The sequence below is a fragment of the Ferroacidibacillus organovorans genome, assembly GCF_001642725.1.
GTDB lineage: Bacteria > Bacillota > Bacilli > Alicyclobacillales > SLC66 > Ferroacidibacillus > Ferroacidibacillus organovorans.
Genome location: NZ_LSUQ01000018.1, coordinates 1 through 49,097, shown reverse-complemented (window position 1 = coordinate 49,097; position 49,097 = coordinate 1). Strand labels below are relative to the sequence as shown.

The 49,097-nt window shown below is 54.3% G+C and carries 54 protein-coding genes and 1 pseudogene; 51 read left to right on the top strand and 4 right to left on the bottom strand.

The features are described 5' to 3' along the window. The first annotated feature begins 178 nt into the window (after positions 1–178). From AYW79_RS07830 to AYW79_RS07770, 13 genes are all read left to right on the top strand, one after another. Entirely contained in the window at positions 179–1,459 is a 1,281-nt protein-coding gene (locus tag AYW79_RS07830; RefSeq protein ID WP_197460924.1) for an MFS transporter, read from the top strand. Further along, on the top strand, positions 1,440–2,540 hold the full coding sequence (locus AYW79_RS07825; protein WP_067564146.1) for a mandelate racemase/muconate lactonizing enzyme family protein: 1,101 nt from the start codon (positions 1,440–1,442) through the stop codon (positions 2,538–2,540). The genes AYW79_RS07830 and AYW79_RS07825 overlap by 20 nt, the downstream gene beginning before the upstream one ends. A gap of 274 nt (positions 2,541–2,814) precedes the next feature. Beyond that, positions 2,815–3,339 (top strand): DNA-directed RNA polymerase subunit delta, encoded by a 525-nt coding sequence (gene rpoE / locus AYW79_RS07820; protein ID WP_067564143.1) that lies wholly within the window; start codon positions 2,815–2,817, stop codon positions 3,337–3,339. Between the two features lie 135 nt (positions 3,340–3,474). Then, entirely contained in the window at positions 3,475–5,109 is a 1,635-nt protein-coding gene (locus AYW79_RS07815) for a CTP synthase (protein ID WP_067564141.1), read from the top strand. Between the two features lie 72 nt (positions 5,110–5,181). Continuing rightward, a complete protein-coding gene (locus AYW79_RS07810; RefSeq protein WP_067564138.1) occupies positions 5,182–5,559 on the top strand; it encodes a response regulator in 378 nt (125 codons plus the stop codon). Continuing rightward, positions 5,549–5,959: a 3-aminobutyryl-CoA ammonia lyase gene (gene kal, locus AYW79_RS07805; protein WP_231877766.1), complete on the top strand. Its 411-nt coding sequence runs from the start codon at positions 5,549–5,551 to the stop codon at positions 5,957–5,959. Before AYW79_RS07810 ends, kal begins: the two co-directional genes overlap by 11 nt. Before the next feature lie 24 nt (positions 5,960–5,983). After that, positions 5,984–6,805, top strand: coding sequence for a 3-keto-5-aminohexanoate cleavage enzyme (gene kce, locus AYW79_RS07800; protein WP_067564136.1), 822 nt, complete (start codon positions 5,984–5,986; stop codon positions 6,803–6,805). A gap of 41 nt (positions 6,806–6,846) precedes the next feature. Next, positions 6,847–7,701 carry a class II fructose-1,6-bisphosphate aldolase gene (gene fba / locus AYW79_RS07795; protein WP_067564133.1) on the top strand — a complete coding sequence of 285 codons (855 nt, stop codon included), beginning with the start codon at positions 6,847–6,849 and terminating at the stop codon, positions 7,699–7,701. A gap of 57 nt (positions 7,702–7,758) precedes the next feature. After that, positions 7,759–8,400: a beta/alpha barrel domain-containing protein gene (locus AYW79_RS07790; protein WP_067564130.1), complete on the top strand. Its 642-nt coding sequence runs from the start codon at positions 7,759–7,761 to the stop codon at positions 8,398–8,400. 48 nt (positions 8,401–8,448) lie between these two features. After that, a complete protein-coding gene (locus AYW79_RS07785) occupies positions 8,449–9,684 on the top strand; it encodes an LL-diaminopimelate aminotransferase (protein WP_269449036.1) in 1,236 nt (411 codons plus the stop codon). 38 nt (positions 9,685–9,722) lie between these two features. Further along, on the top strand, positions 9,723–10,688 hold the full coding sequence (gene glpX / locus AYW79_RS07780; protein ID WP_067564127.1) for a class II fructose-bisphosphatase: 966 nt from the start codon (positions 9,723–9,725) through the stop codon (positions 10,686–10,688). A 96-nt stretch (positions 10,689–10,784) separates the two neighbouring features. Then, positions 10,785–12,122, top strand: coding sequence for a transcription termination factor Rho (gene rho / locus AYW79_RS07775; protein WP_067564125.1), 1,338 nt, complete (start codon positions 10,785–10,787; stop codon positions 12,120–12,122). Positions 12,123–12,134: 12 nt separating this feature from the next. Continuing rightward, positions 12,135–13,418 carry a radical SAM family protein gene (locus AYW79_RS07770; RefSeq protein WP_067564122.1) on the top strand — a complete coding sequence of 428 codons (1,284 nt, stop codon included), beginning with the start codon at positions 12,135–12,137 and terminating at the stop codon, positions 13,416–13,418. A 34-nt stretch (positions 13,419–13,452) separates the two neighbouring features. On the opposite strand, the gene AYW79_RS15515 is transcribed toward AYW79_RS07770, so the two are convergent. After that, positions 13,453–13,590, bottom strand: coding sequence for a hypothetical protein (locus AYW79_RS15515; RefSeq protein WP_156493890.1), 138 nt, complete (start codon positions 13,588–13,590; stop codon positions 13,453–13,455). 200 nt (positions 13,591–13,790) lie between these two features. Between AYW79_RS15515 and rpmE the strand changes: the two genes are divergently transcribed. The 10 genes from rpmE to AYW79_RS07720 all read left to right on the top strand — a co-directional run bounded on the left by rpmE (position 13,791) and on the right by AYW79_RS07720 (position 21,601). After that, positions 13,791–13,988, top strand: a complete 198-nt coding sequence (gene rpmE, locus AYW79_RS07765; protein WP_067564120.1) for a 50S ribosomal protein L31 — start codon at positions 13,791–13,793, stop codon at positions 13,986–13,988. A gap of 110 nt (positions 13,989–14,098) precedes the next feature. After that, positions 14,099–15,175, top strand: a complete 1,077-nt coding sequence (gene prfA, locus AYW79_RS07760) for a peptide chain release factor 1 (protein WP_067564117.1) — start codon at positions 14,099–14,101, stop codon at positions 15,173–15,175. Next, positions 15,172–16,083, top strand: coding sequence for a peptide chain release factor N(5)-glutamine methyltransferase (gene prmC, locus AYW79_RS07755; protein WP_067564114.1), 912 nt, complete (start codon positions 15,172–15,174; stop codon positions 16,081–16,083). Before prfA ends, prmC begins: the two co-directional genes overlap by 4 nt. A 124-nt stretch (positions 16,084–16,207) precedes the next feature. Then, complete coding sequence (spoIIR, locus tag AYW79_RS07750) at positions 16,208–16,909, top strand: stage II sporulation protein R (RefSeq protein ID WP_067564110.1); 702 nt, start codon at positions 16,208–16,210, stop codon at positions 16,907–16,909. A 188-nt stretch (positions 16,910–17,097) separates the two neighbouring features. After that, entirely contained in the window at positions 17,098–18,114 is a 1,017-nt protein-coding gene (locus AYW79_RS07745) for an L-threonylcarbamoyladenylate synthase (protein ID WP_067564160.1), read from the top strand. 86 nt (positions 18,115–18,200) lie between these two features. Continuing rightward, positions 18,201–18,761, top strand: coding sequence for a manganese efflux pump MntP (locus AYW79_RS07740; RefSeq protein ID WP_067564108.1), 561 nt, complete (start codon positions 18,201–18,203; stop codon positions 18,759–18,761). A gap of 34 nt (positions 18,762–18,795) precedes the next feature. Then, positions 18,796–19,293: an arsenate reductase/protein-tyrosine-phosphatase family protein gene (locus AYW79_RS07735; protein ID WP_067564104.1), complete on the top strand. Its 498-nt coding sequence runs from the start codon at positions 18,796–18,798 to the stop codon at positions 19,291–19,293. A gap of 39 nt (positions 19,294–19,332) precedes the next feature. After that, positions 19,333–19,794: a ribose 5-phosphate isomerase B gene (rpiB, locus tag AYW79_RS07730; protein WP_067564101.1), complete on the top strand. Its 462-nt coding sequence runs from the start codon at positions 19,333–19,335 to the stop codon at positions 19,792–19,794. Next, positions 19,791–20,336 carry a TIGR01440 family protein gene (locus AYW79_RS07725; RefSeq protein ID WP_067564098.1) on the top strand — a complete coding sequence of 182 codons (546 nt, stop codon included), beginning with the start codon at positions 19,791–19,793 and terminating at the stop codon, positions 20,334–20,336. Before rpiB ends, AYW79_RS07725 begins: the two co-directional genes overlap by 4 nt. 32 nt (positions 20,337–20,368) lie before the next feature. Beyond that, on the top strand, positions 20,369–21,601 hold the full coding sequence (locus AYW79_RS07720) for a serine hydroxymethyltransferase (protein WP_067564157.1): 1,233 nt from the start codon (positions 20,369–20,371) through the stop codon (positions 21,599–21,601). Positions 21,602–21,702: 101 nt separating this feature from the next. Here AYW79_RS07720 and AYW79_RS07715 read toward each other — a convergent pair whose 3' ends face one another. From AYW79_RS07715 to AYW79_RS07705, 3 genes are read right to left on the bottom strand one after another with little or no spacing between them, the layout of a single operon-like run. Further along, on the bottom strand, positions 21,703–23,058 hold the full coding sequence (locus AYW79_RS07715) for a polysaccharide deacetylase family protein (protein ID WP_067564096.1): 1,356 nt from the start codon (positions 23,056–23,058) through the stop codon (positions 21,703–21,705). 56 nt (positions 23,059–23,114) lie between these two features. After that, positions 23,115–24,329 (bottom strand): MFS transporter, encoded by a 1,215-nt coding sequence (locus AYW79_RS07710; protein ID WP_067564093.1) that lies wholly within the window; start codon positions 24,327–24,329, stop codon positions 23,115–23,117. Continuing rightward, positions 24,326–25,510 carry an MGDG synthase family glycosyltransferase gene (locus AYW79_RS07705; RefSeq protein WP_067564091.1) on the bottom strand — a complete coding sequence of 395 codons (1,185 nt, stop codon included), beginning with the start codon at positions 25,508–25,510 and terminating at the stop codon, positions 24,326–24,328. The genes AYW79_RS07710 and AYW79_RS07705 overlap by 4 nt, the downstream gene beginning before the upstream one ends. Positions 25,511–25,776: 266 nt before the next feature. On the opposite strand from AYW79_RS07705, the gene upp reads away from it, so the two are divergent. The 28 genes and pseudogenes from upp to murA all read left to right on the top strand — a co-directional run. Beyond that, complete coding sequence (gene upp / locus AYW79_RS07700; RefSeq protein ID WP_067564088.1) at positions 25,777–26,403, top strand: uracil phosphoribosyltransferase; 627 nt, start codon at positions 25,777–25,779, stop codon at positions 26,401–26,403. 22 nt (positions 26,404–26,425) lie between these two features. Beyond that, a complete protein-coding gene (gene wecB / locus AYW79_RS07695; RefSeq protein ID WP_067564086.1) occupies positions 26,426–27,586 on the top strand; it encodes a non-hydrolyzing UDP-N-acetylglucosamine 2-epimerase in 1,161 nt (386 codons plus the stop codon). A 32-nt stretch (positions 27,587–27,618) separates the two neighbouring features. After that, positions 27,619–27,792 carry a zinc ribbon domain-containing protein gene (locus tag AYW79_RS15835; protein WP_179123038.1) on the top strand — a complete coding sequence of 58 codons (174 nt, stop codon included), beginning with the start codon at positions 27,619–27,621 and terminating at the stop codon, positions 27,790–27,792. Positions 27,793–28,053: 261 nt separating this feature from the next. Continuing rightward, on the top strand, positions 28,054–28,299 hold the full coding sequence (locus AYW79_RS07690; protein ID WP_067952770.1) for an AtpZ/AtpI family protein: 246 nt from the start codon (positions 28,054–28,056) through the stop codon (positions 28,297–28,299). Further along, entirely contained in the window at positions 28,296–28,694 is a 399-nt protein-coding gene (locus AYW79_RS07685) for a hypothetical protein (RefSeq protein ID WP_067564080.1), read from the top strand. Before AYW79_RS07690 ends, AYW79_RS07685 begins: the two co-directional genes overlap by 4 nt. Positions 28,695–28,702: 8 nt before the next feature. Further along, positions 28,703–29,461, top strand: a complete 759-nt coding sequence (atpB, locus tag AYW79_RS07680) for a F0F1 ATP synthase subunit A (protein WP_067564078.1) — start codon at positions 28,703–28,705, stop codon at positions 29,459–29,461. A gap of 73 nt (positions 29,462–29,534) precedes the next feature. Next, positions 29,535–29,771 (top strand): ATP synthase F0 subunit C, encoded by a 237-nt coding sequence (gene atpE / locus AYW79_RS07675; RefSeq protein ID WP_067564075.1) that lies wholly within the window; start codon positions 29,535–29,537, stop codon positions 29,769–29,771. Positions 29,772–29,853: 82 nt separating this feature from the next. Further along, a complete protein-coding gene (gene atpF, locus AYW79_RS07670) occupies positions 29,854–30,339 on the top strand; it encodes a F0F1 ATP synthase subunit B (protein WP_067564072.1) in 486 nt (161 codons plus the stop codon). Continuing rightward, on the top strand, positions 30,333–30,881 hold the full coding sequence (gene atpH, locus AYW79_RS07665) for an ATP synthase F1 subunit delta (protein ID WP_067564069.1): 549 nt from the start codon (positions 30,333–30,335) through the stop codon (positions 30,879–30,881). Before atpF ends, atpH begins: the two co-directional genes overlap by 7 nt. 12 nt (positions 30,882–30,893) lie before the next feature. Continuing rightward, on the top strand, positions 30,894–32,402 hold the full coding sequence (gene atpA / locus AYW79_RS07660; protein ID WP_067564066.1) for a F0F1 ATP synthase subunit alpha: 1,509 nt from the start codon (positions 30,894–30,896) through the stop codon (positions 32,400–32,402). A gap of 53 nt (positions 32,403–32,455) precedes the next feature. Then, positions 32,456–33,316 (top strand): ATP synthase F1 subunit gamma, encoded by an 861-nt coding sequence (gene atpG / locus AYW79_RS07655; RefSeq protein WP_067564063.1) that lies wholly within the window; start codon positions 32,456–32,458, stop codon positions 33,314–33,316. Positions 33,317–33,335: 19 nt separating this feature from the next. Then, positions 33,336–34,742 (top strand): F0F1 ATP synthase subunit beta, encoded by a 1,407-nt coding sequence (gene atpD / locus AYW79_RS07650; RefSeq protein ID WP_067564060.1) that lies wholly within the window; start codon positions 33,336–33,338, stop codon positions 34,740–34,742. Positions 34,743–34,760: 18 nt separating this feature from the next. Continuing rightward, a complete protein-coding gene (gene atpC, locus AYW79_RS07645; protein WP_067564058.1) occupies positions 34,761–35,183 on the top strand; it encodes an ATP synthase F1 subunit epsilon in 423 nt (140 codons plus the stop codon). Between the two features lie 95 nt (positions 35,184–35,278). Beyond that, positions 35,279–35,701 (top strand): NADH-quinone oxidoreductase subunit A, encoded by a 423-nt coding sequence (locus tag AYW79_RS07640; protein ID WP_067564055.1) that lies wholly within the window; start codon positions 35,279–35,281, stop codon positions 35,699–35,701. After that, complete coding sequence (locus AYW79_RS07635) at positions 35,692–36,243, top strand: NuoB/complex I 20 kDa subunit family protein (protein WP_067564053.1); 552 nt, start codon at positions 35,692–35,694, stop codon at positions 36,241–36,243. The genes AYW79_RS07640 and AYW79_RS07635 overlap by 10 nt, the downstream gene beginning before the upstream one ends. Continuing rightward, positions 36,240–36,884, top strand: coding sequence for an NADH-quinone oxidoreductase subunit C (locus AYW79_RS07630; RefSeq protein WP_067564050.1), 645 nt, complete (start codon positions 36,240–36,242; stop codon positions 36,882–36,884). Before AYW79_RS07635 ends, AYW79_RS07630 begins: the two co-directional genes overlap by 4 nt. Beyond that, a complete protein-coding gene (locus AYW79_RS07625) occupies positions 36,881–37,984 on the top strand; it encodes an NADH-quinone oxidoreductase subunit D (RefSeq protein ID WP_067564047.1) in 1,104 nt (367 codons plus the stop codon). Before AYW79_RS07630 ends, AYW79_RS07625 begins: the two co-directional genes overlap by 4 nt. After that, positions 37,984–38,967, top strand: a complete 984-nt coding sequence (gene nuoH / locus AYW79_RS07620) for an NADH-quinone oxidoreductase subunit NuoH (RefSeq protein ID WP_067564045.1) — start codon at positions 37,984–37,986, stop codon at positions 38,965–38,967. Before AYW79_RS07625 ends, nuoH begins: the two co-directional genes overlap by 1 nt. A 41-nt stretch (positions 38,968–39,008) precedes the next feature. Beyond that, positions 39,009–39,389: pseudogene (locus tag AYW79_RS16070) on the top strand (NuoI/complex I 23 kDa subunit family protein); the annotation flags it as partial. Positions 39,390–39,583: 194 nt separating this feature from the next. Continuing rightward, positions 39,584–40,105 (top strand): NADH-quinone oxidoreductase subunit J, encoded by a 522-nt coding sequence (locus tag AYW79_RS07610; RefSeq protein ID WP_067952774.1) that lies wholly within the window; start codon positions 39,584–39,586, stop codon positions 40,103–40,105. A gap of 3 nt (positions 40,106–40,108) precedes the next feature. Further along, positions 40,109–40,414, top strand: coding sequence for an NADH-quinone oxidoreductase subunit NuoK (gene nuoK, locus AYW79_RS07605; protein ID WP_179123037.1), 306 nt, complete (start codon positions 40,109–40,111; stop codon positions 40,412–40,414). Between the two features lie 39 nt (positions 40,415–40,453). Continuing rightward, on the top strand, positions 40,454–42,367 hold the full coding sequence (gene nuoL / locus AYW79_RS07600) for an NADH-quinone oxidoreductase subunit L (protein WP_067564040.1): 1,914 nt from the start codon (positions 40,454–40,456) through the stop codon (positions 42,365–42,367). Next, positions 42,367–43,926: a complex I subunit 4 family protein gene (locus AYW79_RS07595; protein WP_067564037.1), complete on the top strand. Its 1,560-nt coding sequence runs from the start codon at positions 42,367–42,369 to the stop codon at positions 43,924–43,926. The genes nuoL and AYW79_RS07595 overlap by 1 nt, the downstream gene beginning before the upstream one ends. 7 nt (positions 43,927–43,933) lie before the next feature. Next, positions 43,934–45,400, top strand: a complete 1,467-nt coding sequence (locus AYW79_RS07590; protein WP_067564034.1) for an NADH-quinone oxidoreductase subunit N — start codon at positions 43,934–43,936, stop codon at positions 45,398–45,400. Between the two features lie 33 nt (positions 45,401–45,433). After that, positions 45,434–46,600: an acyl-CoA dehydrogenase family protein gene (locus AYW79_RS07585; RefSeq protein WP_067952780.1), complete on the top strand. Its 1,167-nt coding sequence runs from the start codon at positions 45,434–45,436 to the stop codon at positions 46,598–46,600. A gap of 70 nt (positions 46,601–46,670) precedes the next feature. Further along, complete coding sequence (locus tag AYW79_RS07580; protein ID WP_067564032.1) at positions 46,671–46,904, top strand: DUF1146 family protein; 234 nt, start codon at positions 46,671–46,673, stop codon at positions 46,902–46,904. 110 nt (positions 46,905–47,014) lie between these two features. Beyond that, positions 47,015–47,824 carry a YwmB family TATA-box binding protein gene (locus tag AYW79_RS07575; protein WP_067564029.1) on the top strand — a complete coding sequence of 270 codons (810 nt, stop codon included), beginning with the start codon at positions 47,015–47,017 and terminating at the stop codon, positions 47,822–47,824. Positions 47,825–47,879: 55 nt separating this feature from the next. Continuing rightward, the coding region (gene murA, locus AYW79_RS07570) for a UDP-N-acetylglucosamine 1-carboxyvinyltransferase (RefSeq protein WP_067564026.1) at positions 47,880–49,097 on the top strand (1,218 nt) is incomplete at its 3' end.

Sequence of the window (49,097 nt, the reverse complement as noted above, 5' to 3'; positions counted from 1 at the left end):
TCACCAAGATAAGTTGACATAACTCAATCTCTACCGAGGGGCGAATTTACACCACATCTCGGACTTGATCGATTGTGTTAAATGGATAGCCTAGGGGTAGTATTTAACCAAAAAATGATATATCATATATCAAGCGGAACATTAAGATAATTATTGAATGGGGGAAGAAGGGAAAAGGATGGATAAGACGCTTAGACGTAGATGGACTCAAGTCGTTTTTGTAGCGGTAATCATGTATACGATTTCATTCATAGACAGGATGAATGTTGCCGTCGCCCTACCACATATGAGAAAGGATCTTCATCTTAGCGCTACGGCTGCTGGGATAACGGCCGGAATTTTTTTTATAGGTTACTTTTTGTTCCAAGTTCCTGCGGGTAAATGGGCAGTTCGTTTTGGAAGTAAGCGCTTTATTTCCGTATTGCTGGTCTTGTGGGGAATTTTTGCGATGCTTTCTGGTTTTTCTCAAAACGCGACGCAATTATACATCACCCGATTATTGCTCGGCCTTGCCGAAGGTGGAATCTGGCCGGCAACGTTAGTCTTGTTAAGCAACTGGTTTCTTGCAGAGGAACGCGCAAGGGCCAGCGCAATTTGGATGCTTTGTCTGCCGCTCGGAGGGGCAATTTCAGGTCCGTTGTCCGGCGTTTTAATTTCGCATCTTGACTGGAGATGGATGTTTATTCTGGAGGGCATTCCGGCGCTTGTATGGGTCATCCCATGGTGGTTTTTAATTGAGGACAGTCCGGAAAAGGTGTCATGGTTGTCGATTGATGCCAAAAAGTACTTGGTGTCTAGATTGCATTTAGAAGAAGAAGCTCGTCGTCAACGTGTATCAAATCTAGGTTGGCGTACTTGGGCATTTCATCCAACCGTCATCATGCTTTCACTCGTCTACATTCTTTCTATCATTGGTGGATACGGGGTACTGCTATGGCTTCCCACGATTATGGGGCAACTTAGTGGAAAAGGTATTCAGTGGGTTGGCTTCATCAGTGCCATTCCGTATGTCGTGGCTATGATTGCAATGGTTTTGTTTGGCTATCTGGCAGACAAGACGCAAAAACATATACGGTTTGTTGTGTTGAGCCTGGTCTTGGCGGCAGTAAGTATGTTCCTTACTTCTTTTACAGGTACCCACGCTTGGTTTATCACGATTATTTTGCTATCGATTTCTGTGGCGGGATTCTTTGGAAGGCAAGGCCCGTTGTGGGCAATCCCTTCCACCATGTTGCCGAAGGAATTGGCAGGACCCGCCATGGGTTTTATTAATGCATTTGGGAACCTCGGCGGTTTCATTGGACCAACGTTGTTCGGAGCTTTTTTGGGTGCAACACATAACTTTGTTCGAGGTTACTTGGTTCTTTCTGTGTGCATGATTTTGGCGGCCATCCTGATGGCTACTCTTGTGATGTTTTCGAGAAAAGGAGTTTCTACGTTTGAAGATCACGGGATTTAAGGTCTATCCACTTAGTGTTCCCTTAGAGAAACCTATTGTAACTTCCTTCGGAGTGATGAAAAGTAGGCAGGCTTGTATACTTGAACTGAGCACAGACGACGGAATATCTGGTTGGGGAGAGTCTTGGATAAATTACCCCCAGTGGGGACTTCAGGAGCGTACGGCAACGCTAAACGCTATTTGTGAACGAATTATTGGGTCCGATGTAAGTGATCCGAAGGCATTCAACACATGGTTGAAGTCGCTGTTCAGCGTAATAGCCCGCCAATGGGGAGCTGTCGGGCCAATATTACAGGCAATTAGTGCAGTAGACCTTGCTATTTGGGATGTTGTCGCAAAATCGAAACACGTTCCTGTATACAAATTACTCGGTGGTACTCACAAGCAAGTTAGAGTATATGGTAGTGGCATTGCCCCCGATGACATTGAAAAACGCCTGAACGAGGCAATTGAACTAGGATATCAGGCGGTCAAGGTGAAAATTGGGTTTGACTACGAATCGGACATTCGTGCAGTCAAACATGCGCGGGATATTTGGGGAGACCGACATCTCATGCTGGATGCGAACCAAGGATGGACGCTAGACGAAGCGCTAAAAATTTTCTTGGATTTGGCTTCATATCACCCTTGCTGGATTGAAGAGCCGTTGGCCGCAGATGATAAAGATGGCTTGGTACGTTTGTCAGCACAGTCATCTCTTCCCATTGCTGTAGGGGAAAATCTCTATGGGAATGAATTTCACCAAATAGTGGACGCAGGTTCAGCTCATTATATCCAGCCAGATCTTACTAAAATGGGCGGTCTATCTTCTGCCCTAGAAGTTGTGAAATGGTGTGCAGATCAGGGTATCACAGTGGTACCACATGTTTTTGGTACCGCTTTATCGATTGTGGCGTCCAGTCACTTTAATGCCATAACGCAGTCCCCTTGGCTTGAAGTGGATATGAACGATAACCCGTTTCGATCGAATTTACTTGTGGAGGGGTTAAACATTTGTGGAGGTTATCAGAATCTATCAGAGAAACCCGGATGGGGAGTGGAACTAGATCGAAAAATGTTAAAAAGATTTCAAGCACTGTAATGTAGATTTAAGTGGAACTTCCTTTGGATACTCATTTTTTTTCTTGCTCGAGTCTGAATGTAGACTCGAGCCTATGCACTTTTACACACAATACAATGGTTACGCAGGGATTGCGGTTCGAATTTAAATAGAATATGTGCAATCGATTTGTGATTTCTAAAAATAAAACAGATTATGGGTCATGTACATAAAAATCTTATCAGAGTGGGATTGAGTTTGCGCATTCGATATGCTTTAATATTGGGATGAAGTGAGGCAGTCATGGAGGTGCACGATGGCAGAATCATTGCGCGTTGATCGTGATCGTGAAGCGTTGCTTGAGATTCCGTTGGTGGATATTGCGTATCAAATTCTTTTGCAAGGGAAAGAACCTTACTATTATCGTGATTTGATGGCAAAAGTGGCAGAACTGAGAGGCTTGACGCAAGAAGAGATCAACATGGTCATTGCCCGCCTGTATACCGATATCAACATTGATGTGCGATTTGTTTGCATTGGCGACAATGTCTGGGGATTGCGCAGTTGGTATCCGCTTGATAAAGCGGCGGAACGTGGCGCAGGAAAACGGTTTGTTCGCAAAGAAGTACTCGGTTTCGATGATGAAGATGATGAAGAAATCGTCGAGATTGATGAAGAATTGTTGGATGAAGAACCACCCTATACATTTGGTGACGATGATGCGCCTTTCGCGGATGAAGAAGATGAAATTGACGCGGAAGCCGACTTTATCGAAGAGGGACCGGAAGTTGAAGAAGAAGTTGACGTGGAAGATGACGCAGAGGACGAAGATGTATTTTAATTTGCGGCAGACGCTTCACTTTGTAAATGTCGGCAGGGGAGACATGTCCGCTTGTCGATCGAAACTTCAAATGCGTTCTGGCATTGGCCAGAACGTTTGTTATGTAAAGAATCGCGGGGGAGGCTGTGCGTTGATATGACGAAATACATTTTTGTAACTGGAGGCGTCGTGTCCGGACTGGGCAAGGGCATTACGGCCGCTTCACTCGGAAGACTGTTAAAAAATCGCGGACTGCGCGTCTCCATTCAGAAGTTTGATCCTTATATAAATGTCGATCCCGGAACCATGAGCCCCTATCAGCACGGAGAAGTGTTTGTAACGCAAGATGGAGCGGAAACGGATCTTGATCTCGGTCACTACGAACGCTTTATCGATAACAATCTCACACAAGACAATAACGTGACATCAGGCAGGGTATATTTTTCCGTACTCAACAAAGAGCGCCGTGGAGATTATCTGGGCGGTACTGTGCAGGTCATTCCGCATATCACAAACGAAATCAAGGAGCGTATCATGCGCGCCGCGACGCCAGAAACAGATGTGGTGATCACAGAGATTGGCGGCACGGTGGGGGACATCGAGAGTCTTCCTTTTCTTGAAGCGATTCGACAAATGAAGAGTGACGTTGGTCGCGAGAACATCATCTACATCCATGTGACGCTGATTCCTTTGATGCGCTTGGGCGGTGAAATCAAGACAAAGCCCACGCAGCACAGCGTGGCTGAACTCCGCAGCATCGGCATCTCGCCGCAGGTGATCGTTTGCCGCACCGAGGTTCCGCTCTCTACGGAGGTGCGCCGCAAAATCGCGCTGTTCTGTGACATCGAAGAAACGGCTGTGATCGAAGCGCGCGACGCCGAATCACTTTATGAAGTTCCGCTCATGCTGCAGTCTGAAGGACTCGATGAGTATGTGGTGCGCTATCTGAAGCTCGATTGTCCTCCGGCCGAACTGCGCGAGTGGACGACGATGGTCGAGCGCATCAAATCGCTCTCTCATACGGTGCGCATTGCGTTGGTCGGAAAGTATGTCGCGCTCCACGATGCTTATTTGAGTGTGGCTGAAGCGTTGTTTCACGGGGGCGTTGCAAACGGTGTAAACGTGGAAATCGACTGGATTCACTCGGAGGAACTCAACGCATCCAATGTTGATTCAAAATTGAGCGGTGCGGATGGTATTCTTGTGCCGGGCGGATTCGGAGATCGCGGAATTGAAGGGAAAATCGAGGCGATTCGCTATGCGCGGGAAAACAAAATCCCCTTTTATGGGATCTGTCTCGGCATGCAAATGGCGGTTGTCGAGTACGCGCGCAATGTGCTTGGATGGCGCGACGCGAACAGTTCAGAGATCAACGAGTTAACGACGCACCCGGTGATTGATCTGATGCCTGACCAGTACGACGTATCCGATAAAGGTGGAACGATGCGATTGGGAGGCTATCCTTGCGTGCTGGTTCCGGGAACGAAAGCGGCGCGCGCGTATGGTACGCTGCAAGTGATTGAGCGCCATCGTCATCGTTACGAGTACAACAATGAGTTTCGCGAGGCACTCAACAAAGCAGGGCTGCAAGTGAGCGGCGCGTCACCGGATGATCGGCTCGTTGAGATTGTGGAAATTGAAGATCACCCGTGGTTTGTGGGCGTGCAGTTTCACCCTGAATTTACGTCGCGACCCAATCGCGCGCAACCGCTTTTCCGGGAGTTCGTTTCGGCCGCCTGTGTAAAATGCGGGATTGTGCAAGAAGGGAATGCGCTTGAGACGTCGAATTAAAATTAAATGTGAACATTTACAATTGTAGGTGACAGGTCTGGATTCAACCTTTGCGAAGGGAGGGAAACGGTCTTGGCACGTCGTGTTCTTGTCGTAGATGACCAGTTTGGCATTCGTATTCTTTTGCAAGAGGTTTTAGAGCGTGAAGGATATCATGTGGAACTTGCCGCAAACGGCAAAGAAGCATTGGATCAGCTTCAAAAGAAATCATTTGATTTTGTTCTTCTTGATATGAAAATTCCGGGGATGGATGGTCTTGAAATCTTAAAGGGGTTGCGCCAAGTGCAGCCCCACGTGAAGGTCGCGATGATGACAGCGTACGGTGAGTTGGGGTTTGTCAAAGAAGCGATCGCACACGGTGCAGTAGGTCATTTTACAAAGCCGTTTGACATTGATGAATTGCGCCGCTTTATCGCGTCGCAGGTGGGGGTTGTGCCGCGTGTTGGATGAAACTGTGATGTTGCGCGTGCGGCTGTCTTCTGCAGATGCGCATTACGCGGGCAATCTCGTCGATGGCGCGCGCATGATGCAACTGTTTGGGGATGTCGCCACAGAGCTCTTGATCCGCCACGATGGGGATGAGGGGCTATTTTGCGCTTATGATCGCGTGACGTTTCTGGCGCCTGTTTACGGAGGGGATTACGTGGAGGCGACAGGTCGAATTGTACATAGTGGGCGCACTTCGCGGCGCATGGAGTTTCAAGTTCATAAGGTGGTCACTTCGCTAGGCGATCCAGCCCAACCGTCTGCGGCGTGTGTTGTGGCGCCGCCTCAGCTTGTGGCGGAGGCGAGCGGTACATGTGTGGTTCCGCTTGAAAAACAACGCCTGAACAAGCGTGAGGACGGTTGAGCAATTTCAGAAAGGGAGTGTGACATGGAGCCGTTGATCATCACTTCAGCCCTCAATGGCGCAGAAGTCACGCGTGAACAAACGCCAGCGCTTCCGCTTACACCCGTTGAGATCGCAGAGGAAGCGGCGCGCGCGCGCGCTGCGGGCGCGGCGTTGGTTCACATCCATGCGAGGGACGCGCGCGGCACGGCCACGCAGGACCCTGACGTGTACCGCGAGATCATCAGGGAGATTCGGGAGCGTACGGATGTCATCGTTCAGGTATCGACAGGTGGCGCAGTTGGCATGACGGCGGAATCGCGCTCCGCCGTATTGGCGCTTCGTCCGGAAATGGCCACACTAACGACGGGGACGGTTAATTTTGGCGACGATGTCTTTGTCAATCGTATGGGGGACATCCTCTCGTTTGCCAAGCGAATGGCCGCGCACCACATCACGCCTGAAATTGAAGTGTTCGATGTCGCCATGATCGAGAATGCGATGTATCTGGTGCGGCAGGGTGTCTTTTCACTGCCGCTACACTTTGATTTTGTGCTCGGTGTGCCTGGCGCACTTTCCGCGACAGCGAGAAATCTCACCTTCTTGGTCGACGCGCTTCCGCAGGGTTGCTCGTGGTCTGTGGCGGGCATCGGGCGCGCACAACTCCCCATGGCGATGATCGGCCTTGCGATGGGCGGCCACGTTCGCGTGGGGCTTGAAGACAACATTTACTACAGCAAGGGGCGTTTGGCGACAGGCAATGCAGAACTGGTCGCACGCGTGAAGAGAATGGCCGAAGAGATGGGACGAGCGGTTGCATCAGCCGATGAAGCGCGCTCGATTCTTGGGATCGCGCGACTTTCGTGATATATTGTCCGTGAACGAAGAGGAGAAAAGGAGAGATCCACATGCCATTTGGTTCATTTAAACAGGTGCTGAATGACGGCCTGAAAAACGGATATGCCGTAGGGCAGTTTAATATCAACAATCTGGAGTTTACGCAGGCGATCATTGAGGTGGCCAATGAAGAAGGTGCTCCGGTGATTCTTGGCGCGTCAGAGGGCGCGATTAAATATATGGGTCTTGACTATATGGTTGCTATCGTTCGAACTGCTGCCGAGAAATCGAAGGTTCCGGTTATCCTCCACCTCGATCACGGCAGCAGTTTTGATATGGTGATGAAATGCATACGAAATGGATTCACATCTGTGATGATTGATGGTTCACACCATCCATTTGAAGAGAATCTTGCATTGACGCAAAAGGTGGTCGAGGCAAGTCACGCGGTAGGAGTTCACGTTGAGGCGGAACTCGGGCGCATCGGCGGCGTCGAAGATGACCTTACGGTGGACGCGCGCGAAGCGGCGCTGGTGCGTGTGGATGAAGCGGAAGAGTTCGTAAAAAAGACGGGCGTTGACGCGTTTGCCCCAGCGATTGGTTCAGCACATGGGCATTATAAGGGGAAGCCGGAGTTGGCGTTTGATCGGCTGAAGGATGTTCGCGATGTGACGGGCGTTCCGCTTGTGTTACACGGGGGCACGGGCATTCCGGATGAAGACATTCTTCGCGCGATCGGTCTTGGCGTCAGCAAAATTAATGTAAACACAGAGAATCAGTCGGCGTTTACAGATGCGATCCGCGCGATTTTTGAGAAGGATAAAAATGTGTACGATCCTCGGAAATACCTCGGACCTGCGCGCGAAGCGATTAAAGACGCCGTGCGGACCAAAATTCGTCTGTTTGGTAGTGCAAACCGCGCGTAACGGCTGTGAAGAAAGTAACGAAGATATGCTCACGTTTTTACCAGGGATGATGTGACTGTGCAACTTATTCTTCAGTCAGCGGATCTCGAAGAATTGCGCTGTGCCGCTGCGTTTGGATTTATCGATTCCGTTTGGGTTCCGCGCAAGGAGATGGCTGCGCGTGCGTATCAGGAACGGGTGCGCGCAGTCGCTGCGCTTGGATTCTCGCGCATCATGATCGAACTGGATGCGCTTGACGTAGATGGGATGATCAAGGAATTAGAACTGCACGTCGTCGATACGGATGCAAAAATGATCGGCGCGGGGTCGTTCACCATCGAGCTATGCCGCGCTGCGCGCCACATGCAGAGTCTGGACGGGGTGCTCAACTGTGGTGTAGCTGCGCTGCACATCGCCAATGTTGCGCAAGGAATCGCCGCAGCGCGCGCGGGGTGCAGCGCACTCTGTGTCGATGGCGCAAGGTTTGCGGACGTAGGCATGGATCCATTTCGCTTTCTTCGCGCGTTGCGCTCCGTTCAACGAGAAGGTTTTCCCCGCATTTACCTCGAAGGAATGCACGATTCCATGTCGACGCTTCAAGCCAGCGAAGCAGGGGCAGACGGTTTGATCCTCCCATTTCTACCGCTTTTGCATAGTATGGATCACCCCGTGACGGAAGCGGGGATGCGGCGCATTCTGACGCACTGGAAAAGTGACTGATAAAATGAAAACAGCGTTTGACGAAAGACGCACAAGGGGTGAGAGAATTTGTCAGAGAGTTTTATTCAGAAAATGTTTGCTGACCGCATTGGTGGTGCAAACTTTGGCAAAGACACAGTGATTTATAAATTCGAGAAAATCAAACGCGCGAAAGCGGCTGCGAAAAAGGCGCATCCAGATGTGCCGATGATTGATATGGGCGTTGGTGAACCGGATGAGCGGGCGCATGACTGGATTGTCGACCGACTCGCTGTCGAGGCGAGAAAAAAGGAAAATCGTTTTTATGCGGATAACGGTATTCCTGAGTTTAAGGTGGCAGCGGCGCGCTATTTGCAGCAGGTTTATGGGGTTGAAGTTGATCCGGAGCGGGAGATCAATCACACGATTGGATCGAAGCCGGCACTCGCCATGATCCCGCTCGCATTCATTAATCCAGGTGACATCGCGCTGATGCCCATCCCGAATTACCCGGTCTTAGGAACGCATACGCGTTTTCTCGGCGGTGAAGTGTACACGCTGCCGATTCACGAGGAAAATCATTTTCTCCCGGACCTTGACTCCATTCCGGAAGAGGTATGCAAAAAAGCGAAACTGCTCTATTTGAACTATCCTAACAACCCAACGGGCGCTTCAGCGACACCTGAATTTTTCGAAAAAGCGGTCGCGTTCGCCAAACGTCACGAAATCCTGATTGTGCACGATGCGGCCTATGCAAGCCTCACGTTTGACGGTGTAAAACCGCTCTCATTTCTCTCGATTCCCGGAGCAAAAGACGTCGGGATCGAGCTGTTCTCGCTCTCGAAAGCGTTCAACATGACAGGCTGGCGCATCGCGTTTGTGGCGGGACAGGAATTGGCGGTCAAAGGGCTCGCGACCGTGAAGGACAATTACGACTCCGGGCAGTTTATCGCCATACAAAAAGCGGCGATGGTCGGCCTTGAAAATCCGTCGATCACGACTGACATCGCGGAGAAATACTCCCGCCGCCACAGCATGCTCGTCGACGCGTTGCGCTCAGTCGGGTTTCGCGTGGAAAAACCGAAAGGATCTTTCTTTCTCTATGCGGCGGCGCCGCGCGGGATTCGCGGAGGTGTACGTTTTGACTCGGCGGAGGCGTTTTCCGAATGGCTGATTACGGAAAAACAGATCTCAACGGTGCCGTGGGACGACGCAGGTGCGTTTGTGCGATTCAGTGTGACGTTTGAAGCCGATGACCAAGTGGCTGAGCGTGAGGTCATCGCGGAAATCAAGCGCAGACTCTCGGACGTATCGTTTGAATTTTAATTTGGAGTCACACTTGATGGGAAAGGGGCCAACGCTTGATGGATCGCGAACTCGCCATTGAATTTGCGCGCGTCACGGAAGCGGCAGCCCTTGCTGCCGCCCGTTGGATGGGAACAGGTAAGAAGAATGAGGCTGATCAGGCGGCCACAACTGCGATGCGGGCTGTTTTTGACACGATTGATATCGAGGGTACAGTCGTGATCGGCGAAGGGGAGATGGACGAGGCGCCCATGCTCTACATCGGGGAACGCTTGGGACGCGGAAAGGATCAGGTTGACGTGGCGGTTGACCCGCTCGAAGGTACGAATATCGTTGCGAAGGGTCTGTGGAATGCCATGGCCGTGATCGCCGTGGCTCCGGCAGGTACGCTGCTGCACGCGCCTGACATGTACATGGAAAAGTTGGCGGTCGGTCCAGAGGCGCGCGGACTGGTCGCTTTGGAGGCAGAAGTCGAAGACAATTTACACGCGGTGGCGCGTGCGAAAGGAAAGGCGATTGAGGATGTCGTAGCGATTTTGCTTGATCGCCCGCGTCATCAAACCCTCATCGATCGCATCCGAAAAACGGGTGCGCGCATCAAGCTCATCACGGATGGCGATGTCGCGGCGGCGCTCAATACCGCGTTTGCAGAGACGGGCGTGGACATCATGTTCGGATCAGGCGGCGCGCCAGAAGGCGTTTTGGCTGCAGCCGCGCTCAAGTGTCTTGGCGGTGAGTTGCAGGGGCGATTGCTTCCGGCGGATGATACGGAACGCGAACGCTGCATTCGCATGGGCATTTCTGATCCTGCACAAGTTCTTAGGATGGAGGATCTCATCCGCGGGGATGACGCGATCTTCGCAGCCACTGGTGTCACGGAAGGCGAACTATTGCGCGGTGTGCGTTTTCTTGGCGGTTCCATTGCGACTACGCACTCCCTGGTGATGAGAGCGAGTAGTGGGACCGTGCGCTTTATTGAAACGCGTCACGACTTGTCGAAGAAGCCAAACCTTGTGTTTGTATAACGAGGTGAGGACTTTCGAATCTGCATAAAATGTTTTCTCCCGGGTAAACATGATATACTAGGTTTTGATATTCTGATCGTGTGAGGGTAGGTACACTTGAAAATTGAAGAGCTGGAGTCAAAAAAGCTCGCGGATCTCTACAAACTGGCGAAGGAATTCCAGATTGCGCACTATGCCGGAATGAAGAAAAAAGAGCTGATTTTTGCAGTACTGCGAGCTCAGGCAGAGAAGGACGGACTTATTTTTGCAGAAGGCGTTCTTGATATCATGTCTGAAGGGTATGGGTTTCTAAGACCGATCGGATACTTGCCGAGTCTCGAAGACATTTACGTAGCGACATCGCAGATTCGCCGATTTGATTTGAGAGCCGGCGATCTCGTTTCTGGTAAAGTGCGACCACCGAAAGACAATGAGCGCTATTTTGGACTTCTTCAAGTTGAAGCGGTAAACGGCACGAGTCCTGACGCAGCAGCGGAACGACCTCACTTCCCCGCACTCACACCACTCTTTCCTCAAAAAAAGATGGTTCTCGAAACAGCCCCTAATAAGTATGCGACGCGTCTCATGGATTTATTGGCGCCCGTTGGGCTTGGACAACGCGGCTTGATTGTCGCTCCGCCGAAAGCCGGGAAAACGCTTCTTCTCAAAGAGATTGCGAACAGCGTGTCACAAAACTATCCGGGTGTTGATTTGTTTGTTTTGTTGATCGATGAGCGTCCTGAAGAAGTGACGGATATGCAGCGGTCAGTAAACGGCGAAGTGATCGCGTCCACCTTTGACGAAGTTCCCGAAAACCACATCAAAGTGGCCGAGCTTGTACTCGAACGCGCCATGCGTCTTGTCGAACACAAACGCGACGTTGTTATTTTGATGGATAGCCTGACGAGACTTACGCGAGCCTATAATTTAGTGATACCGCCGAGTGGACGCACATTGTCTGGAGGTATTGATCCGGCAGCGTTTCATCGACCAAAACGCTTTTTCGGTGCGGCGCGAAACATTGAAGAAGGCGGTAGTTTGACGATTATCGCGACAACGCTTGTCGATACCGGATCGCGCATGGACGATGTCATTTACGAAGAGTTTAAAGGGACTGGCAACCTTGAACTCCATTTAGATCGACGACTCGCAGAGAAACGGATTTTCCCGGCATTCGACATTCGGCGCTCGGGTACGCGTCGTGAAGAGCAATTGCTTACGTCAGAGGAACTTGAAAAAATATGGGCACTGCGCAGATCGATGAGCGAGAACAACGACTTTACGGAACTCTTTTTACGTCGATTTACACACACGAAAACGAATGCGGAATTTCTCGCGACGCTTGAGACGACTACGGAAACCAGAGAGCGTCCGAGTCATCGCGCAGAGCGCGTGCCGCGTGAGGATCGCGAGAAATCACATCGCCCATCGTCGAGTACTGTCCATTCGAAATGAAGGTGAGCAAGGATGAAACTGGTATACGCGGATGTGCGCGGGCGCGTGTTTGATTCGGAGACGTTGCTCGCGGTGGGTCGCACCGGTACAGCGGTGACAGAATTAACAGAGGAAGAGTGGATTCCCCTTCCGAGCGGCGCCGTACTGGCAGGTATGCCAGACACAAAGGCGCTCGGCTATGACCCAGAGCAATCCAAACTCAAGGCGCTCCCACCCACCTTCCGCGCGGTTGGCGCACTGTTGCCTCAAGGCTACACTCGCCTCTATGTTCCTGCCTATCACAAGGCGCAGGATACCAAACCATTCCCGCTTTTTGGGTATACGGCTGTAGGGTTTCGCGATGGCGTGTTTTATGTTGCGGCCCACGAAACGGATCGACCAGCGCTGTGGGATCCGACGCAGTATACGGACGTGCAGATCCAAACGGCAGTGAATGCGACACGCTCAGCGCATCCAGCCAATCGCGTATACGAACAATTATCAACGTGTGCGCTCACCTACGAATGTGTAACATCGCGTAACACATTTGTCGGAAAAAATGAAGGTGGACTGCCTGTCTCGTCTTCTTGCAATGCGGGATGTGTGGGCTGTATCAGTGATCAACCTGATGAGGCGGGGTTTCCCTCGCCGCAGATTCGCATGTCGTTTCGTCCGTCGGTTGACGAAATGGTTGAGGTCATGGTTCAGCACCTGGTACGTAGTGGCCCTTCTGGCATCATCTCGTTTGGACAAGGATGCGAGGGTGAACCCGCAACGCGCGGGCGGGAGATTGCTGAGTCGATTGTTCGCGTGAGGCGACAAGTTTCAACGGGTTATATCAACATCAACACGAATGCTGGACTCACGCATCAAATCAAGCGTATCGTCGATTCGGGCCTTGACCTGATGCGCGTCTCAACGATCAGTGCATGCGCTGATCACTATGACGCGTATTATCAACCGCGCGGCTATACGCTCGATCATGTGGCGGAGTCTACGCGCTATGCGGCGGAACACGGTGTTCTCGTTTCGCTCAACTACCTCATCTTTCCTGGCGTGTCGGACACACCGACTGAACTTGACGCGATGATTGAGTTCATTCGCTCCACGGGTGTTCGCCTCGTTCAAATGCGCAACTTAAACATTGATCCCGACTATTATCTGCAACGCGTACCACAGCGAAAGGAAGAACCGATTGGCATTCTCGCGATGATGGAGACGCTCATCGAAGAGTGCCCCGGTTTGCGGGTGGGGAGCTATACTCACGAACCGGGGTGGTTTGAAAAACCTCTCGCGCAGCCGAATGGACATTTGTGAACGGTTTTGCGCGAGAGATCGTGGCAAGTGCGGGTTAGTTTAGTACTGGCGGCGGGGAAGAGGTTGGCGGCAGGGTCATGAAGTTAGGTGCGATTGCGATACCAAGCACCCCAGCCAGTACGCCTGCAATAAGCAAGGCTGAGAGTTTTCGGCTTTGTTTTTTCTTTTTCATTCGTCCACACCCTTTCGTTTGATTACAGTTTGATCCTAACCTGTAATTTGTTTTAAGTAAATGCACATTTTGTAAAGAAGCAATTGGAGAATTCGTTCTCTGTTTGAGTCGATGGATTGGGTTGTTCGGGGCTTGTTTGTTTGTGTTTCGCGTGTTAATATATTCGTTATGGAATTAAGGTTTATTTGGAGGTGTACGTAATGAAAACAGCGATTCATCCGGAATATCAAAAAGCGACAGTGACATGTGCGTGCGGCGAACAATTTGAGACAGGTTCCGTAAAAGGAAATCTTCGCGTAGAGGTCTGCTCAAAATGCCATCCCTTTTTCACGGGTAAGCAAAAGTTCATTGACGCAGGTGGCCGCGTCGACAAGTTCCGCAAAAAATACGGAATGTAGAGACCGAATTGGTTTTTCAAAGGCACCGCGTGAGCTGCGCGGTGCTATTTGACATGATTGAGGAGAATTGAGGAACTGCGAAAATACGGATTTCTGGGGGTATGCAAAGAATGTTTCATCGTCTAGAGGCCGTTGAGCGTCGCTACGTAGACTTGGAACAGCTTCTCTCCGATCCGGAAGTGATATCGGATATGGGAAAGCTGCGCCAGTATGCAAAAGAACAGGCAGATTTATCTGACACCGTGCACGCGTATCGATCGTATAAGCGTGTCGTGGAGGAGCGAAAAGCCGCCAAAGAAATGCTTACTGAAAAGCTTGATGATGAGATGCGCGACATGGTGAAAGCGGAGATTGCGGAACTGTCGAACCAGGAAGAAGAGTTGGAGAAAGAACTGATGATGCTTTTGCTCCCGAAAGATAAGAATGATGACAAAAATGTCATTGTTGAAATCCGGGGGGCAGCGGGTGGAGACGAGGCGGCACTGTTTGCGAATGATCTTTTTCGGATGTACGGACGTTTTGCGGATCGCAAAGGTTGGCGCGTCGAGGTGATTGACGTGAGCCAGAATGACATTGGCGGCATTAAAGAAGCGGTTTTCAGCGTACAAGGGGCGGGCGCGTATCGCCTGTTGAAATTCGAGAGTGGAGCACACCGTGTGCAACGCGTACCCGCCACCGAGTCGGGTGGACGCATTCACACGTCGACGGCGACGGTTGCTGTACTTCCTGAAGTGGAGGAGGTCGAAGTGGAGATCCATGAAAAAGATTTGCGCATCGATACCTTTTGTTCAACGGGGCCGGGCGGTCAAAGTGTGAACACAACCCAGTCTGCGGTGCGCATCACTCACATACCGACAAACCTCGTAGTGTCGTGTCAGGATGAAAAGTCGCAGTTGAAAAATCGCGACAAAGCGATGCGCGTGCTGCGCGCTCGTCTCTATGAGAAATATCAGCAAGAACAGCAGCAGGAGTACGCGGAACAGCGCAAGTCTGCGGTGGGGACGGGCGATCGCAGTGAACGGATTCGCACCTATAATTTTCCCCAGAGTCGCGTCACGGATCATCGAATCAATTTGACCTTGCATCGACTCGACTCTGTGCTTGGAGGCGATCTGGATGAAATAATTCACTCGCTGGTCACGAAAGAACAGGCAGAGAAACTGGAGCAGGCAAACTTCGGCGCATGAGCGTAACGAGAAAAGAAATGCTTGCGCGTGCCGCGGATGAGCTGCGCGCGGCCGGGGTGGAGATTCCTGAGCGCACGGCGCAGTGGATCTTTCAACACGTCACGGGATTCAGCACCGCTGAAGTTCTCTTGCGCCCGGATGAACCTGTCGCGGATGTGCACACTGATGCGTTTTTGGCGTTGATTGCGCGGCGCGCTAAGAGGGAGCCGCTTCAGTATGTGTTGAATGAGGCGGAGTTTTGTGGGGCCATTTTTCGGGTCGATGGGCGCGTGCTGATTCCGCGCCCGGAAACGGAGTTGCTCGTCGAACGCGGACGCGCCTACTTGGCCGAGCGCATGACGAGTGAAAAATCGATTGCGGTGCTCGACATTGGCACAGGTTCCGGCGCGATTGCCGTCAGCCTCGCGCGCGCCGCGCGTGAACTGCAATTGCACTGTGCGTGTGATGTGCGCATCGTGGCGTCTGATCTTTCGCAATCTGCGCTTGATGTGGCGCGTGTCAATGCAGAGCGGCTCGGAGTGGCATCCATGATCACGTTTGTGCAGGCATCGTACGCGGACGGTGAGTTACTTCGCGCGCTCGCGCCGTTTGCTCTCATTCTCTCTAACCCTCCTTACATTCCACAGGTGAACGCCGCAGACTTGCAACCGGAAGTTGCGCATTTTGAGCCGCATCTTGCGCTGTTTGGCGGCGCAGACGGACTCGATGCGTACCGCGCCATTGTGGGTGGGTGTGCAGACCTTTTAAGCGCAGCCTATCTTGTCGCATTTGAAGTTGGCATTGGTCAGGCAGACGCAGTGACTAAGCTTGGCGGCAGTGTGTTTGCGCGCGCGGATGTCGAGGTGCTTCGCGACGAGCAAGGCATTGAGCGCGTCGTCGCATTTCGCGCGAGTGAAGCGCGCAGGTGAGGCAACGGGGTGCGGTAGTGATCGCTTTTAAGAGGCCCGGGCAAATCTTCTAGCGCGCGTTTAGAAGTCTCATAGAATGGTCATACTGCTTACCATCAGAGGACAGATGGCGGGGGTATGACAGATGAGATGGATCGTTGTGCTCATGTTGATCGCGATGGGATCGTTCGGATATATGAGTCAGGCAAAGAGTCAGAATGCGCCGATGAACACGGTGGATGCGTTCGTCGGTCCAAACGCAGCGGTGATTCCGAGTGATGCGCTGCGCTTGCGCATCATTGCAAACAGCAACAGCCCGGCGGATCAGAATGTCAAACAACAAATCCGCGATGAGGTCATCAACCTGATCGGTGCACGCATGGCGCACGTGACGTCACGCGCGGAGGCAAAGCAGGTTCTTGAGCAGGCTGTGCCAACCGTTGAAGCGCTTGCGACGGCCAAACTTCGCAGCGAAGGGTTTCCGTACACGGCGCAAACGGCGGTAACGCCGACTGCTTTTCCGGCAAAGCTTTACGGGAATCGCGTCTACCCGGCAGGTACATACATGGCGCTGCGCGTCATCCTTGGACGCGGCGCCGGGCAGAACTGGTGGTGTGTACTGTTTCCCCCACTGTGTTTTGTCGCGTTGGCGGATGGGGACGCCGTCGCCGCCACGCAGAGTTTCCCGGATTATCCACCGCTTGCGGTGACGCACATTCTTCAGCCGAACGGAAAAACGGCAACGGTCGCATTGCGTCTGGCTGTCGTCGATTATGGGGAGTTGTGGCTGAAAGAAGGAATCGCGACGGTACAAAGGCTTTTCTCGGCAAACGCGCGAGGACTATAAACGAGCGGAAACTGCGAGAAGTCCGTGTCGCGTGTCATGCGGTAAAGGATGATTCGTCACAAACACGACGTGAATACGGCATGAAGTCAGGGTGATTCGGTGTGGAAACGATCTATTGGAAACTTGAGTATGTGACCGCCGATGGGTCAGAGCAACAACGCGCAGAGATCGCTGCAAAGAACGATCAGATGATCCGCGCCGCGGGCGCTTTGCTCAAAGCGGGACACCTGGTCGCCTTTCCGACAGAAACCGTGTACGGACTTGGCGCCAATGCGTTTGATTCAGACGCGGTTGCTGCAATCTTCGGGGCGAAAGGTCGCCCCTCTGACAATCCGCTAATCGTTCACATCGCAGATTACGAGATGCTCGTCACATTAACACCGCCGCCGTCTGCGCTCGCGCAGACGCTGATCGATCACTTTTGGCCGGGTCCCCTCACGCTTGTGTTGCCTGCCCGCGCCGCGATTCCATCGGTTGTCACCGCAGGGCTCGATACGGTTGCGGTTCGCATGCCAGACCACGCGGTGGCACGCGCGCTAATCCGTGCGGCAAACCTACCACTCGCCGCGCCTTCCGCCAATCGCAGCGGGAAGCCGAGTCCGACCCGGGCGCCCCACGTTGCAGAAGATCTTGACGGAAAGATTGCAGGAATCCTCGACGGGGGCCCTTGCGCGATTGGGATTGAGTCAACCGTTGTGCGCGTGCTTGATCACACCATTCACATTCTGCGACCAGGCATGATCAGTGCCGGACAAATGGCGCGCGTGCTCCCTGCCGATGTGACGATCGTCGATGAGATGGCGCACGCAGAGCAGTTCCCCGCCGCGCCCCGCTCGCCTGGGCAGAAGTATCGTCACTACGCACCGCAAGGCGTATTGCAGGTATTCATTGCGAGTGACCTTGCGACCTCGCGAGCGCGCATTGAACATGCGATTGAGGAAGATCGAGCACATGGGATGCGGACTGCTGCGCTTATGCTGACTGCAGGCGCGGCGAACGCGACCTATCGCGTTGAGCTTGGTTCCCCCGATCATCTGGAGACGTATGCGTTTCATCTCTACGATGCGCTGCGCGCGTGCGATCGCCTGTCGATTGACCGCATTTATGCCCAAGGCGTGAAGCTGAGTGACAAATCATCCGGTATCATGAATCGGTTGATCAAAGCGGCAGGCGGACATGTCGAGGAACTGGACGTACCCGGTTGACGCTTGTCTCATGATTGCACGTCCCGTCGCATATACTTTCACGTGCAAAGTAACGTGGCGAGTCGTGTGCGAAGGGTGGACATCGCGTGATTGGCATTCAACCAGCTGGCTTTCTTACGGTCATCATTATCGGCATCGCGCTCAGCATGGACGCATTCTCACTCGGCGTCGGACTCGGTGCACAAGGGATGCGCTGGCGCGATGTCGTGCGACTCGCTCTGGTGATCAGCATGCTGCATGTCATACTCCCACTCACAGGCATCTGGATTGGCAAGATGCTACACGGTATCTTTGGCGCGCTCTTCCAGCGTATCGCCGCACTGATCTTGATGCTGCTCGGATCAAAGATGGCGCTAGAGTCGCTCCGGCGAAAAGCAGACGATGAGTTTCCACCGTTGCAGGCAAATCTTTTCCAATTGTCTCTTTTTGCATTGGGCGTGAGCATGGATGCATTGTCTGTCGGGTTCTCCTTGGGTACACTAGGAGTAAGTCCACTCTTGTCGTCCCTCGCGTTCGGGCTGCTCAGCGGGACGCTCTCACTCGCTGGAATCTATATCGGGCGCAAGGTGAATCAGGCGCTTGGAGAATATGGTCAATTGGCGGGTGGAGCCGTGCTTGTGGCGCTCGGCCTAAAAATATTCTTCTAAAAATAGATAGAGAATAGGGATAGGAGATGTGCGGATGTATCGCATCTTGGTCGTTTGCACAGGGAACACGTGTCGCTCACCTTTGGCATCGATTCTTCTTGAAGAGGCGTTTCGCCGCAAAGGTTTGGCAGAGCAAGTGGTCGTCGATTCAGCTGGCATCTCTGCCGCGCGTGGCCAGCCCATCTCAGATGGCGCAAAGCAATCACTCGATAAACGCGGATTGGAAGCGGCGGCGAAGCGCCATCGCTCAAAGCCGGTAGAACACCGAGATTTATCGCTCGTTGACTTGATTCTTGTGATGACGAGGCAGCATAAGCTGGCACTCCTTGCGGATGCGCCAGAGACGCTTGACAAGGTGTACACCCTGCGGGAGTACGTGATGCTTGATCGTCCGGTTGATGAAGAAGAAGCGCTTGATATCGCAGATCCATTTGGCACATCCTCGGCTGCCTACGAAAAGGTAGCGGCGGAACTGGAGACGCTTTGTGAAGAGATCGCAGAGCGCATCGCGCGTCAGCTTGGCAAGGAGTGACAGGTCATCTACAATATAAATAGTGAAAGAGGGGTTTCCATGAACGTTGCGATTGCGTCGGATCACGGCGGCTTCGCGCTTAAAGAAGCGCTCAAAGAGGCGCTTTCTGAGCGCGTTTCCATCACGGATTTTGGGTGCGATTCAGAAGCGTCCGTCGATTATCCAGATTATGCCAAGTCGGTGGCAGAGCGGGTCGCGGCGGGTGAGTTTGAGCGCGGCATTCTGCTTTGCGGTACAGGCATTGGCATGTGTATTGCGGCGAATAAGGTACCGGGCATTCGCGCGGCCACGGTGCACGATCTCTTCTCAGCGGAAGCGACGCGCGCGCACAATGACAGCAACATCTTGACGATGGGGGGACGAGTCATCTCGGAACAACAGGCGATCGAGATTGCAAAGGTTTGGCTTTTGACACCGTATGAAGGCGGACGTCACGCGCGGCGACTGGAGAAGATTCACGACCTTGAAGAAACGTACGCTGCCGGGACGCATCAGGCATGAGCGATACGTTCTATGAGGCCACCTGTCGCGCGCTTAAAGAATTGGCAGAGCACGCCGACCTCACGTCAGGTAAGCTTTTGGTGATCGGCGCTAGCAGCAGCGAAGTCGGCGGGCATACCATCGGCACGGCTGGTTCTGATGAAATTGCGGCGCAACTCGTGGATGCATTTTTCGAGGTGCAGTCCGAGTTTGGCTTCGAACTCGCGGTGCAGTGCTGTGAACATCTCAATCGCGCGCTTGTCGTGACGCGAAAAACGCTTGAAATTGAACGTTTGGAAGAAGTAAGCGCCGTCCCTGTACGCCACGCAGGTGGTGCAGTCGCCGCAGAAATGTATCGTCGTTTGCCAGACAGTGTGCTGGTCGAAGCGGTGCGCGCGCACGCGGGGATCGACATCGGCGACACGCTGATCGGCATGCATCTGCGTCCGGTTGCCGTCCCCATACGCCTTTCACTGAAAGAGATTGGATATGCGCATGTTACGGCAGCGCGTACACGTCCACGACTGATCGGTGGCGCGCGTGCGATGTATACTCGACTTTAAACGGAGGGTTTTTATTGACACACCTTTATGTGATGGATCCTGAAATAGCAAAAGCGTATGAGGCAGAGCGAATTCGCCAAAATTCTAAAATTGAATTGATCGCATCGGAAAATTTTGTGAGTAAGGCAGTCATGGACGCGGCGGGCTCTGTCCTTACCAACAAATATGCAGAAGGCTATCCTGGCCGACGCTATTATGGTGGATGTGAGCATGTTGACACGGTCGAGTTGATCGCGATCGAGCGCGCAAAACAACTGTTTGGCGCTGAGTATGTCAACGTTCAGCCGCACTCCGGGGCACAGGCGAACATGGCGGTTTATCAGGCGCTTTTAAAACCGGGTGACAAAGTCATCGGCATGAACCTCGCACATGGCGGCCACCTCACGCATGGCAGCCCGGTGAATTTCTCTGGGCAACTCTATCACTTTATTCCGTACGGTGTGGATGAAGTGACGCATCGGATCAAGTATGACGAGATTGCGGCGTTGGCGGAAGAGCATCGTCCAAAGATGATCGTGGCGGGAGCGAGCGCGTATCCGCGCGTGATTGATTTCCCGCGTTTGCGCGAAATCGCCGACAGCGTGGGCGCTCTGCTGATGGTGGATATGGCGCATATTGCAGGACTGGTTGCCAGTGGCGTGCATCCAAGCCCGGTGCCCTACGCGGATGTCGTGACAACCACGACGCATAAGACGCTGCGCGGACCGCGCGGTGGTCTGATTCTTGCGCGCGAGGCGTACGCTAAAGCGCTCGACAAGGCACTTTTCCCCGGAATTCAGGGTGGTCCACTCATGCATATCATCGGGGCAAAAGCGGTCGCGTTTGGCGAGGCGCTACGCCCTGAGTTCCATGCGTATTCTAAGCAGATCGTGAAAAACGCGACGGCGCTTGCGCAAGCACTCACGACACGCGGATTCAACCTCGTCTCAGGAGGAACGGACAATCACCTCTTATTGATCGATGTGCGCTCTGTAAACTTGACGGGAAAAGAGGCGGAGCATCGCCTCGACGAGATTGGCGTGACGACGAATAAGAACGCGATTCCGTTTGATCCGCAAAAACCCGGAATCACGAGTGGTGTGCGTATCGGTACGCCGGCCGTGACGACACGGGGGATGGATGAGAAGGCGATGGAAGAGATCGCAGAGATCTTCTCGCTCACGCTTCAACAGGATGATCAGACGGCGCGAAATCAAGCGATGCAGAAGGTTCGCGAACTCACAAAGCGCTTTCCACTGTACGATACATTTACGTACTTAGTGTGATTGATAAGCAAATGAACTAGATAAAGGGGCAGTCTCTATAAATATGGAGGCTGCCCCTTTATCTGCTGTACATCGTGTGGAGGATATGTCAGACATTCATTCTACGGTTCCATGTCGGGCGGTTGCGAGGTGGCGACTTCAGCCATCGCCTGCTGCGTGGCGCGAAGTGATTTGGCAGCGCCTGGGCCATAGCGCGTGATCAATTCTTCACGTGACATCCACATAAGGCGCGGGTGCATCGCTTCAAGGCCGTGTGTGAACCGCTTGCGTCCTTCTGGATGATAGAGCGACATGATGAGTGAGAGCAAAAATTTAATCCAGCGGTTGAGCAACGTATCTGGAATGTCCTCCACATGAAAGCCTAAATTCTCCATTCCGCGATGAATCATCGTCATGCCGAAAATGGCCTGGCCCTCCTGGAATCGTTTATCGTAAAGCAGGGCGAGCGCAACATCATGCAAGCTATCGCGCACCTCACGCAGGCCGCGTATCGCCATGCGCTCGACGGGCTTTACGCGTTGTAGTTCTTGGACGGCTAAATTCTGCAGATGAATTTCAACAACCTTGACACCATCGATCAAGCCGGCTTCTGGCCGCGGTCCCAACCGCCATGAAACCAGGCTCAGGCGAAACATGCGGGACATTGGATATACGCTGTATAGGCGGTCAAAAAGCTTTTCCCAGACTCTCCAGAGAGGATGGATGAGACGTTGTGAGACGCGCGGAAAGGATCCATTCCTCTTTGCCTTTGCTTTCATCGCGTACAAGACAGGGTCAGCTGTAAATTGAAAACCCATCTCCCGGTAGACAGGGAGAATCTGTTCTAAGGCGCGCAGGGTATTCGCGGGCGCGCCAGGGGCGCCTCCGCTATCGTGTAGCAAAATGACGGCGCCGTTGTGAAATCGCTTGGCAATGCGCTCCGCAATGGCGGAAATTTGCAATCCTTTGAGCCAGTCGCGCCCAGCGATCGACCACAGCACGGGAGTCTGACCCGAAGAGCGCAGGGCGAGCGGAAGGAATAGATTGAACCTTCCCCACGGGGGTCGAAACCACACGACAGGCTCATGGGTAACGCGTTCAATCATGGCCGCCGCCATGCGAACCTCGCGAAATGTTTGCCACGGGGTAAGAAACCAAGCATTTCGGTGATGGGCGGTGTGACTCCCGACAAGATGGCCGCGCCTCAGAATTTCTCTCACCAATTCTGGATAGCGCGTCGCCTTTTCCCCGATTAGAAAAAACACGGCTCGCACGCGGTGCGCGTCGAGTAGATCGAGCATCTGCGGCGTGTATTCGGGATCGGGTCCATCGTCAAACGTGAGCGTCACGTCACGCTTTAATTCATCGCCGCGATGGATGGACGTGATATGTAAAACGTGAAAGAGCAGTTCTGCCAAAGGGGCATAGAGTACCCAAAGTGCCAGAAAAATTGCGATGGCAAGATAAACGTCGTGCAAAAAAGTACACCTCATTCCAAAAAACCAATGACATCTATTGTGTTGCGAAGCGTTGCTCAGGTTTTCGGAGAGATCTTGCGCTCTGCAAGTGCGGGTACGCGCAGAAAGAGATAGAGTACCCCCATAAGGCCGACGACAAACACACTGAGGATAAAAGGTGCCTGAATCCCGCTCTGACTCCAAAGCTGCCCGCTGACCAGTGGTCCGCTCGCCGTTCCCAGTCCCTCCACCGTCATGAAAAGCCCCCACATGACACCGCGTTTTCGCTCATCGACGGCTCGATCAAGGATGGTGTTCCATGCGGGGAGAATCGCCGCATAAGACACCCCGACAAAAGCCATGCAAAGCAGCGCCGGAAGAAATTCGCGTTGAATGAGAAACAGGGCCAACATGAGCGCTGTAAAAAGAAACCCCCCCGATAAAAACGGGCGAAATCCAAGGCGGTCGATCAGGTGTCCTGCCATCGGCAGTGAAGCTGCCGTAACACCGCCCACGATGATAATTCCCACGCTCTGGAGTTGCGGTCCGATCTGAAGAACGGTGCGCAAATAGGGGGAAAGCACGGGGATGAGCAACCCCATGGCAAAGGTCTGCATAAACATGATGGGAAACAACGCGCGTATGTCCTTTAAGTGTACGATGATCTCGCCAAAATATCTACGCGCACTCACAAATGATGCTTCGTTTGTTGTGTGCGGTTTTGGAAACTGCTGGTGAAATAAAAGCATAAAAAAACCGGCAATCAAAACGAGTGACTCAAGCAGGGTAAAGATGATGGGGTAAGACGTCGCATAGAGTAAATTGACCACGACAGGACCCGCGCCACCGCCGATCAACCAAGCGATATAAATTTTGCCCATGGCCACCGCCTTTCCGTTTGGAACGGCGTTCGCGGTCACTGCCCCGACGACAGATGGCCAGAGGGGGGCGGCGCCAGCACCAAATAAAGCGGCTCCTGCGACAAAGAGTGGAGCTGTTTGTGCGGTAGCGATGAGCAGAATGCCAAGCGAAGCGACAAGCAGTCCGATGGTCAGGGTTTTAGGCGCGCCAAAATGATCGATCAAGAGGCCAGACGGCGTGCGCAAAAGATTATCGAACAAATAGTGCGCGCTGATCGCCAGACCGACGCCTGCAGGTCCCAACGCGACGGCCTCAAGCGCAGAGTTTGGCAGGATGGTCAACATCAGCGCGTTTCGGACAAACTCAATGAGCGCGAGCCCAGTGAGGATCCCCAGGCGCGGAATGGGCATGGCAATCGCAAATTTTTTCATGATTGTTGCGCATAATAGCGTTCATCAATCATCATTTCGTGCGGTGGCAACGCTTTGTTGATCTTTGGCAGCTCGTCTGCAATCGACTGCGCGGCTGTCGCGCGGCGGATCAATCGGGTGTTTTCCTTCATTCGAGAAAGGCGCGCAGGACTGCCGCCAAGTAGGCGCTCGACGTGGGCAAACACCTGTTTACGCGTCTTTGCGAGGACTGCGACGCGCGAACGGACGAGAAATGCGGCATTCTGTGTCTCCTGACCTGGGATGGGGCGATAGAGTAGCATCGGTACTTCCATAGCGAGCGCTTCACTCACGGTCAAGCCGCCTGCTTTCGTCAAAATCAGGTCGGATACGGCCATCAGTTCATGAACCTCTCGCGTAAAACCAAAGACCCACACAGGGTGTTTGGCGGCTGGGCGCAGCGCTTCAACGCTCTGGCGGAGCTTGTCGTTTCGGCCGCAAACGACAATCACCTGCATATCAAACTCACTTTGAAACAATTCGTCACAGATCTGTACGATATCCCCAAGAACGCCGTATGCGCCGCCCATGACGAGCAATGTCGGCATGCCTTCGCGCATTCCCAATCGTTTAAGGACAGCGGGGCGGTCGACAGGCTGTAAAAATGCGTTGCCGATCGGTATTCCAGACACGGTCACGCGCGTTGCGGGTACGCCGCGCAGCATCAGTCCGCGTTTTACGTGCTCTGACCCTACGAAATAGTGATCCGTGTAGCGGTGAATCCACTGGCTGTGAACCGCGTGATCAGTAATGACGGTGGCCGTTGGGATCGCAGTCAGCCCGCGCTCGCGCAGCAGCGACATGACGCCCGCCGGCGTTGGGAAGGTCGAAAGGACGAGGTCCGGACGGAAAGCGTGTAGAAATGCTTCCAACTCCTCGTATCCGAGCCGATTGAGCCTTCTCTGAATCAGTGAAGAAGGCGCGATTTTACTAGTCCCTTTGTAGAAAAGGCCATAGAGAGCAGGTACAAAACGGACGCTTTTCAGGTAGAAATAACGCGCAAATGAGTTCAGCATGGGGTGAACCATCTGAATGTAATCGACGATCTGAACGTCCATCGCTGGATTGTTAGCAAGCAGTGCATCGCGAACGGCGAGAGACGCACGCTGATGACCTTCGCCGTAGGTGGCCGAGAGAATCAGCACGCGCGTTAAACCCGACATGGTGGAACCTCCTAGCGAACTTCTACAAATCAGGACATCCCATTCGTCATTGTAACAGCTTAAAGAATAATTGCGTAATGAGTGCTCGTAACTAACCAATCTTACCATGAAGAGGTTCATGTAAACCTCATCCTCGACGCTAAAATGTGTCAATCCTTTTTGCGAAGACGAAAGCTTCTTTGTGCAGGATTGAGGAAGATTCGCGTCGAAAGGGTAAGCTCAGGTATAATGAGCAAAACTTGTACAATGGATAAGGGTGAAACAAGGTGACCGCTGTTAAACTCGTGAAGCATCCGCTCGCGCAGGATGCATTGGCAAGACTTCGTAATCGCGAGACAGACGTGCCACAGTTTCGCGCGTTGATTTCGCAACTGGCGATCTATCTCGCCATCACAAGCACAGAAGAATTGCGCATGCAGACGGTCGAGATTGAGACGCCCGTCACGAAAGCTGAGATGAGTGTCGCAGCGGAAGAGATTGTTCTCGTTCCTATTTTACGCGCAGGCCTCGGAATGGTCGAGGGCATGTTGACAATTTTGACGCGTGCCACGGTTGGACATTTGGGATTGTATCGGGATCACGAGACACTGCAACCGATTGAGTATTATGCAAACACGCCGGGGAACCTCGAAGAGCGCATGGTGATCGTGCTCGATCCGATGCTCGCGACGGGCGGCTCTGCCAGCGCCGCGCTTACCCGCTTGAAAGAACGCGGGGCAAAGCGTTTGCTGCTTGCTTCGATTATCGCGGCGCCTGAAGGGATTGAGCGCTTGGAACGTGATCACCCGGATGTTCAGGTCGTCACGATCTCAATCGATCAAAAACTGAATGAGCGCGGGTATATTGTTCCTGGACTCGGGGACGCGGGAGACCGCATGTTTGGCACACTTTGACAGTCGGCGCGGAGGGTAATGCATGTCACGTAAACGTGTGATGACAATCTTTGGGACGCGTCCTGAAGCAGTAAAGATGGCTCCGCTCGTACAGGCGCTTCGGCGCGCTGAGGCGTTTGAAACGATTGTATGTGTCACTGCGCAACATCGCGAACAACTCGATCAGGTGCTGCAGACGTTTGACATTGTTCCAGATCATGACTTGGACATCATGGAGGCGCGGCAGACGCTCACGCGCATTTCTGTGAAGGTGCTTCGTCTGCTGGAGGATGTTTTGGCTGAAGAAAAACCAGATATCGTGTTGGTGCACGGCGATACGACGACGACGTTTGCAGCGGGTCTCGCCGCGTATTATCAGCAGATTGCGATCGGCCATGTGGAGGCTGGGCTGCGCACGTGGAACAAGTATTCCCCGTTTCCGGAAGAGATGAATCGTCAGCTGACCGGCGTGATGGCGGATCTTCACTTTGCGCCGACGGCGATGGCGGCGCGCAATCTGCTTGCCGAGAACAAACCGGAAGACGCGATCTTTATCACCGGGAATACGGCAATTGATGCGATGAAAACGACCGTGAAAAAGGACTATCGCCACCCAGTTCTAGATGCGGTGAAAGAAGGGCAGCGCTTGGTTTTCATGACGGCGCATCGCCGCGAGAATCTGGGCGACAAGTTTGAGCAGATCTTTCGCGCTGTACGGGATCTGGTTGATCGCGTCGAGGATGTGCATGTCGTGTACCCAGTTCACCTTAACCCTGCCGTGCGTGAGCCTGCGGCGAGAATTCTTGGAGAACATCCGCGGATTTCGCTGATTGACCCGCTCGATGTGATGGATGCGCACAATTTTATGGCGCGGGCGCACCTCATTCTCACGGACTCAGGCGGGATGCAGGAAGAAGCGCCCTACCTCGGGGTGCCCTGTCTCGTATTGAGGGATACCACGGAGCGGCCAGAAGGAATTGAGGCGGGAACGCTTCGTCTCGTCGGGACGGAATATGAGCAGGTTTATACTCAAGCGCTCGAACTGTTGACGGATGAGAACGCGCATCGCGAGATGGCGATCGCCGCGAGTCCGTATGGCGACGGCTTTGCGTCAGAACGGATTGTAGAGGCGCTGAAACACTATTTTTATCAGGGCGCTCGTCCGGCCGCGTTTGTCCCAAAATCAAAAGACGAAAATCGTTAAATGTGGCATACGCTGGTAAGGGGGTGAGTGAAGTGAAGCATACGCATTGGGAGATCGACTCAGAGTGCCCGCAGTGCGGAAAACACAACCGTCTGCGCATCCCTGTCGGGGAGCGCGTCGTGCGCGTACACTGTGAGCATTGCACGCACGGCTATGAGTATACGCATGTCGTTGTCGAACATGAAGAAGTCACAGATGAGCAATAAGACGTCTATTCATACGGATTCAGAAAATCGTCATGTTTCGCGGCGTGTTCGCGTTTAGGTTTCATTGACAATGTTTTTCGTACTAGTGTAGTATCTATAGCGGGTCCCGGTTAGGCAGGCCTTATGGTGTTATGATATTACTGGGTAGTCTGTCAGGATTCCCGCTCCATTTATCCCCAGCTACAATTGGGTCGCTAGCCGGTTTGGAACCGACAGAGGTTGACCGCAACTGCGTAATCCTCCCACTGACATGTTTGGGTGGTGTCCAAGATCAAAGATGATCGAGGGTCGGGCCAGAAAAATGAAGAGTGGAAAGCGTTTGCAGTATTTTCTGGCGCTTCCCTTCAATTGTTGGTCTCCATGATTGTTTTTGGATTTTTGGGTCATGCCCTTTCCCAACGATGGAACGTTGCATGGCCGACGCTCGTCGGTGTGCTGTTCGGATTGCTCGCAGGGGTTTACGGCTTGTCGTTCCTGATTAAACGCTTTTTGGGAGAGAAGCCATGAACGATCTGCAAGAATTGAATCGGCGTGTGCGCATGGTCTGGCGCATGGGCTTGCTTGTGCTTGCCCTGTCGCTAATCGCATTGTTCGTTTTTCCGCATGCCGGCGCGATCCTAAAAGGACTTTTGTTGGGAGAATTGGGTGGGATTTACGTAATTTATAGCATGATTCGCCAAGGCCATGTAAAAGATGGTATGGAGGGACGTGCGCTGTTCGCCTCAGGCATGATGGGGATGGTTACGCGCTTGGTCGTTTTGGTGACGGTTTTGATCGTCGCGATCAAGTCAGGACTCAACCCCTACGCTGCCCTTGTCGGCTATCTAATAGGGCTCGTGCTCATCGTGATTGGCATGTGGGGGATGGCCCAAAACAGCCGTCGATTTCCCGGGGGAAAGTAGGTGAATGAATGTCCGCATTTCCAATGCTGTTTCCAAACAGTGCCTTTCCAATCAACTTGACGACGATCGCCATGATGATCTTGGCAGGTTTGGTTGTGATTATTTTTTTGCGCGTCGCCGCAAGTCGTCTCAGCGTGCGTGAACCTGGAAAAATGCAAAACCTCGTGGAGTGGATCATCGAGTTTACGGCGAATATGGCCAAAGATACGATGCCTTCACAGCGCCTGGTGCAGTGGGTTCTTCCGCTCGCGTTTACGATGCTTCTGTTTTTGTTTGTGTCAAACTGGCTCGGCGTGATTGCTACGGTCAGCATCAACACAAATCATCCGATCCCGTGGCTTGGAATCACTGCGCAAAAACTCGCGCAGGCGCACGGTGAGGTTCCGCTTTATGATTCGCCTACGGCAAACATGAGCATGACGCTTGGGATGGCGTTTATGGTGTGGGTGATCAGCCATTTTCAAGGACTTAAAACGCCTCGCAAGTGGTTGCGTCACTATAAAAACCCAATGTTTATCATTGAGGAGATCACCAACCCGCTCACGCACGGGATGCGTCTCTACGGGAATATTTTTGCGGGTGAAGCATTGATCGGCGTCATTTTAAGCATTCCGATCCTTTACCACGTGATCCCGATCGGCTTGCCGCTTCTCTTGGTCTGGCTTTTTTACAGCGCGTTCGTGAGCAGCATCCAAGCTTACGTCTTTACGATCTTGATGACACTGTACATTGGCCATAAATCGTACGGCGAACAAACCGATCATTAAGGGGAAGCCAGTTTGTCATTGGCACACCCCACGCAACACACTATAAATGAAAGCCACGAGGAGGAAGTTTAAGATGGTGCAAGCGTTATATGATATCGCGGTGGCCTTGCTGTTGGGTCTATCGGCTGCAGGTTCTGGTGTGGGTGACGGCCTCGTCATGAGCAAGTATGTCGAAGGAGTTGCTCGCCAACCTGAAGCGCGCGGTTCTATTTTTTCGAGCGCGCTGCTTGGTGTCGCGATTGTCGAAGCGTTCCCCGTTATCGCACTCGCGTTCGGGATTATCATCCTCTTTACAAAAGGCGCGCTCTAAGTCGCCCGCGCATGGCGGGTAGCCTGTGTAAATACAGGAACAGCCGCGCATGACGTAAGAAAGAAAGGGGAGAAATACGACCTTGTTCGAATTAGGTACGTTTGTCGTCTCGATCGTCACGTTCTTGATTCTGTTTTTGATCATCCGAAAAGTTGGGTTCGAACCGCTTAACAACATGCTTGAAAAGCGACGTCAGTATGTGATGAATGAGCTGTCAGAAGCGGAGCGCGCTCGTAAGATGAGCGAGTCGCAATTAAATGAGCAAAAAGCGATCCTTGAAGATGCAAAGCGCCAAGTGAAAGAGATGCTCGATACAGCGCGCGTGCGCGCAGACGATCAGGCGCGTGAGATTCTTTTGCAAGCGCAGGAAGAAGCGCAGCGACTGCTTGAGTCGAGTCGCCAATTGATCGAACGGGAGCGCGCCGAAGCGATGAATGCCGTTCTCGCGTCGGTCGCGTCACTCACCGTGCAGCTTAGTGAAGGGTTGCTTCGCCATCATGTGACGGAGACCGAACACCAGTCGATGATGGACGAAGCACAGCAGCGCCTGGGTGAACTGGTATGCTAAACGGCGCTGTAACACACCGCTATACGCAAGGGTTGTTTCTTGCGGCGGTGGATGCGGGGCAAGTGTCGAATGTCGATGAGAGCCTTCAAGCGCTCGCCGCAGCACTTGCACAAACCGAGTCGTTTCGACGCTTTTTTGAAAGCCCACTGGTGTCGTTTGACCAGAAACAGGGCGTGTTGCATAAGGTGCTATCCGGACGTGTGCCAGATGTTTTGCTCACATTTCTGGCGGTTCTCTTCAAGCGTAAACGCGCGGAATACGTGTCAGCCATCGCGAGCGTTTTCCATGCGCATGCGAATGACTACTACGGACGCGTGGATGTGCGCATCACGTCGGCGAAACCGTTGACGGAAGAGCAGCGCGAGAGTGTGACACAGAGCTTGAAAGCAGCGCTCTCAAAAGAGATTGAAGCGGTGATCGACATCGATCCGGAACTGATTGCCGGTTATAAAATTCAACTCGGCAATCGCGTGATCGATTCGACAGTTAAAAATGCGCTTCGCCAACTGAGTGTCGCGCTTGCAGAGAAACGGATTGTGTGAGGAGGGAAACCGTTGAGCATTCGTCCAGACGAGATCAGTACGCTGATTCGAAAGCAAATTGAGCAGTTTGATTCACAAGTGCAGAGTTATGAGACAGGCGTTGTTCTTCAAGTCGGTGACGGGATTGCCCGTCTTTATGGCTTGGATAACGTCATGGCAGGCGAACTCGTTGAGTTTGCTAATGGCGTGTTTGGCTTGGCGTTTAACCTTGAAGAGGACAACGTCGGCGTCATTATTCTTGGAACTGTTGAAGGAATTAAAGAAGGCGACCAAGTTCGCCGCACCGGACGCATTGCGCAGGTTCCGGTCGGTCCTGAATTGCTTGGCCGCGTCGTGAATCCACTCGGACAACCCTTGGATAATCTCGGTCCGATCGAGGCGACAATGTTTCGTCCGATCGAGTCCATGGCTCCTGGCGTCATTGACCGCAAATCGGTTTCTGAGCCGCTTCAGACAGGAATCAAGGCGATTGACGCGATGATTCCGATCGGTCGCGGTCAACGGGAACTGATCATCGGCGATCGGCAGACGGGTAAGACGACGATTGCAATCGACACGATCATCAACCAAAAGGGCAACGGTGTGAAATGCATCTATGTCGCGATCGGTCAGAAGCAGTCAACCGTCGCTCAAGTTGTTGAAACGCTGCGCAAGCACGGCGCGATGGAGTACACCACGGTCGTCGCGGCAAACGCGTCCGATCCGGCGCCGCTTTTGTTCCTCGCGCCCTATGCAGGTTGCGCGATCGGAGAATACTTCCTCTATAACGGTGAGCACGCGCTTGTCGTCTATGACGATCTGACGAAACAGGCGGCCGCGTATCGCGAAATGTCCCTTTTGCTTCGCCGCCCCCCAGGTCGCGAAGCATATCCCGGAGACGTGTTCTACTTGCACTCGCGCCTTCTTGAGCGCGCGGCGAAACTGAGTGACGCGCGCGGCGGCGGTTCGCTTACGGCGCTTCCGTTTATCGAAACGCAGGCGGGAGACGTTTCGGCCTATATTCCGACAAACGTCATTTCGATCACGGACGGTCAGATCTTCCTTGAGTCCGACCTCTTTTTCTCGGGCGTGCGCCCGGCGGTTAACGTGGGTGTTTCTGTCTCACGCGTCGGTAGTTCCGCGCAGATCAAAGCGATGAAGTCGGTCGCCGGGACGATGCGTCTTGATCTCGCGCAGTATCGCGAATTGCAGGCGTTTGCCCAGTTTGGATCAGATCTCGACAAGGCGACGCTCGCAAGATTGACGCGTGGTGAGCGTACGGTCGAGATTCTTAAACAAGGTCTCCATCAGCCACTTTCGGTTGAGCGCCAGGTGGTTTCGATTTGGTCGGCGGTCAATGGTCACCTTGATGAGATCCCGAGTAACGCCGTGGGGCGCTTTGAACAAGAGTGGCTCGCGTTTGTCTCGTCTGCCTATCCGCAGATTTTTGAAAACATCGTGTCGACAAAGGCACTGAGTGAAGATACGGCGACGCTCCTAAAAGAGGCGATCGCCAAGTTTAAGGCAACGTTTGTCAGCTAGTCTGATCGATCCGCTTTTGATGAATACGGCCGAGAGGCAAGGGTGGTGAAGCAGTGCCACAAAATACGCGTGACATTCGCAGACGAATAAAGAGTGTTCAAAACACGGCGCAGATCACAAAGGCTATGGAGATGGTCGCCGCTGCAAAGTTGCGCCGCGTGCAGGAGGCTGTGCAACTCTCAAAGCCTTATCTTCAGAAACTGCAAGAAATGCTTGCCGATCTTGCGCCTTCAGTTCGCTCTGTAAAGCACCCCATGCTCGCGGCGCGCCCTGTGCGCAAGACAGGATATCTTGTTGTGACGTCTGATCGCGGATTGGCGGGTCCATACAACTCAAACGTGATCCGCAAAGCGCTTCAAGAGTTTCGCGACAAGGATAAGGACACGTACACCGTGTTCGCCGTGGGTCGCAAAGGGCGTGACTTTTTCCGACGCATGAATTATCCGCTTGGTGGCGAGGCGGTTGGATTGTCGGACGCTCCGACGTATGGATTGATCAAACCGCTCGCAGAGCAGGTCATTGAAGCATACGCGAGCGAACAGTTTGATGAGTTGTATCTCGTTTATAACGAATTTATTAACGCGGTGACTCAGCAGACCGTTGTGAAAAAGGTTTTGCCGCTCACTGATCTCGCGGGTGACAGAGAACCGCGACGTGTCAACTTTATCTTTGAACCTGATGAGCAGGCGCTTCTCGCAAAGCTCTTGCCGCGTTACGCAGAAACGCTGGTGTTTCAATCGGTGCTTGATGCAAAGGCGAGTGAACACGGATCGCGCATGACGGCGATGGGAAATGCGACGGATGCGGCAAAAGACATGATCGGAACGCTTACGCTTACACTGAACCGAGCGCGCCAGGCAGCGATCACAACACAGATCGCAGAAGTGGTCGGCGGCGCAGAGGCACTGAAATAAGAACAGAGGAGGGACATCGTTGAGTACAGGACGTGTGGTTCAGGTTTTGGGTCCCGTCGTAGACGTACGGTTCCCGACAGGCCAATTGCCTGAGATTAATCATGCACTTCGCGTGGATTACGAAGGGGAAGTTCCCGTTCACATCGCGCTCGAAGTGGCGCTTCACCTTGGTGACAATGTTGTGCGCTCGATTGCGATGTCTTCGACAGATGGACTCGTGCGCGGCGCAGAAGTGGTTGATACGGGGCATCCGATATCGGTGCCGGTCGGCGCGGGGACGCTCGGACGAATTTTTAACGTGCTCGGTGAACCGATTGATGAGGCGGGACCGGTCGATTCTCCAGAACGCTGGGCGATCCATCGCGCCGCGCCACAGTTTTCGGATATCACGACGAAGGCGGAAGTGTTTGAGACGGGGATTAAAGTCGTCGATCTCCTGGCGCCCTATCTTAAAGGCGGAAAGATTGGTCTGTTTGGCGGCGCGGGTGTCGGCAAAACCGTTTTGATCCAAGAATTAATCCACAATATCGCAAAAGAACACGGCGGTTACTCTGTGTTCGCAGGTGTCGGTGAGCGTACGCGCGAAGGCAACGACCTCTATCATGAGATGAAGGATTCCGGCGTTATCGATAAGACCAGCATGGTGTTTGGTCAGATGAACGAACCGCCGGGCGCGCGTTTGCGCGTTGCGCTTTCCGGGCTGACCATCGCAGAATACTTCCGCGATATGGAACAGCGCGATGTGTTGCTCTTTGTCGACAACATCTTCCGTTTCACACAAGCTGGTTCGGAAGTATCTGCGTTGCTCGGTCGGATGCCTTCAGCTGTGGGTTACCAGCCCACACTGGCAACAGAGATGGGGCAACTTCAGGAGCGAATTGCTTCGACGGTGCGCGGGTCAATCACGTCGATTCAGGCGATTTATGTGCCGGCTGACGACTACACCGATCCAGCGCCGGCAAACACGTTTGCGCACTTGGACGCGACGACGAACTTGGAGCGGCGTATCGCGTCGATGGGACTTTTCCCGGCTGTTGATCCGCTCGCATCGACGTCGCGGGCACTCTCGCCGGAGATTGTCGGCGAAGAGCATTACAATGTTGCGCGCGGTATCCAATCGATCTTGCAGCGCTACAAAGAGCTTCAGGATATCATTGCAATTCTCGGTATGGACGAGTTGAGCGATGAAGATAAGTTGATCGTAACGCGTGCGCGTAAAATTCAAAACTTCTTCTCCCAGCCATTCTTTGTCGGCGAACAATTTACCGGTATTCCTGGGAAATATGTACAAGTCAAGGACACAGTGCGCAGCTTCCGAGAAATTCTTGAAGGCAAGTATGATGAGATTCCGGAGAGTTACTTTACGTACTGTGGAGCGATTGAAGACGTACTGGAAAAAGCGGAACGCGACGGATTTCGCGTCTAACTCCGAGGAGGTGACCGCATGAGTACGATTCCATTCGAGATCGTGACACCAGATCGCGTCGTGTTTTCGGAACAGGTCGAGTTTCTCACGGTTCGGACAGGCGCTGGCGAAATCGGAGTACTTCCGCGTCACGCGCCGCTCGCGACGACGGTGAAACCGGGTATCGTGAAGATTCGCACAGAACGTGGCGAAGATTATGTGGCGACTACTGATGGGTTTTTACACGTTCTTCCTGATCAGGTGTCACTCCTCGTCAATGCCGCGGAGATTGGATCTGCAGTCGACGTGGAACGCGCAATGCGCGCGAAAGAACGCGCAGAAGAACGGCTGTCGCTGCGCGGAGATGACGTTGATGTCATGCGCGCTGAGCTCGCGCTTGAACGATCGCTCAATCGCCTGCGCGCGTCTGAACTTTCTCCTAAGAACGCCATGCAACGCTGATCCTCTGGAGCCCGTCGCACTGATTTTAAATCAGCGCGACGGGCTTTCCTTATATTCCCATAATCTGTTGTTATAAATTTCTACACTCTGTTATAATGGCGGAGGAGTCATACCTTGCTCGATTTCTTGATACGTGTAGATACGGGGGGATCCGTCTGTACGCAAACGCATTTATTTTTTTATTGGTTTTTCTCGTGCTCGCCATTGCGCTCCCAATCGGTGCACTCGCAGTGTTGGGGCCGTTGCTGCGCCCTAGCAAACCGTCTAAAGCAAAGAACGCAACGTATGAGAGCGGCCTTGAGCCGATCGGTGACGCGCGTTCGCGCTACAATGTGCGATATTATTTATTTGCACTGATGTTTGTCATTTTTGATGTGGAGATCATCTTCTTGTATCCGTGGGCTGTTTCATATCACACCTTGGGTGTGTTTGGCTACGTCGAGATGATGATCTTTGTCGTTCTCCTTTTGATCGGCCTGATGTATGCCTGGAGGAAGAAGGTGCTGGAATGGATGTAGGCGGTTCTTCGCATGGCGCGTCACTTCCTGTCATTCACTATGAAGGCTTTACCGAAGAAGAGTCACAAGAGTTGCGCCGGGCAGGCGTGGTGGTCAGTACGCTTGAACAGATCAAAGGGTGGGCGCGCAGCAACAGTTTGTGGCCGATGACCTTTGGGCTCGCCTGCTGTGCCATTGAGATGATGGGCGCAGGCGCGTCACACTACGACCTGGATCGGTTCGGGATCATCTTTCGCGCGTCACCGCGACAGTCAGACGTGATGATCGTTGCGGGAACGGTGACAAAAAAAATGGCGCCGCTGCTACGTCGACTGTATGATCAAATGCCTGACCCGAAATGGGTGATCGCGATGGGTTCGTGCGCGACGGCGGGTGGTCCGTATGTGCGCTCCTATTCGGTTGTTAAAGGGGTCGACCAGATCGTGCCCGTCGACGTGTACATTCCAGGTTGTCCGCCGTCGCCTCCTGCGCTCATCTATGGACTTAACAAGCTCCAGGAGAAGATCCGCACGGAAGCCGCAGGGAAGAGGGTGTCGAGTTGACCGACGAGAACCCCTCAGTAGAACAAGCAGGAGAACAAGAAAAGGCTGCAACACCAGAAAAAACGGTCGCAGCCACAGAAGGAACCGTCAAAAAAGACCCACCCGCCCGACCCGCCAAAGCGCCGCCGCCGCCCGATCCGCGAGTGCTTGAGGCGACTGCGTACGCGGAGTCGTTAAAAGATGAGGTCGAGAAAGCGTGCGGTGCAGGTGTCGTCGCGGAGATTTCGGCGACAAAGTCACTCCCTGTTTTGCGCATCGAACAGGCCGCCTGGTATCCTGTCGTGAAATATCTCAAAGAAGATCCTGAACAACAGTTTGTCTACATTCAGGTCTTTGCGGGTACCGACTACAAGGATTACATCGAAGTGATTTTCGAAGTCCACTCGTTTACACGCGGACGCAGAATTCGCTTGAAAACGCGCACACCGCGCGACCCGGCAGAGTTGGCGTCGCTCACCCCACTTTTTGCGGGACTCAACTGGGAAGAGCGCGAGGTGTATGACTTACTCGGAATTCAATTCACGGGACACCCCGACTTGCGGCGCATCATGATGTGGGAAGAGTGGAACGGTTATCCGCTCCGCAAAGACTTTTCGGAGTTTGAAAACGCTCCGCACATCGGAGGTGAAACCCGCGAATGAGTACACTACGATCGGAAGAAATGATTCTAAACGTCGGCCCACAGCATCCGAGCACGCACGGCGTGTTCCGCCTGGTGGTCACCATTGACGGTGAAGAGATTGTCGACGCCGACCCTGTGGTGGGATACCTTCACAGGGGAACAGAGAAGCTTGCCGAAAATTTACAGTACACGCAGATCATACCGTATACCGATCGTCTGGACTACCTCGCCTCGATGATCAACAACTACGCGCTCGTGCACGCCGTCGAGTATGCGCTCGATCTGGAGATTCCGGAGCGCGCAGAGCACTTGCGGATCATCGTGATGGAACTCAATCGCATCGCCTCGCACCTCCTGTTTGTCGGCGCGTATCTGCTTGATCTTGGCGCGATGAGCCCATTTTTGTACGTGTTTCAAGAGCGCGAGCGCATCGTGCAACTGTTCACCGAAATCTGCGGCGCCCGTCTCACATACAACTACATGCGCATCGGCGGTGTGAAATGGGACGCGCCTCCCGGATGGCTGCAAAAGGTGCGCGAGTTCATCCCTTTTATGCGCGAAAAGATTCGCATGTACGACGACCTGATTTCAGGCAACGAGATTTTTCTCAATCGCGTGAAAGGTACAGGCGTCTTCACGCAGGAAGAAGCGATCAATCACAGCTTGTCAGGGATCAATCTACGCTCCACCGGATTCAACTGGGATTTGCGCAAAAATCAACCCTACGGAATCTACGATCGGTTCGACTTTGACGTCGTGCTCGGGCAAAAGGGCGATTGTTTCGATCGCTATTGGCTGCACATGTTGGAGATGGAACAGTCGCTGCGCATCGTCGAACAGGCGGTGGAAGCGATTGGAGACGGCCTGATCCTCGGGAAGGTGCCAAAGCTCATTCGCGTTCCGGCGGGCGAGTATTACGCTGGAATCGAAGGTGCGCGCGGCGAACTCGGCGTCTATATCGTGTCAGACGGCAAGGATAAGCCGTATCGCCTCAAACTGCGCCGACCATCTTTTGTCAATCTGCAGATTCTCCGCAAATTGCTGATCGGACAGAGCATGTCGAACCTGATTGCCATTTTAGGCGCTGTGGATATTGTGCTTGGGGAGGTGGACGGGTAATGCTGAATTGGCAATCCTCCCCGCTTACTGGCATAGGGTTTCTCGGCATGGTCATCGGCGGTGTTCTCATACTCGGACTCATCCTTGGCATCGTCACGTACCTGATCTATTTTGAACGCAAGATCATCGGTTGGATGCAACTGCGGATCGGGCCGAATCGCGTAGGGCCGTTCGGTCTCATGCAGTCGATTGCAGACGTGCTCAAACTGCTGATCAAAGAGGATATCGTCCCAGAAAACGCAGATCGCTCACTCTTTTTGCTGGCGCCGATCATCGCCTTTGTGCCATCTTTTATGGTGCTTGCACTCATTCCGTTCACCGCGACCCACGTGTTTACATCAAACACACAAGTAGGGCTTCTGCTTTATCTCGCACTCTCTTCCATTACGATCCTCGGCATCGTGCTCGGAGGGTGGGCGTCAAACAACAAATACTCCCTACTCGGGGGAATGCGCTCCGCCGCCCAAATGGTCAGCTATGAGATTCCGCTTGGCATGTCGGTCATCGGCGTCGTCCTGCTGACGGGTTCGCTCAATTTAAACACGATCGTCGTCGCCCAATCGCGGCACATCTGGTATATCATCCCACAGATTGTCGGGTTCATCATCTTCATGATCGCGGGACTCGCTGAGCTCAATCGGACGCCGTTTGACCTCCCAGAAGCTGAATCCGAACTGGTTGCTGGTTACTTCACAGAGTACTCAGGGTTTCGCTTCGCCTTCTTCATGCTCACCGAGTACGTTTACGTTTTTGCGCTCTGTGCGCTCGCCACGACCCTTTTTCTCGGCGGGTGGAGCGGACCGTTTCTACCGTCCTGGATCTGGTTTGCGATCAAAACGAGCGCCTGCATCTTCTTCATATTCTGGGTGCGCGCCACCATGCCACGTATTCGCGGTGACCAGTTGATGGGCTTCGCGTGGAAAGTATTGATCCCAGTCGCGCTCGCGAACCTGATCGTGACCGCCGGCGTTGCTCTGCTGTAGTGCGCGGTAAATCATGAATCAAGGCAACTGGAGGTGGAATCATGTTCGGTGTATTCAAAGGGCTCGGCGTCACGATCCGACAATTGCCAAAGAAAAAAGTCACACTCATGTACCCTGAGGTAAAACCGGTTTGGCCCGAACGGTATCGCGGGATCCACGAATTCATTCCCGAACTGTGCATCGTGTGCAACCAATGTGCCCGCATCTGTCCCACCGACTGCATCTCGCTGTCTGGGACGCGTGATGAGAATAAGAAACTGCGAATCGATACGTATGATATCAATTTTGAGATCTGCATTCTGTGCGATCTCTGCACAGAGGTGTGCCCGACCGAGTCGATCCGCATGACAGACCAGTTTGAGTTGGCATCGTATACACGCGATTCTCTTTATAAGGACATGAAGTGGCTTTATCAAAACCATATTGAGCACGGCAGCTATCAGGCGCTCCAAGCTGCCAAGACAGAAGAAGAGGCAAACGCGGCACGCGAGGCGCAAGCCGCCAACGCAGAGGCGGCGAGTGGTGCAGGGCAGAAAGCGTCACCAGAAGAGGCGAACGCGGCGCGTATGCCAGCCGATGAAACTGTGTCGTCTTCAGGTAAAGGGGGACAACCTGAATGATCCTCGGCATCCCGATCACGGGTGAGACGGTCGCCTTCTTTCTGCTCTCCCTCTTGATCATTTCGTCCGGTGTCATGGTTATGTCCCTGACAAAAGTGATGCACACTGCGCTCGCGCTCGGCGGGGTATTCCTTGGCGTCGCAGGGATCTTCATCCTGCTTGGCGCCGACTTCGTCGGCGTCGTGCAGATTCTCATCTACGCTGGGGCCATCACGATTCTCATGGTGTTTGCGCTGATGCTCACGCAAAAAGGGGACGACACCGGCTATCCGGGGCCTGGCAAACGCAGCTTCTTCACGCTGCTCGGCGTAGCCGCGTTCTGCGCGCTCTTGCTCTTTGTGATTAGGGGAACGTCATGGCCTGTCGCCACAACGAAGGTTGATCCATTTCCACAGCCTTCGATTGTCATGATCGCCCAGTCGCTCTTTCACACCTACACCGTTCCCTTTGAACTGGTGACCTTGATCCTCACCGCCGCGCTCGTCGGCGCTGTGGTCATCGCGCGGAAGGAGGAATAGATCGTGGCATTGCAACCCTTTTTGGCGCTCGGCGTGATCCTCTTTGGCATTGGTCTCTACGGCGCGCTGACCAAGCGCAACCTGATCATCGTGCTGATCTCGATCGAGATGATGCTGAACGCTTCGAACATCAACCTGATCGCGTTTTCCCACTTTGCCGTGACGCCAAATGCCAATGGGCAAGTGTTCGCCCTTTTCAATATCGCGATTGCAGCGGCAGAAGTTGCCGTCGGACTCGCCATTTTGCTCGCGTTTTTCCGCTTGCGAAACAGTGCAGACGTGCGCGACGTCAACACCATGAAGTGGTAGTCGAACCGTGTGGAAATAGCCTAGACAGAAGGTGATTCGATGGCAAATGAAGCTTGGCTGATCCCAGCCATACCGCTGCTCGTCTACGTGATTCTTCTCGTCGCGGGACGGCGCATCTCTGAACCTGTGGTTGCGGGCATCTCCGTGTCCGCCGTTCTTCTCGCGTTTCTCTTGGCAATCGCCGTGCTTGCGGACGTGGCAGTGAATGGGCCGACGGCGCCCACGACGTACGCCTGGCTCGACTTTGGGGCGCATAGCCTCACCGTCGGCTACGAAGTGACGATGCTTAACGCATTGATGCTCGTCGTCGTCACACTGGTCAGCGCGCTCGTCCTCCTCTTCTCCCGCAGTTACATGAAGGGCGACGAGCGATTCTCCAGATTCTATCAATACCTGAACTTGTTCGTCTTCTCCATGCTCGGACTCGTCATCTCGCCGAACCTGCTTCAGTTCTATATCTTTTGGGAGCTGGTTGGCGTCTGTTCCTATCTGCTGGTAGGGTTTTGGTACTACAAACCGGAAGCGGCCGCCGCTGCCAAAAAAGCGTTTATCGTGACGCGCATCGGCGATGTCGGGCTCTTTATCGGGATCATCCTGCTGTACATCGCGACAGGCACCTTCGACTTTAACGGCCTTTATACTGCGGGCGGCGCTGCGTTCTCGCAAGTCGCAACGCTCGCCTATCACGGCGCATCTGTGCCGTTTGGCATGAGCAGCAGTGGATTCATCACACTCACCGCGCTGCTCGTGTTTATCGGCGCCGTCGGCAAGTCCGCGCAATTTCCGCTGCACGTCTGGCTACCTGACGCCATGGAAGGCCCGACACCTGTCTCCGCGCTCATTCACGCCGCGACCATGGTGGCGGCTGGCGTCTACCTGGTCGCCCGGATGCAGCCGCTTTTCGCCGCGTCCCCGGTCGCCAGCGAGACGGTCGCTGTGATCGGTGGCATCACCGCGCTGCTCGCCGCATCGATCGGACTCACCCAGCGCGACATCAAGCGCGTGATCGCCTATTCAACCGTTTCGCAACTCGGGTACATGATGATGGCGCTCGGCGTTGGTGCGTACACCGCCGGAATCTTTCATTTAATGACGCACGCCTTCTTCAAAGCGCTCCTCTTTCTCACCGCAGGCAGCGTGATCCACGCGCTCGACACGCAGGATCTGTTTTCCATGGGCGGGTTGCGCAAAAAAATGCCGATCACGCACATCGCCTTCCTGGCAGGCGCGTTGGCGCTGGCAGGCGTTCCACCGTTTGCCGGATTCTGGTCAAAGGATGAGATCCTCTCCGCCGCGTTTCAGTCGGGACACTATGTGCTGTACGCGATGGGACTGCTCGCCGCATTCTTTACCGCGTTCTACATCTTTCGCGTATACTTCCTCGTCTTCTGGGGGGAAGCCAAGGGAGAAAAACACGCGCACGAAGGTGGCAGCGCGATGGTGATCCCACTGCTCGTGCTCGGCGCGCTCGCAACGCTCAGCGGTTTCCTGAATACACCGTTTGACCCGTTCGTCACCCGCTTTCTTACGTACGGACACCCTTTAGGCATCGGTATCGATCCGCCAGCAAGCCTTCCGCTCATCCTCGTTTCAGTCATCATCGCGCTGCTCGGCATCTGGCTCGCGTACAGCGTGTACGGGCGCGCCAATCGGGGAGCGGAGCTCGCGAAGCGCATGGGTGTCCTTTACACCTTGAGCTACAACAAATTCTACATCGATGAGATCTATCACTACCTGATCGTCACGCCGATCTTTACCATCGCGCGAGCGATCGCCTTCATCGACCGTTTCATCATCGACGGGATCGTGCGCATGCTCGGAGAGCTTGGATACACCGGAGGCGTTACCCTCAAGTACGCGAACACCGGTCAAGTCCAGACCTACGGCGTCCTGACCTTGTTCGGGCTCGTCGCGCTGGTCGCCATCGCGCTCGGGATTGGGGGTGTTCTCTGATGCAAAACGTACTCTTGATGATCGTGCTCATTCCCGTCATTGCGGCGCTTCTCATCCTTCCACTCAAGGCGCGCGCGCACGCCATCACCCGCAGCATCGGAATGCTTGGGTCGCTTCTCTCAGCCCTGTTCGCACTCGCCGCGTACATCGCGTTTCAGCGGAGTGACGCCGCCTATCAGTTTGTGCTGTCCGTCCCGTGGGCCACGATCAACAACGCGTTTGCGGGGACACCGCTCACCATCACGTTTGCCTTCGCCGTCGACGGCATCTCACTTCCGCTCGTCATGTTGACCGGAATCGTGAGCGTTATGGCGGCGCTGCGCAGCTTTCGCGTCACAGAGCGCGTCAAGGCGCACTACGTGTGGCAGATGCTGCTTGTCAGTGGACTCTACGGCGTGTTTGCCGCCGCCGACCTCTTTACGTTTTTCTTCTTCCTTGAAGTGACGCTCGTCGCGTCCTTCTTCTTGATCTTGATCTTTGGACAAGAGCGTCGCGAGTACGCCGCCTTTAAGTTTCTGATCTATCGCGGCATCGCGAGCGTTTTCTTGCTGCTCGGATTCGTGGGACTCGCGTACGCGCTCGCCAACTCGGCGACCACCGTCAGCGCGTCGCAATACATGGCGTACGGGCCGAATTTCATGTCGCTCAATCTTCTTCAACTGCTCGACGAGTCCGTCAAAGCGCCGCTCGCGCTCGGAGCGCAGACATGGCTGTTTTTTGTCTTCTTGTTTGCTGTCCTGATCGAAGAAGCGTTCGTGCCCTTTCACACCTGGCTCATCGACACGCATGAACAGAGCGATACGAGCACCAACATGCTGATTGGCGGCGTGCTGATGAAGGTGGGACTCTACATCATGCTGCGCTTTGTCGTGTCGATACTTCCGTTGGCGCTCGCAGCGTACAGCGAGTGGCTCGCCATTCTTGGCGTCATCAGCATCCTGTACGGCGCATTTGCAGCGATCGCCGCGCGCGACTGGCGTCGTCTGATCGCCTTCTCCGGGATCAGCCACATGGGGTTGGTGCTCCTTGCGATCGGCTCCATGCACGCGCTAGGACTGCAGGGCGCCGTCTTCATGCTCGTCTCCTCCGGCCTCCTCACGGCGCTGCTCTTTTACACCGTTGGCGCACAGGCGGAGCGCACCGGAACCTATGAGATTGGCAAACTGGGCGGGCTCTCAAAGTCCCTGCCCGTTCTCTCGGGCGTCCTGCTCGTCGCGGCGCTTGGCACCGTTGGCCTTCCCGGACTCTCCGGGTTCATCAGCGAGATCACGCTGTTTATCAGCAGCTTCGAGAGATTTCCCGTGGTTTCAACCCTTGGGACACTCGGCATGATTCTCGCGGCGCTCTATCTGCTCTTTGCGATGCAGCGAACCACCTTTGGCCCTGCGCAAGGAGCAGCGCAAGAAGGGCAAGGCATCGCTCGCGATGCGAGCGTGACAGAAGCGATACCCCTGCTCGTCCTCGTGGCGTTTGTCATCGCAATCGGGGTCTTTCCAAACATCCTCGGCGTCGTCGTGCACCCGACCGTGCAGGCGCTCGCGGGAAGGATCGGAGGTTGAATCAGGGATGCTAACCTTTACTCAAGTTTGGAATGCATTGGGTCCAGAAATCGTGCTCGCCATCGGCGGCTTTGTCGCCATGGTCTATGAGTTTATGGTGACAGGGAGAGCAAAACAGGCGACGCCGTGGATTGCTGTGCTCTCCGTGCTCACAGCGATCCCGCTCGCCTGGAGCAAACTGCACGCACCGCTTGCGACCTACTCGATCGCCGTCATCGCCGTCGACGATTTTGGCACCATCTTTTCGCTCTTCATCCTCGTCTCGGTGCTGCTCGTCCTGCTCTTTGCCATCGCCTCCCAAGCGCGCCTGAAACTCGCGTTTGAGTACGCGTACCTCGTGCTTTTTGCGACGGTCGGCGCAATGGTCATCTGCAGCGCGCTTGATCTTGTCACACTCTACGTAGGACTCGAGTTGCTCTCCATCACAACCTACGTGCTTGTCGCGCTGCACCGCAAGAACGTGAAATCCTCGGAGGCCGGTCTCAAATATTTGATCATCGGCTCGATCGCCTCGGCGATCATTCTCTACGGGCTCTCATTTCTCTACGGAGTCGCGGGTTCGACCGGGCTCAGTCGGATCGCGACGGCGCTGCAGGGTGGGTACGGCAGCGAACCGGGTCTCGTGTATCTGTCCATCGCGCTGATTCTCGTCGGCATCTTCGTCAAAATTTCGGCCGCGCCGTTTCACCTCTGGACGGCGGACGTCTACGAGGGCGCGCCAACGCCGATCACCGCCTATCTCGCCGTCGTCTCAAAAGGCGCGGTGCTCGGCTTCTTGTTCCGCGTGATCGTCTGGCTCTTTGGCGCAAAACTTGGCGAGTGGTTCGGTCTCGTCGGCTGGATCGCCATCATCACAATGGTCATCGGCAACCTCGGCGCGCTCTCTCAGCGAAACATCAAGCGTTTGCTGGCCTATTCGAGCATCGGACAGGCGGGCTACCTGCTCATTCCGTTCTCATCGCTTAGTTCCTCGACGCTCGCATCTGTGATGTGGCAGAATCTTTCGAGCACCGTCTTCTACCTGTTCGCGTACTCTTTCATGACGATCGGCGCATTCGCCGTGTTCAGCGTTGTCGCCGACGCGAGTGGCTCAGAAGACGTCCACGCGTTTACGGGACTGTCAAAGCGCTCGCCGTGGCTCGCGGGGATGATGACCCTGTTTTTGCTCTCGCTCTCAGGACTGCCGTTGACGGCTGGATTCTTCGGGAAGTTTTCCATCTTCCTCGGGGCGCTCGGCGCGGGGCAGATCTGGCTTGGCGTCGTGTTGTTTGCGACAAGCGCGATCGCGTTCTACTACTATTTTGGCATCATCCGCGCGATGTACGGGCGCACTCAGGAGGGTGACACGCCCCCTGTGCGCAGTTCGCCGATGCAACACGTCGTCGTCGCGCTCTGCGCCATCGGGACGCTTTGGCTCGGAATCTTCCCAGGGCCTGTCACGGACTTGCTCTCGAATTTGCACTGGTTCGGCTGAGTCGCTCACACTCACGAGAAGGGAGGGGTCGCAGTGCGTGATCCGATGATAAGAAACCAAGAGGACGACTCTTTCGTCTCCTATGCAGAAGGGCTCGCGGCAAAGATTCGCGCGTGTGACGAGGCGGATGAACACCACTTTGCGGCAGAGGCCGTCGGACTCCTGCTTGACGCATCGTACAACCTGCTGACGATCCCAAAGGAGCTCGGCGGGCGCGGTGCAAATCTATATCAGATGCTGCTGTGTCAGGAGCGGCTCGCAGAGGCGCACGCGTCAGCCGCGCTCGTCATGGGTTGGCACGTCGGAATTGCGCTTGGCTTGCGCCTGGCAAACGCGTGGGCGCCTCTGCGCTATGCCCAGTTTGCGGAGGATGCGATCCACGCGCGCGCGATGATTAACGCCTGTGGCACGGAGCCGGAGACGGGCAGCCCGAGTCGCGGGGGACGACCGACGACGACCGCTGTCAAAGTGTCCGGCGGCTATAAAATCACTGGGAGAAAGACGTGGGCGACAGGCAGTCCCGTTCTCACGCACATCCTTGTGAGTGCGTATATGCCAGACCGCGCGCGCGTCGGGGAGTTTTTGGTGCGCAAGGGCAGCCCAGGACTCGCGATCGAAGAGACGTGGGACAGCATGAGCATGGCGGGGACGGGCAGTCACACGCTGCGCTTGACGGACGTGTTTGTGGCAGATGAGGACCTGACGGACGAGGCGGAGCCGGGCAAAAAGATGAGACGCAGCGCAGACGGCAGCGGCTGGCTGCTGCACATTCCGGCGACGTACCTCGGTGTCGGCAACGCGGCGCGCGCCTACGCGCTTGAGTTTGCGCGCACGTATCAGCCGAACAGCTTGTCCCATCCGATCGGTCAATTGCCGCATGTTCGCGAGAAACTCGGTCAGATCGAGATTGCGCGAATGAGCGCGCGAACGTTTTTGTATCAGGTGGCAGAGCGTTACGATCAGGCCGAACCCGCGGCGCGGCTCTCCATGCGTGGTGATTTAGGCGCGGCGAAGTATGTCGCGACGCACGCGGCGATCCGCATGGTGGATCTCTCCATGCGGATCGTTGGCGGCAACAGCATCCTTCACAGCACGCCGCTTGAGCGCTATTACCGCGATGTGCGAGCGGGACTTCACAACCCGCCAATGGATGACTCGACACTGTCCATGCTGGCGGGGATTGCGCTGGAACATCCCTGATGGGCAAACGGACAGAAAAACATGGTAATCTCCGTATCCTGTTTAAGAACGCGATGAGGGTGAGTGTGGAATGGTAGGAACGTCTTCCCATGTACTACAAGGCGCACTGACCCTCTTTATGCTCCTCATGGGTACGCTTATTGCGTGGGGGGCGCTCGGCGCATTGCGCTGGGAGATCTTCGTAAAGGATCGGGGCGCGCGCTCGGCGCGGATGCTGCGCATTGTCCTTGCAATGATTCTCGGATCGGCGCTTTCCGGTTTTGTCGCACAGTACATCAGTGCAACAAACGCACTGCGCGGATGAAGCCCGTCCTTGGTCTTTGAAAATGTAGAAGTTGAATGAGAGATTCGTATATTCCATGGTTCCCCCGTCCATACTGAATCGTAACGATTCGTGTATGGGAGATGAGGAACATGCGAAAACTGGCATCAGTGGCGATTTTACTCTTACTCAGCGGCGGGCTCACCTATCAGGCGGGACAGGCAATTGCAGCGCGTGTGAATGTGCAGTCGAGCACGCTGGTGCCTGAGGCACTCCTTGCGGCGTTGGCGAATGCGAAAGCGTCGCCGAATCGTTTCGAGGTGCACGCCTGGCTCACACTAAAGCAAGTCGACGCAACGCAGGGTTCGCTTCGCCAAGAGGCGCTGAGCATTGCAAAGAACTTCTTGCAAGATACACCAGGCGCACGCACAAACGCGTCATCCATAAAGGAGAGCGTCCACGCGCGTCAACAGCCAAACATGGATGTCGTCGCGGTGACGGGAACACTCCCCGGCATGCCTGGCAGTGTCGCGTCGGTGTTATGCGCAACGCTCACGTATCCAAATGCGCCTGTGCAAACGGTCGCAGTCATTCGCATCACTTCGCCGTATGAAAAGCAGACAAACTTTCTCACATCGTATCAGCGGGTCGCGCAGGTCGCGCGTGAGGTGACGGCGCATCCAGAGGTGAATGCGACGCTGATCGGCAGTGTATCGCGCGAGCTTACAGCGACAACTCGGATGATGCTCCTGTCGTCCGCGATGAACCATTTGTACGTGAACCGACCGCACGTGACATCGTATACATACACGTCTGTGATGTCCGGGGAAAGTTCACTCGGATTGCCGAATCTCGCCGTTGGAAAAGGAATGCAGAACGTTCAGATGGCAGCGCACGCAAATTCATTCACACATCGCACGGAAATACTTGTGGGTTCCCCAATGATCACGGTAGAATACTAAGCGAACGTGCACAGACGAACCCGTCTATTGCACAATGGGAAACGGAGGTGTCGGGTTGGCAACGATTCGAGTTCGAGGCGGGCAACGTTTGACCGGTGTCGTCCAGGTTGACGGTGCAAAAAACGCCGTGTTGCCGATCCTTGCGGCGTCACTGCTCGCAAGCCAGGGAGAATCAATCATCGAAGGTGTTCCTTCTCTCACAGATATTCACAACCTCGCGGAGGTTACGCGCAGCCTCGGCGGCAAAGCGGAGTATGTTTCACAGCACGCGCTACTTCGTCTCAGTGCAGAAAATCTGCAGACGACGACAGCGCCTGAAGAGTTAGTCCGAAAAATGCGCGCGTCGTTTTGGGTGGCGGGACCGCTGCTCGCGCGAATGGGCCATTTTCGCATTCCACTTCCCGGCGGATGTAACATTGGCGAGCGGCCGGTGGATCAACATATAAAGGGATTTGAAGCGTTAGGTGCGACCGTTACCATTGAACACGGATATGTGGAAGGTCACGTGCACGGCAAACTGCGAGGTGCGCGTGTATATCTTGATTTGATCAGTGTAGGCGCGACGATTAACACGATGATGGCGGCGACGCTCGCAGAGGGGCAAACGCTCATTGAGAACGCGGCGAAAGAGCCGGAAGTGGTGGATGTCGCGAATTATTTGAACGCAATGGGCGCAAAGGTGCGCGGCGCAGGGACAGACGTGATTCGCGTCGAGGGCGTTTCGTCCATGCATGCGGCGACCCATACGGTGATTCCCGATCGGATTGAGGCGGGCACGTACATGATCGCGGCAGCGGTCACGCGCGGCGACGTGTTTGTCGAAGGCGCCATTTACAATCACTTGAGTTCGCTCTGCGCGAAACTGCGCGAGGCGGGCGTCACGGTGGAAGACGATATTCACGGCATTCGCGTGGTGGCGACAGAGCCGCTTCGCGCGGTCGATGTAAAGACGCTTCCGCATCCCGGTTTTCCGACAGACCTGCAGGCGCAGATGATGGCGTTTCTATCCACGCTGCCAGGAACCAGCCTGGCGACGGAGACCGTCTTTGAGAATCGCTTCCTGCACGTCCCTGAGTTTCGTCGCATGGGTGTCGAGGTGCGGATTGAGGGACGCACGGCGGTGATCGACGGTGGGCAGCCGATGACTGGCGCAACGGTGAAGGCGACCGATCTGCGCGCGGCGGCGGCGCTCGTCTTGGCGGGTCTCGCGGCAGAAGGCGAGACGGAAGTGTCTGGCTTAGAGCACCTCGACCGCGGCTACGCGGATCTGGTT

Coding starts and splice junctions, on each gene's coding strand:
- AYW79_RS07830 (WP_197460924.1), top strand. CDS start 179: ATGGATAAGACGCTTAGACGTAGATGGACTCAAGTCGTTTTTGTAGCG.
- rpoE (WP_067564143.1), top strand. CDS start 2,815: ATGGCAGAATCATTGCGCGTTGATCGTGATCGTGAAGCGTTGCTTGAG.
- AYW79_RS07815 (WP_067564141.1), top strand. CDS start 3,475: ATGACGAAATACATTTTTGTAACTGGAGGCGTCGTGTCCGGACTGGGC.
- kce (WP_067564136.1), top strand. CDS start 5,984: ATGGAGCCGTTGATCATCACTTCAGCCCTCAATGGCGCAGAAGTCACG.
- fba (WP_067564133.1), top strand. CDS start 6,847: ATGCCATTTGGTTCATTTAAACAGGTGCTGAATGACGGCCTGAAAAAC.
- glpX (WP_067564127.1), top strand. CDS start 9,723: ATGGATCGCGAACTCGCCATTGAATTTGCGCGCGTCACGGAAGCGGCA.
- AYW79_RS07770 (WP_067564122.1), top strand. CDS start 12,135: ATGAAACTGGTATACGCGGATGTGCGCGGGCGCGTGTTTGATTCGGAG.
- AYW79_RS15515 (WP_156493890.1), bottom strand. CDS start 13,590: ATGAAAAAGAAAAAACAAAGCCGAAAACTCTCAGCCTTGCTTATTGCA.
- rpmE (WP_067564120.1), top strand. CDS start 13,791: ATGAAAACAGCGATTCATCCGGAATATCAAAAAGCGACAGTGACATGT.
- prfA (WP_067564117.1), top strand. CDS start 14,099: ATGTTTCATCGTCTAGAGGCCGTTGAGCGTCGCTACGTAGACTTGGAA.
- prmC (WP_067564114.1), top strand. CDS start 15,172: ATGAGCGTAACGAGAAAAGAAATGCTTGCGCGTGCCGCGGATGAGCTG.
- spoIIR (WP_067564110.1), top strand. CDS start 16,208: ATGAGATGGATCGTTGTGCTCATGTTGATCGCGATGGGATCGTTCGGA.
- AYW79_RS07745 (WP_067564160.1), top strand. CDS start 17,098: ATGATCCGCGCCGCGGGCGCTTTGCTCAAAGCGGGACACCTGGTCGCC.
- AYW79_RS07735 (WP_067564104.1), top strand. CDS start 18,796: ATGTATCGCATCTTGGTCGTTTGCACAGGGAACACGTGTCGCTCACCT.
- rpiB (WP_067564101.1), top strand. CDS start 19,333: ATGAACGTTGCGATTGCGTCGGATCACGGCGGCTTCGCGCTTAAAGAA.
- AYW79_RS07725 (WP_067564098.1), top strand. CDS start 19,791: ATGAGCGATACGTTCTATGAGGCCACCTGTCGCGCGCTTAAAGAATTG.
- AYW79_RS07720 (WP_067564157.1), top strand. CDS start 20,369: ATGGATCCTGAAATAGCAAAAGCGTATGAGGCAGAGCGAATTCGCCAA.
- AYW79_RS07710 (WP_067564093.1), bottom strand. CDS start 24,329: ATGAAAAAATTTGCGATTGCCATGCCCATTCCGCGCCTGGGGATCCTC.
- AYW79_RS07705 (WP_067564091.1), bottom strand. CDS start 25,510: ATGTCGGGTTTAACGCGCGTGCTGATTCTCTCGGCCACCTACGGCGAA.
- wecB (WP_067564086.1), top strand. CDS start 26,426: ATGTCACGTAAACGTGTGATGACAATCTTTGGGACGCGTCCTGAAGCA.
- AYW79_RS07685 (WP_067564080.1), top strand. CDS start 28,296: ATGAACGATCTGCAAGAATTGAATCGGCGTGTGCGCATGGTCTGGCGC.
- atpB (WP_067564078.1), top strand. CDS start 28,703: ATGTCCGCATTTCCAATGCTGTTTCCAAACAGTGCCTTTCCAATCAAC.
- atpE (WP_067564075.1), top strand. CDS start 29,535: ATGGTGCAAGCGTTATATGATATCGCGGTGGCCTTGCTGTTGGGTCTA.
- atpH (WP_067564069.1), top strand. CDS start 30,333: ATGCTAAACGGCGCTGTAACACACCGCTATACGCAAGGGTTGTTTCTT.
- atpC (WP_067564058.1), top strand. CDS start 34,761: ATGAGTACGATTCCATTCGAGATCGTGACACCAGATCGCGTCGTGTTT.
- AYW79_RS07640 (WP_067564055.1), top strand. CDS start 35,279: ATGGCGGAGGAGTCATACCTTGCTCGATTTCTTGATACGTGTAGATAC.
- AYW79_RS07635 (WP_067564053.1), top strand. CDS start 35,692: ATGGATGTAGGCGGTTCTTCGCATGGCGCGTCACTTCCTGTCATTCAC.
- AYW79_RS07625 (WP_067564047.1), top strand. CDS start 36,881: ATGAGTACACTACGATCGGAAGAAATGATTCTAAACGTCGGCCCACAG.
- nuoH (WP_067564045.1), top strand. CDS start 37,984: ATGCTGAATTGGCAATCCTCCCCGCTTACTGGCATAGGGTTTCTCGGC.
- AYW79_RS07610 (WP_067952774.1), top strand. CDS start 39,584: ATGATCCTCGGCATCCCGATCACGGGTGAGACGGTCGCCTTCTTTCTG.
- nuoL (WP_067564040.1), top strand. CDS start 40,454: ATGGCAAATGAAGCTTGGCTGATCCCAGCCATACCGCTGCTCGTCTAC.
- AYW79_RS07595 (WP_067564037.1), top strand. CDS start 42,367: ATGCAAAACGTACTCTTGATGATCGTGCTCATTCCCGTCATTGCGGCG.
- AYW79_RS07590 (WP_067564034.1), top strand. CDS start 43,934: ATGCTAACCTTTACTCAAGTTTGGAATGCATTGGGTCCAGAAATCGTG.
- AYW79_RS07580 (WP_067564032.1), top strand. CDS start 46,671: ATGGTAGGAACGTCTTCCCATGTACTACAAGGCGCACTGACCCTCTTT.
- AYW79_RS07575 (WP_067564029.1), top strand. CDS start 47,015: ATGCGAAAACTGGCATCAGTGGCGATTTTACTCTTACTCAGCGGCGGG.